The 57671-nt window shown below is 36.0% G+C and carries 62 protein-coding genes, 1 pseudogene and 1 riboswitch (1 of these 64 only partly in view); of the genes and pseudogenes, 39 read left to right on the top strand and 24 right to left on the bottom strand.

The annotated features are described in order from the left end of the window. Positions 1-101: 101 nt before the first annotated feature. From DM800_RS00560 to DM800_RS00550, 3 genes are read right to left on the bottom strand one after another with little or no spacing between them, the layout of a single operon-like run. A complete protein-coding gene (locus DM800_RS00560; RefSeq protein ID WP_414017851.1) occupies positions 102-1253 on the bottom strand; it encodes an ABC transporter permease in 1152 nt (383 codons plus the stop codon). Between the two features lie 26 nt (positions 1254-1279). Next, positions 1280-1954 (bottom strand): ABC transporter ATP-binding protein, encoded by a 675-nt coding sequence (locus tag DM800_RS00555; RefSeq protein ID WP_147786203.1) that lies wholly within the window; start codon positions 1952-1954, stop codon positions 1280-1282. Beyond that, positions 1951-3054: an efflux RND transporter periplasmic adaptor subunit gene (locus DM800_RS00550; RefSeq protein WP_088062044.1), complete on the bottom strand. Its 1104-nt coding sequence runs from the start codon at positions 3052-3054 to the stop codon at positions 1951-1953. Before DM800_RS00550 ends, DM800_RS00555 begins: the two co-directional genes overlap by 4 nt. A gap of 211 nt (positions 3055-3265) precedes the next feature. On the opposite strand from DM800_RS00550, the gene DM800_RS00545 reads away from it, so the two are divergent. The 4 genes and pseudogenes from DM800_RS00545 to DM800_RS00530 all read left to right on the top strand — a co-directional run bounded on the left by DM800_RS00545 (position 3266) and on the right by DM800_RS00530 (position 8031). Further along, positions 3266-4000 carry a YwaF family protein gene (locus tag DM800_RS00545; protein ID WP_088608437.1) on the top strand — a complete coding sequence of 245 codons (735 nt, stop codon included), beginning with the start codon at positions 3266-3268 and terminating at the stop codon, positions 3998-4000. An 88-nt stretch (positions 4001-4088) separates the two neighbouring features. Further along, positions 4089-4963: pseudogene (locus DM800_RS00540) on the top strand (ABC transporter permease subunit). Between the two features lies 1 nt (position 4964). Next, entirely contained in the window at positions 4965-5969 is a 1005-nt protein-coding gene (locus DM800_RS00535; protein WP_147786202.1) for an ABC transporter permease, read from the top strand. Between the two features lie 139 nt (positions 5970-6108). After that, a complete protein-coding gene (locus DM800_RS00530) occupies positions 6109-8031 on the top strand; it encodes an FtsX-like permease family protein (protein WP_147786201.1) in 1923 nt (640 codons plus the stop codon). Positions 8032-8070: 39 nt separating this feature from the next. On the opposite strand, the gene brnQ2 is transcribed toward DM800_RS00530, so the two are convergent. The 4 genes from brnQ2 to DM800_RS00510 all read right to left on the bottom strand — a co-directional run bounded on the left by brnQ2 (position 8071) and on the right by DM800_RS00510 (position 10675). Beyond that, positions 8071-9387, bottom strand: a complete 1317-nt coding sequence (gene brnQ2, locus DM800_RS00525) for a branched-chain amino acid transport system II carrier protein BrnQ2 (protein WP_088121360.1) — start codon at positions 9385-9387, stop codon at positions 8071-8073. Between the two features lie 218 nt (positions 9388-9605). Continuing rightward, positions 9606-10175: a spore coat protein CotJC gene (gene cotJC, locus DM800_RS00520; protein ID WP_000265275.1), complete on the bottom strand. Its 570-nt coding sequence runs from the start codon at positions 10173-10175 to the stop codon at positions 9606-9608. A gap of 12 nt (positions 10176-10187) precedes the next feature. After that, positions 10188-10451 (bottom strand): spore coat protein CotJB, encoded by a 264-nt coding sequence (locus DM800_RS00515; RefSeq protein WP_147786200.1) that lies wholly within the window; start codon positions 10449-10451, stop codon positions 10188-10190. An 8-nt stretch (positions 10452-10459) separates the two neighbouring features. Then, positions 10460-10675 carry a spore coat associated protein CotJA gene (locus DM800_RS00510; RefSeq protein WP_046957262.1) on the bottom strand — a complete coding sequence of 72 codons (216 nt, stop codon included), beginning with the start codon at positions 10673-10675 and terminating at the stop codon, positions 10460-10462. A gap of 48 nt (positions 10676-10723) precedes the next feature. On the opposite strand from DM800_RS00510, the gene DM800_RS00505 reads away from it, so the two are divergent. Then, positions 10724-11137, top strand: a complete 414-nt coding sequence (locus DM800_RS00505) for a VOC family protein (protein ID WP_097857980.1) — start codon at positions 10724-10726, stop codon at positions 11135-11137. A 14-nt stretch (positions 11138-11151) separates the two neighbouring features. Further along, the gene (locus tag DM800_RS00500) at positions 11152-11931 is read left to right on the top strand and encodes a DUF2935 domain-containing protein (RefSeq protein ID WP_147786199.1); all 780 of its coding nucleotides are present in this window, start codon (positions 11152-11154) and stop codon (positions 11929-11931) included. A 17-nt stretch (positions 11932-11948) separates the two neighbouring features. Here DM800_RS00500 and ku read toward each other — a convergent pair whose 3' ends face one another. Continuing rightward, complete coding sequence (gene ku / locus DM800_RS00495) at positions 11949-12761, bottom strand: non-homologous end joining protein Ku (RefSeq protein ID WP_147786198.1); 813 nt, start codon at positions 12759-12761, stop codon at positions 11949-11951. Positions 12762-13111: 350 nt separating this feature from the next. Between ku and DM800_RS00490 the strand changes: the two genes are divergently transcribed. The 4 genes from DM800_RS00490 (at position 13112) to DM800_RS00475 (ending at position 14854) form a co-directional block, all read left to right on the top strand. Continuing rightward, positions 13112-13393, top strand: coding sequence for a YkvA family protein (locus tag DM800_RS00490; protein WP_000733852.1), 282 nt, complete (start codon positions 13112-13114; stop codon positions 13391-13393). Positions 13394-13404: 11 nt separating this feature from the next. After that, positions 13405-14010 carry a DedA family protein gene (locus tag DM800_RS00485; protein WP_061677846.1) on the top strand — a complete coding sequence of 202 codons (606 nt, stop codon included), beginning with the start codon at positions 13405-13407 and terminating at the stop codon, positions 14008-14010. 110 nt (positions 14011-14120) lie between these two features. Continuing rightward, a complete protein-coding gene (locus DM800_RS00480) occupies positions 14121-14489 on the top strand; it encodes a DUF3992 domain-containing protein (RefSeq protein ID WP_088062054.1) in 369 nt (122 codons plus the stop codon). A 20-nt stretch (positions 14490-14509) separates the two neighbouring features. Next, a complete protein-coding gene (locus tag DM800_RS00475; RefSeq protein WP_046956705.1) occupies positions 14510-14854 on the top strand; it encodes a DUF3992 domain-containing protein in 345 nt (114 codons plus the stop codon). Positions 14855-14911: 57 nt separating this feature from the next. Here the strand turns inward: DM800_RS00475 and DM800_RS00470 are convergent, their stop codons facing one another. Further along, positions 14912-15337, bottom strand: a complete 426-nt coding sequence (locus tag DM800_RS00470; RefSeq protein ID WP_147786197.1) for an S-Ena type endospore appendage — start codon at positions 15335-15337, stop codon at positions 14912-14914. A gap of 353 nt (positions 15338-15690) precedes the next feature. Here DM800_RS00470 and DM800_RS00465 point away from each other — a divergent pair, with 353 nt between their 5' ends. From DM800_RS00465 to DM800_RS29045, 3 genes are all read left to right on the top strand, one after another. After that, the gene (locus DM800_RS00465; RefSeq protein ID WP_147786196.1) at positions 15691-18153 is read left to right on the top strand and encodes a LamG-like jellyroll fold domain-containing protein; all 2463 of its coding nucleotides are present in this window, start codon (positions 15691-15693) and stop codon (positions 18151-18153) included. Between the two features lie 80 nt (positions 18154-18233). After that, positions 18234-18437 (top strand): hypothetical protein, encoded by a 204-nt coding sequence (locus DM800_RS00460; RefSeq protein WP_147786195.1) that lies wholly within the window; start codon positions 18234-18236, stop codon positions 18435-18437. A gap of 12 nt (positions 18438-18449) precedes the next feature. Then, positions 18450-18614, top strand: coding sequence for a hypothetical protein (locus DM800_RS29045; protein ID WP_179955658.1), 165 nt, complete (start codon positions 18450-18452; stop codon positions 18612-18614). Between the two features lie 34 nt (positions 18615-18648). Here the strand turns inward: DM800_RS29045 and DM800_RS00455 are convergent, their stop codons facing one another. Continuing rightward, the gene (locus DM800_RS00455) at positions 18649-20052 is read right to left on the bottom strand and encodes a branched-chain amino acid transporter BcaP (RefSeq protein WP_147786194.1); all 1404 of its coding nucleotides are present in this window, start codon (positions 20050-20052) and stop codon (positions 18649-18651) included. 206 nt (positions 20053-20258) lie between these two features. On the opposite strand from DM800_RS00455, the gene DM800_RS00450 reads away from it, so the two are divergent. The 9 genes from DM800_RS00450 to DM800_RS00410 all read left to right on the top strand — a co-directional run bounded on the left by DM800_RS00450 (position 20259) and on the right by DM800_RS00410 (position 27933). Continuing rightward, a complete protein-coding gene (locus tag DM800_RS00450) occupies positions 20259-21458 on the top strand; it encodes a cation:proton antiporter (protein ID WP_060487615.1) in 1200 nt (399 codons plus the stop codon). 125 nt (positions 21459-21583) lie between these two features. Then, positions 21584-21898 carry a hypothetical protein gene (locus DM800_RS00445; protein WP_046956701.1) on the top strand — a complete coding sequence of 105 codons (315 nt, stop codon included), beginning with the start codon at positions 21584-21586 and terminating at the stop codon, positions 21896-21898. A gap of 29 nt (positions 21899-21927) precedes the next feature. Then, positions 21928-22791: a MurR/RpiR family transcriptional regulator gene (locus DM800_RS00440; protein WP_000648163.1), complete on the top strand. Its 864-nt coding sequence runs from the start codon at positions 21928-21930 to the stop codon at positions 22789-22791. Between the two features lie 150 nt (positions 22792-22941). Beyond that, a complete protein-coding gene (murQ, locus tag DM800_RS00435) occupies positions 22942-23826 on the top strand; it encodes an N-acetylmuramic acid 6-phosphate etherase (protein WP_147786193.1) in 885 nt (294 codons plus the stop codon). 24 nt (positions 23827-23850) lie between these two features. Next, on the top strand, positions 23851-25215 hold the full coding sequence (locus tag DM800_RS00430) for a PTS transporter subunit EIIC (RefSeq protein ID WP_147786192.1): 1365 nt from the start codon (positions 23851-23853) through the stop codon (positions 25213-25215). A gap of 48 nt (positions 25216-25263) precedes the next feature. Beyond that, a complete protein-coding gene (locus DM800_RS00425) occupies positions 25264-26328 on the top strand; it encodes a DUF871 domain-containing protein (RefSeq protein WP_147786191.1) in 1065 nt (354 codons plus the stop codon). 160 nt (positions 26329-26488) lie between these two features. Continuing rightward, positions 26489-26893: a DoxX family protein gene (locus DM800_RS00420; protein WP_001077749.1), complete on the top strand. Its 405-nt coding sequence runs from the start codon at positions 26489-26491 to the stop codon at positions 26891-26893. A 153-nt stretch (positions 26894-27046) separates the two neighbouring features. Continuing rightward, positions 27047-27448, top strand: a complete 402-nt coding sequence (locus tag DM800_RS00415) for a nuclear transport factor 2 family protein (RefSeq protein ID WP_147786190.1) — start codon at positions 27047-27049, stop codon at positions 27446-27448. Next, entirely contained in the window at positions 27448-27933 is a 486-nt protein-coding gene (locus DM800_RS00410) for a PRK06770 family protein (protein ID WP_106383101.1), read from the top strand. The genes DM800_RS00415 and DM800_RS00410 overlap by 1 nt, the downstream gene beginning before the upstream one ends. A 34-nt stretch (positions 27934-27967) precedes the next feature. On the opposite strand, the gene DM800_RS00405 is transcribed toward DM800_RS00410, so the two are convergent. Then, entirely contained in the window at positions 27968-28879 is a 912-nt protein-coding gene (locus DM800_RS00405) for a DMT family transporter (protein ID WP_097857987.1), read from the bottom strand. A 204-nt stretch (positions 28880-29083) separates the two neighbouring features. On the opposite strand from DM800_RS00405, the gene DM800_RS00400 reads away from it, so the two are divergent. Both DM800_RS00400 and DM800_RS00395 read left to right on the top strand, forming a co-directional pair. Continuing rightward, positions 29084-29578: an Lrp/AsnC family transcriptional regulator gene (locus DM800_RS00400; RefSeq protein ID WP_048545677.1), complete on the top strand. Its 495-nt coding sequence runs from the start codon at positions 29084-29086 to the stop codon at positions 29576-29578. 128 nt (positions 29579-29706) lie between these two features. Then, entirely contained in the window at positions 29707-30162 is a 456-nt protein-coding gene (locus DM800_RS00395) for an N-acetyltransferase (protein ID WP_048545675.1), read from the top strand. A 65-nt stretch (positions 30163-30227) separates the two neighbouring features. On the opposite strand, the gene DM800_RS00390 is transcribed toward DM800_RS00395, so the two are convergent. Further along, positions 30228-30998: an SDR family NAD(P)-dependent oxidoreductase gene (locus DM800_RS00390; RefSeq protein WP_147786189.1), complete on the bottom strand. Its 771-nt coding sequence runs from the start codon at positions 30996-30998 to the stop codon at positions 30228-30230. Between the two features lie 137 nt (positions 30999-31135). Here DM800_RS00390 and DM800_RS00385 point away from each other — a divergent pair, with 137 nt between their 5' ends. The 5 genes from DM800_RS00385 to DM800_RS00365 all read left to right on the top strand — a co-directional run bounded on the left by DM800_RS00385 (position 31136) and on the right by DM800_RS00365 (position 34717). Then, entirely contained in the window at positions 31136-31495 is a 360-nt protein-coding gene (locus DM800_RS00385) for a MerR family transcriptional regulator (protein ID WP_147786188.1), read from the top strand. A 416-nt stretch (positions 31496-31911) separates the two neighbouring features. Then, on the top strand, positions 31912-32256 hold the full coding sequence (locus tag DM800_RS00380) for a DMT family transporter (RefSeq protein ID WP_048545668.1): 345 nt from the start codon (positions 31912-31914) through the stop codon (positions 32254-32256). Between the two features lie 2 nt (positions 32257-32258). After that, a complete protein-coding gene (locus tag DM800_RS00375; protein ID WP_000539670.1) occupies positions 32259-32573 on the top strand; it encodes a DMT family transporter in 315 nt (104 codons plus the stop codon). A gap of 151 nt (positions 32574-32724) precedes the next feature. Continuing rightward, on the top strand, positions 32725-33303 hold the full coding sequence (locus DM800_RS00370; RefSeq protein ID WP_002108767.1) for a TetR/AcrR family transcriptional regulator: 579 nt from the start codon (positions 32725-32727) through the stop codon (positions 33301-33303). A 211-nt stretch (positions 33304-33514) separates the two neighbouring features. After that, positions 33515-34717 (top strand): MFS transporter, encoded by a 1203-nt coding sequence (locus tag DM800_RS00365; protein WP_147786187.1) that lies wholly within the window; start codon positions 33515-33517, stop codon positions 34715-34717. A 136-nt stretch (positions 34718-34853) separates the two neighbouring features. Here the strand turns inward: DM800_RS00365 and DM800_RS00360 are convergent, their stop codons facing one another. Beyond that, positions 34854-35192, bottom strand: coding sequence for a winged helix-turn-helix transcriptional regulator (locus tag DM800_RS00360; RefSeq protein WP_147786186.1), 339 nt, complete (start codon positions 35190-35192; stop codon positions 34854-34856). 170 nt (positions 35193-35362) lie between these two features. On the opposite strand from DM800_RS00360, the gene DM800_RS00355 reads away from it, so the two are divergent. Both DM800_RS00355 and DM800_RS00350 read left to right on the top strand, forming a co-directional pair. Continuing rightward, a complete protein-coding gene (locus DM800_RS00355; protein ID WP_087985769.1) occupies positions 35363-35902 on the top strand; it encodes an ester cyclase in 540 nt (179 codons plus the stop codon). Positions 35903-35921: 19 nt separating this feature from the next. Then, positions 35922-36467 (top strand): NAD(P)H-dependent oxidoreductase, encoded by a 546-nt coding sequence (locus DM800_RS00350; protein ID WP_147786185.1) that lies wholly within the window; start codon positions 35922-35924, stop codon positions 36465-36467. 120 nt (positions 36468-36587) lie between these two features. Here DM800_RS00350 and DM800_RS00345 read toward each other — a convergent pair whose 3' ends face one another. The 6 genes from DM800_RS00345 to gapN all read right to left on the bottom strand — a co-directional run bounded on the left by DM800_RS00345 (position 36588) and on the right by gapN (position 44389). Then, positions 36588-36791, bottom strand: a complete 204-nt coding sequence (locus DM800_RS00345) for a hypothetical protein (protein ID WP_001063864.1) — start codon at positions 36789-36791, stop codon at positions 36588-36590. Between the two features lie 238 nt (positions 36792-37029). Then, positions 37030-37545 carry a type 1 glutamine amidotransferase domain-containing protein gene (locus DM800_RS00340; protein ID WP_147786184.1) on the bottom strand — a complete coding sequence of 172 codons (516 nt, stop codon included), beginning with the start codon at positions 37543-37545 and terminating at the stop codon, positions 37030-37032. A 23-nt stretch (positions 37546-37568) separates the two neighbouring features. Next, positions 37569-39566, bottom strand: coding sequence for a catalase (locus tag DM800_RS00335; protein ID WP_147786183.1), 1998 nt, complete (start codon positions 39564-39566; stop codon positions 37569-37571). A gap of 192 nt (positions 39567-39758) precedes the next feature. After that, complete coding sequence (locus DM800_RS00330) at positions 39759-40958, bottom strand: ABC transporter permease (RefSeq protein ID WP_147786182.1); 1200 nt, start codon at positions 40956-40958, stop codon at positions 39759-39761. 60 nt (positions 40959-41018) lie between these two features. After that, a complete protein-coding gene (locus DM800_RS00325) occupies positions 41019-42443 on the bottom strand; it encodes an amino acid permease (protein ID WP_147786181.1) in 1425 nt (474 codons plus the stop codon). 146 nt (positions 42444-42589) lie between these two features. Next, positions 42590-42771, bottom strand: a riboswitch (Lysine riboswitch). Positions 42772-42949: 178 nt separating this feature from the next. After that, complete coding sequence (gapN, locus tag DM800_RS00320; protein ID WP_147786180.1) at positions 42950-44389, bottom strand: NADP-dependent glyceraldehyde-3-phosphate dehydrogenase; 1440 nt, start codon at positions 44387-44389, stop codon at positions 42950-42952. Between the two features lie 585 nt (positions 44390-44974). Here gapN and DM800_RS00310 point away from each other — a divergent pair. From DM800_RS00310 to DM800_RS00285, 5 genes are all read left to right on the top strand, one after another. Further along, on the top strand, positions 44975-46735 hold the full coding sequence (locus DM800_RS00310; protein ID WP_147786179.1) for an ABC transporter ATP-binding protein: 1761 nt from the start codon (positions 44975-44977) through the stop codon (positions 46733-46735). Continuing rightward, positions 46732-48732, top strand: coding sequence for an ABC transporter ATP-binding protein (locus DM800_RS00305; protein WP_147786178.1), 2001 nt, complete (start codon positions 46732-46734; stop codon positions 48730-48732). The genes DM800_RS00310 and DM800_RS00305 overlap by 4 nt, the downstream gene beginning before the upstream one ends. A 271-nt stretch (positions 48733-49003) precedes the next feature. Then, positions 49004-49801 (top strand): amino acid ABC transporter substrate-binding protein, encoded by a 798-nt coding sequence (locus DM800_RS00295; RefSeq protein WP_000732834.1) that lies wholly within the window; start codon positions 49004-49006, stop codon positions 49799-49801. Beyond that, on the top strand, positions 49788-50486 hold the full coding sequence (locus tag DM800_RS00290; protein WP_033657688.1) for an amino acid ABC transporter permease: 699 nt from the start codon (positions 49788-49790) through the stop codon (positions 50484-50486). Before DM800_RS00295 ends, DM800_RS00290 begins: the two co-directional genes overlap by 14 nt. Positions 50487-50514: 28 nt before the next feature. Further along, entirely contained in the window at positions 50515-51249 is a 735-nt protein-coding gene (locus DM800_RS00285; RefSeq protein WP_147786177.1) for an amino acid ABC transporter ATP-binding protein, read from the top strand. Between the two features lie 51 nt (positions 51250-51300). On the opposite strand, the gene sasP is transcribed toward DM800_RS00285, so the two are convergent. Then, positions 51301-51504 carry a small acid-soluble spore protein, SasP family gene (gene sasP / locus DM800_RS00280; protein ID WP_000013339.1) on the bottom strand — a complete coding sequence of 68 codons (204 nt, stop codon included), beginning with the start codon at positions 51502-51504 and terminating at the stop codon, positions 51301-51303. A 436-nt stretch (positions 51505-51940) separates the two neighbouring features. Here sasP and DM800_RS00275 point away from each other — a divergent pair, with 436 nt between their 5' ends. After that, entirely contained in the window at positions 51941-52186 is a 246-nt protein-coding gene (locus tag DM800_RS00275) for a hypothetical protein (RefSeq protein WP_046956678.1), read from the top strand. A gap of 16 nt (positions 52187-52202) precedes the next feature. On the opposite strand, the gene DM800_RS00270 is transcribed toward DM800_RS00275, so the two are convergent. After that, positions 52203-53663 (bottom strand): YheC/YheD family endospore coat-associated protein, encoded by a 1461-nt coding sequence (locus DM800_RS00270; protein ID WP_147786176.1) that lies wholly within the window; start codon positions 53661-53663, stop codon positions 52203-52205. Between the two features lie 20 nt (positions 53664-53683). After that, positions 53684-54736, bottom strand: a complete 1053-nt coding sequence (locus DM800_RS00265; RefSeq protein ID WP_147786175.1) for a YheC/YheD family endospore coat-associated protein — start codon at positions 54734-54736, stop codon at positions 53684-53686. 125 nt (positions 54737-54861) lie between these two features. On the opposite strand from DM800_RS00265, the gene DM800_RS00260 reads away from it, so the two are divergent. Next, positions 54862-56007, top strand: a complete 1146-nt coding sequence (locus DM800_RS00260) for a DUF445 domain-containing protein (RefSeq protein WP_147786174.1) — start codon at positions 54862-54864, stop codon at positions 56005-56007. Between the two features lie 143 nt (positions 56008-56150). Further along, positions 56151-56507, top strand: a complete 357-nt coding sequence (locus DM800_RS00255; RefSeq protein ID WP_147786173.1) for a YlbF/YmcA family competence regulator — start codon at positions 56151-56153, stop codon at positions 56505-56507. A gap of 41 nt (positions 56508-56548) precedes the next feature. Here DM800_RS00255 and DM800_RS00250 read toward each other — a convergent pair whose 3' ends face one another. Together DM800_RS00250 and DM800_RS00245 are read right to left on the bottom strand one after the other, a co-directional pair. Next, positions 56549-57145 (bottom strand): NDxxF motif lipoprotein, encoded by a 597-nt coding sequence (locus tag DM800_RS00250; RefSeq protein ID WP_147786172.1) that lies wholly within the window; start codon positions 57143-57145, stop codon positions 56549-56551. A gap of 17 nt (positions 57146-57162) precedes the next feature. Next, on the bottom strand, positions 57163-57671 hold the 3' portion of the coding sequence (locus DM800_RS00245) for an HAAS signaling domain-containing protein (RefSeq protein WP_147786171.1). It continues 52 nt past the right edge of the window; only the last 509 of its 561 coding nucleotides appear in the window; its start codon lies beyond the right edge, outside the window; the stop codon is at positions 57163-57165.

Genomic DNA, 57671 nt, shown 5'->3' with positions numbered 1-57671 from the left:
GATTTAATAGATAAAGTGAAACTTTAATCAGTGGGGGTCTTACTGCCCATTAAAGCGGGATAAATAAAAAAACGTAGGAGTGTAAATTCCTACGTTTTTGTTTATTCATATCGTAAACATTCAATTGGATCAAGTTTTGCAGCTTTGTTAGCTGGTAGTAGACCGAATATAATACCGATTAACATGGAGATACCTACTGCAAGAAGTCCAAGTTCTTTTGAGACAACGAGTGGCCATCCGGCAAAGATTGAGACGATCCAAGCGAAGAATATACCGAGCATGAATCCGATGAAACCACCGAGTCCTGTTAAAATACAAGATTCAATTAAGAATTGTGTTAATACTTTACCGCGCGTTGCACCAAGTGCTTTACGAATACCAATCTCACGTGTACGTTCTGTTACAGATACAAGCATAATATTCATTACACCGATACCACCAACAAGTAAGGAGATAGCGGCAATACCACCGAATACCATTTTCATCATGCCGATTGATTCGTCTAATTGCTTCGTAAATTCACCTAAATCTTGTGCTTCGAATTTGTGCTCAAATTTAGGAGCTTTCATTTCGTTTAAAATAGAAACGGCTTGTTTTTCTACACTTTTACGTTCTGTTGGAGAGGTCATCGTTAATCTTACAGAGTCATACTCATTTACTCCTGAAATGACAGGCGCGTTTTCAAGTGATGTGTAACCTTCAGGCATAGCCATTCCAAATTCGTTTTTCGTTTCGTATACACCGACTATTTTATACGGCTTTCCTTTTATATCTGTGTATTGATTTGATTCCCAACCACTAAATAATTTGTTGAAAGCTTCTTCATTTAATATAACAGCAGGGATTGCCTGGTTTAATTCGCTGTCGTTTAATTCACGACCGTGAACTAATTTTATTTTCGAATCTGTCATAAAGGCGCCTGTTCCACCTTTTAAATCAAGATTTACATCTTTTGAACCAGCAGATGCTTTTACTTTCATACTTACATCTGGATACACATCTTTAACGCCTGGTACGGTTTGAAGACGGTTTAGCATATCAGGTGTGATTTTGGCACTATCCGTTCCATAATCAGGATTGTTGTAGTAAATCGTTACTTCATTATCTTTTCCTTGGCCTAATTCTTCTTTAAACTTTGCATTTGTACCATCACCCATTGAAATGATAGTAATAATGGCACTAATGCCGATAATAATTCCTAGCATCGTTAAGATAGAACGCATTTTGTGGGCAAAGATAGAGGAAAGGGCCATGCGTATATTTTCACTCGTGTTCAAAATTAACCTCTCCAATCTTGGACGATGTTTCCGTCACGAATTACAATTTGCCTTGCTGCAGCTTCCCCAATTTCACGATCATGGGTAATCATAATGATTGTTGAGCCTTGTTTGTTTAATTCGTAAAAGAGATCCATAATTTGTGTACTTGTTTTCGTATCAAGTGCTCCTGTCGGTTCATCGGCTAAAATGAACTTTGGCTTATTTACGATTGCACGTGCGACTGCGACACGCTGTTTTTGTCCACCTGATAATTCGTTCGGTAGGTGAGTAGCACGATCAGCTAAACCTACTTTTGTTAAAGCGGCTAATGAGCGCTCGCGTCTTTCTTTTTTATCGACTCCAGCGTAAATAAGAGGTAGCTCTACATTTTGAAGTGCTGTAAGTCTCGGTAATAACATGAAGTTTTGGAATACGAACCCGATCTCTTTATTACGAACGCGTGCAAGTTCTGTCTCAGACATGTTTGAAATATTTTGACCAGCTAGTTCATACGCACCTGTCGTTGGTTTATCTAAGCAACCGATAATGTTCATTAATGTTGATTTACCAGAACCAGATGGTCCCATAATAGAAGTGAATTCTCCCTGGTTCAGTGTTACGTCAATGCCGTGTAATATTTGAACGGATTCTGCACCATTTTGGAAAGATTTCGTGATGCCTTTTAAGTTAATCATCGGGCGACGACCTCCATACCATCTTTTAAGTCTTTTTCAGGTTTAGAGATAATTTGCTCTCCTTTTTTCACTCCAGAAACTTTTGCTTCGCTATCAGTCTCGAATTCAACAGTAACAGCTTGTTCTTTCGCTTTCCCGTCTTTTACAACGAAGACAATATTTTTGTCACCTTTTTTCACGATGCTGCTTTTCGGAACAATCGTACCAGTTGCTTCGCCAGATTTACTTGTTACGTAAACGTGGAAGCCGTTTTGTAATTCTTCACTATTATCTAATGTGACAGTGAATTGATAGTTAGAAACTGTTTTGTTTTCATCCATGCTCTTTAATGGTGTAGAACCGATTTCTGTTACTTTTCCTGTCCAAGTCTTACCAGCGACAGTTTTTGAGGAAACAGTTACTTCTTGCCCGACTTTCATACTAGCAAGCTCATATTCAGAAAGTTGACCTTTTACTTTAAATGGCCCAGCGTGGCGAAGTGTAATGCCGCTCATACCTGTTTTTTCATCAGCAGTTTTTACGATATCATCAATTACGCCATCAGTAGGGCTCGTTACAGAAAGTGTATTTACTTTCTCTTTTGCTGCTTTAATCATTTCATCAGATTTTTCAACTTCAAACTTTTTCATTTCAATTTGTGATTCTAATTGTTGTACTTCGACTTCTGATGCTTTTAATGCTTCAGCAGGAAGGCCTGCATTTTTATCTTTTTGTAATTTTTGTTTCGCTGTATCAATTTGTTTTTGGAACAATGTTACTTCTTTTTGTGCGATTTTCTTTTGCATTTCTGCTTCCGTTACACCTTGTTTCGCAGTAGGGTCATTATATTTAAACAGAAGCTGCCCTTTCTTAACTTCATCGCCTTTTTTAACAGCTAATTCATACGTACCTTTTGTTGGATCAAATGAAATTGTTTCGATGCCGTTTGGAATGACTTCACCGCCAAATTTTTGCGCGTTTTCAATTTGTTTTTCTGTTACTTTATATCCGCTATATGCCATTGCTACTTCTGAACTACCGCCAGCAAATGCAAAATATGATCCAGCTGCAATACCGATTGCTACTACACTAGTAATTAACACTTTATTTTTCTTCTTCATCTATTTATCACCTTTTCGCTCGTTTTAGTATCTACATTAAGTATAGAAGAGGTGAAGAATCTGACAAATCGTTTTAGCTTACAATAACCTTACAGTTTTGTAAGGTATGAATATGTAAATGTAAGGTAGAGCTTGTCCAAGTGTGAGCAAATGAATTGACTCGTCGTTTCTTTCTAACAATAATATTGTATGAAAGAGAGGAGGAGGCAAGATGGAAGCTTATTTTAGTGCGCATCCATTAAAACCATTTATTCCATACTCAAGGCAACATGTCCTTATATTATTTATTATGTTGGTGGGGATATTTTTTCTATATCAATACCAAGATTTATTGCGTCAAAATGAGTGGAATATAACGGTTCGATATGCGATTGCATTTTTATTTGTTGGGAGTGAAATTGGGCTCCATATGTGGGAATGGAAAGCGGGGATTTTTGAACTAGGCACTTCATTACCATTTGAGTTATGTACGATTAGTTTATTGTTAGCATCGATTATGATTGTAACGAAAAGTTACCGCATATATGAGATTGTATTTTTTACAGGAATTATCGGTGCATCACAAGCTATTATAACGCCGAACGTGCAATATGCTTTTCCACATTTTCGCTTTATAGAATTCTTCGCCGCACATGTATTACTCATTTGGTCACCACTCTTTATGACGTGGGTAGAAGGATATAGACCGACCTTGCAATCAATTAAGCGTACGATGATATTTTTAAACATAATAATTCCAATCGTTTCTTTTGTGAACTACAAAACAGGTGGCAATTATATGTTTTTAGCTCGTAAGCCAGAAACTGCTTCATTACTCGATATGTTAGGGCCACACCCTTACTATATTATTTCATTAGAAATAGCTGCGCTTATTGGATGTTTTATTTTGTATATGCCGTTTGCGAAAAGAGAAGGGCATGCGCATAAAGAATCACTAGGATCATAACCTAGTGATTTTTCTATATAAATATTTACAATTCAGAAAATTGAGAATAAAATTAAGGGGTAAATTATATAAAGAGAGAAGGGAAAACGTGGTCAAAAAAGTTTTTCTGAATGGGATGGAAGTGACGGTTCAATTTATTATTTCGATTTTGGGTATTATTTGTTTAGGGGCATTGCCGAAATTATTTTATAGATTTGAGCTGTTGAGCTGCATGTATCAAAGTACATACAGAGTTTAAAAGAAGTGTTTGTGAACTTAATGGATATCTCCAATTTTCAATATGTGAGAGGTAAATTTTTATTTCCGCAGTTGTTCGTCCATTATAAAGAAACGATTGTGATTTTTTTGGCGGCTTTTTTCATTTCATTATTTGTAGCATTTTGTATTGTTTATGTCATTATGAGTAGTTCACCGCGTATACAGCATCGCATTAAATCATTTCTCATCTTCCTAGAATCTATTCCAGACATTCTTCTTATTTTAGTATCACAAATTTTAGTTGTATGGTTTTTTAAAAGTACAGGTTTTTTACCTTTTCAAATTGCGTCAATCGGAGGCGAATCGATTAGAGGATTGCCGATATTTTGTTTGAGTATACCGACTACGATTTTGTTTGTAAAAATGTTAGTGCTTCGTTTTGAAAATGAGCTAGAAAAAGATTATGTACTATTTGCTAAGGCGAAAGGGCTGAATCGTTTTCATATTTTAAATCGTCATGTTTTACGAAATGTGTTGCTTAGTACACTTTTCTTTGCGAAAACGAATATCTTTTTTATGTTATCTAATTTATATATTATAGAATGGATTTTTAATACGGGTGGTATTTTTATGTTTTTGAAATCGTATGAGAGTATTAGGGTTGAGGTTTTCATCGTTAGTGTGCTGCTTATTTATATTCCGATTTTTATTTTGTTTAAAGTGTTTCATTATCTCATTCCAGCTGCGATGAAGGAGAGACTATAATATGTGGACGTATATAAAACGCGATAAAAGATTTTGGATAAGCATTGGGTTTCTTCTCATATTAGTTCTTTTGAGCATCGGAAATACGATATGGAATGATGGACATATTAGACAAGTTACATTGCAATATGATGCGGATGAAAATCCACAAGTGCCACCGTTTTCACCTTCATTACAATTTTTACTTGGGACAGACCGGAAAGGATACGACCTGTTACATTTAGTCATTGAAGGTGCGAAGTGGACGATTGGTATATCTATTTTAATTGCGGCACTTAGAATGGTGATAGGTGTGTTTTTTGGTGTTGTGCTTGGAACATATGTAAAAAGAGGGTTTTCAAAAATCGAGGCTTTTTTTGATAGTTTTACAGTTATTCCAACAGTTATGATTGCGTATTTTTTTCTTCACCTTGCAAATGCATTTGGGAGTGGAGAGGAAACAACAACCTTTTTTGAAAGAGCTTCGTTTCAAGTTTTATTACTTGTAATGCTTGTGATGCCAGTTATTGCACTGTATGTTGCGAAGGAAGTCCGTAAATTGAGAACCGAAGAATTTATTGAAGCTGCGTGCATATTGGGTGGATCGAGAAGGCACATTGTTATAAAGCATATTTTCCCGCATCTCTATATGACGTTTATACTTGTATTTTTTCAGCAGTTTACGCAAACTCTTACTATTTTACTGCATTTAGGATTACTGGAAATATTCTTTGGTGGAACAGTTCAGTTTTTAGGACCGATAGAAGAAATAGAATCATACACGCATGAATGGTCAGGTTTAATTGGAGTCTATTTTAGATCATTAACAGTGAATCCGTGGATCCCGCTCGTTCCCATTACATTTTTTGGATTTACTATTTTTTCAGGAAATATGATTGTAAAAAGTATAGAAGAGGCGATGATGAAAGTAAGGTTAGGAGGAGAGATAAAGAAGGACGTTGCAGAAGAGGAACAATCTGCTGTGCAGTCAAAAGAAGAGTTATTTACTTTTAAACATACGATGTGAAGAACCTAGGAAACTAGGTTCTTTTATTTTGCTATATTACAATATTGTAAGAGAGATGTAATGAAAATCGATAGGGGAGAAATACAATTTCGTATACACTTCATGTATAGAGAAATGCCAGAGCGGGTGAAGGTGTACGATGGATTTTTTAGAAGTATCAAAACGTAGCATAAAACGAAATATGAAAGATTATTTTCTATACTTTATTTCATTAGTAGGCAGCATTATTATTTATTTTACATTCGTATCGATTAAACGAAATGAAAGTGTAGTAGCTCTTTTAAAAGAGTCGGATAAAGTGGAAACGACATTTACGTTTGCACAAATATTGTTAATTATCTTTTTAACGATATTTATTTTTTATTGTAATAGCTTCTTTTTGCGAAAGAAGAAAAAAGAAATTGTGCTATACAGTTTATTAGGTATCCGTAAAGAAGAAATTGCGAAGTTACTCTTTTATGAAACGTTATTAGTTGGTAGTGCGGCAAGTGTGTTAGGTATTCTTGCTGGTTTATTTATAGCGAATATGTGCGCAGGGCTTCTTGTGAAGCTAATGGGAAGTGCGTTTACGTTCACATTTACGATTTCATTTTTATCTATAGTAGAAGTTCTTATAACGATAGGCGCAATTTTCTTTATTGCATCATGGAAAAGTAAAAAGTTAATTTATGAGCATCGTTTAGTTGAATTACTATATGGTGAAAATCAGAAAGAAGAGGCACCTACGTATGCAAGTGAGAAGGCAAAACGAGCGATTGCTTTATTAATTACAGGTTATATCATTGCGCTACTTACACAAATCTTTGGGTTTGGGGCCATTTTCATTACAGGTCTACTTATTTTTGGTTGTATTGTAAAAGGTACGTTTTTACTATTTGAGCAATATACAGTGAAATCACTCCATAAAATAAAGGGAGATAAAACGAAATATTGGAATGGAACGAACATTTTATCGATTTCTTCATTGTTCTTTAGAATAAAAGGGAACGTAAAGATGCTGGCGCTATTATCTTTATTAAGTGCGGTAACATTATGTACGATTGGAATTAGTTCTAGTATGTATTATGGAGCGCAGAAGACAGTGGCATTAATGAATCCAGTTAGTTATGAATATGTAACAACTGGAAAAGGATTAGATAAGAAAGTTAGAGAAGAAATTCAAAAGCATGAGTTAGCAATTAAAAATGAAACGTCTGTAGCTATGCTGTCTATGCAAGGGAAGATAGATGGAGAACAAATATTAACAGGGTATTTAATAGGTAATGGTAATGTACAAGTTATAAAAGTGACAGATTATAATAAATCAGCTTCTATGTTAGGCAATAAACAAGTTATTCTCGGTTCTGAAAAGGAAGTTATTTTATTAGATCCATATAAATCATATAACATCGAAAAGAATTCGCTTGAAGGAAGTAATGTGTCCTTTGAAGGGATGAAGAGTGGTTTAACAATCGTTGATCACCGCGAAGAAACAGTTGTTAGTGCGAAACTTGCACCAGTGGGGCTTGTTGTTCGAGATTCGCTATTTAATAAGTTGCAGCAAGGAAAGGATGTTTCAACAGTTAGCGGATTTATCGTTGAAGGAAACGGTAATAGAGAGCTAACGAAAGAGCTAGGGACAATCATTCCTAAAGAAGTGAAATTCCAATCATTTGAAGAGGCGAGCCAATCTGAACTGCAAGATGGTGCAGTATTATTATTTGCTAGTATATTTTTAGGGATTGTCTTTATTTTGGCAACGGGTTGTATTTTATACTTTAAACAAATAACAGAAGCGATGGCAGAGCGACCAGCGTACGGAATGTTAAAGAAAATTGGACTAACGAAAAAGGAAGCAACAGAGTCTGTAAGAAAGCAAGTAGGCGCAATATTTTTAGTACCATTACTTCTTGCGATTTGTCATACATTCTTTGCATTTTTAAGTTTGATGGGCTTTACAGGAATGTTTGAATATAGCCTTCCTTTACTAGGCAGTATAGGTGTGTATATCATCATTTACTTTAGTTACTATACGTTAACGGTCCGTTCGTACACAAATATTGTATGTAGCGATAGAAAATAAAAAAGGAGCAAGCATGTATTTCATGCTTGCTCCTTTTCTTTATTTTGTAGAAACTTCACCTTCAGCTTCTGTTTGAGGGATATAGTATCCGATTATACCACCAATGATTGCTGGAATAATCCAACCAATTCCTAAGTTATAAAAAGGAATGGTGTGTACGATATTAGCGATAAAACTTGGTATCATTCCCACATTATCCAGTGCATGAATACAGCTAATAATGAATGCTGCGATCATTGCTCCGATGTAGACAGAAGGTTTACGTTTCGTATATTTATCAAGAAATGATACGAAAATTAAAATGATTGTAATTGGATATAAAATAATTAATACAGGTAATGTAATTTTGATTAATAAACTTAATCCTAAGTTTGAAATCACGAAGCTAAAAATACAAACGTATAGTACGAGCTTTTTGTAGGAAACGTTTGTTAATACTGTTGCAAAATAGTTGGCGAATGCACTTACAACACCAATGGCTGTCGTTAAACAAGCGAAAATAATGGCGATGCTTAATAAAACATTACCGCTTGTCCCAAAGAATTGGTACATAACAGTAGCTAATAGTTGACCACCGTTCTCGAATTGTCCTAAGTTGCCGTTTGAAGCGCCGATATAACCAAGTAAGAAATAAACAATTGTTAAGAATAAGGCTGCAATGCTCCCACAAATAATTGTATATTTCGCAATAGATTTCTTCTCTTGTATACCATTTTGGCGAATTGCATTTACAACAATCGTTGATAATACGAGAGCACCGATTGCATCTAACGTTAAAAATCCTTCAAGAAATCCTTTGAAAAATGGAATTTCTTTATAGTCACCAACAGGTTCTGCAAACGTTCCTGGTGAAAGAATCGCTTTTGTTGCCATAATTGCAACAATTCCAAGTAAAATTGGCGTTAATATTTTTCCAATATGATCTACTAATTTTGATGGATTTAATGATAAGAAGTAAACGACTGTAAAGAAAATCGCACTAAAGATTAACATAGAGTACCATTGGTCCGGGAAAAGTGGTGCAATCCCAATTTCGTAAGATACAGATCCAGTTCGTGGAATAACAAATAGTGGGCCGATTGAAAGATAAATAATGATAGCGAATATTGCTGCGAATTTTGGATGAACACGGCTTGCTAAAGTGTTAAAACTACCACCGGCAAGGGCAACAGCGACGATAGCTAGTAAAGATAAACCGACGTCTGTAATAATAAATCCTGTAATGGAGACCCACATATTTTCTCCGGAAGAAAGACCGAGAAGGGGCGGAAAAATCATATTACCAGCACCGAAGAAAACTGCGAATAGTAATAAACTAATCGAAAGTATTTGCGCTGGCTTTAAAGTTGTACGCATATAAAGAAAATCCTCCTAATGAGTATTTTTGTCGAAAATTCAAATAATTTGTCGAGTAACTGTTACTATTTTAAAGGTCTGATGACTAGAAAGCAATAGGGAATTTTGAAAATATTAAAAAATAATACATTAAATCGAATAAATATACTATTTATATCTTTAATAGGAAGGATTTAACTTTTTAACGTAAAAAAACACATATCACTAGGATACGTGTTTTAAAAAAATATTTTTTTATCACGTTCTTCTTTTAAAATTTCAACTGCTTCTCGGAAACGTTGTGAATGGACAATTTCTCGTTCACGTAAGAAGCGTAGGCTGTCATTTATATCTGGATCATCTGATAAGTTAATGAGCCATTGATATGTTGCGCGTGCTTTTTCTTCAGCTGCGATATCCTCGTATAGATCGGCAATTGGATCACCTTTAGCCTGTATATAGGTTGCAGTAAATGGAACACCAGCAGCATTATGGTAATGAAGTGCACTATCATGATCAACATAATGAGGATCAAGTCCAGCGGCTTTCATTTGTTCAGGAGTTGCATCTTTCGTTAGTTTATAAACCATCGTAGCAATCATTTCAAGGTGAGCAAATTCTTCTGTACCAATATCAGTAAGTAGGCCAATGACTTTATCAGGAATTGTATAACGTTGATTTAAGTAACGTAGTGCAGCAGCTAGCTCGCCATCTGCACCGCCATATTGCTCAATTAATAATTTTGCAAGTGCTGGATTGCAAGTTCCCACTTTAACTGGGTATTGTAATTTCTTTTCATAAATCCACATAGTTTCTCTCCTTTATATTTGCCATGGCCAAGGACCTTTGCTCCATTCCCAAGGAGTATTGGAATAGCTGTTTCCAAACTGTTGGAGTGGCCCGTATTTTTCTTCCATCTTTTGTTTTAATACTCGCCGTTTATAGGAAAAATCATTAAATTGATTAATCGCAGCGGTGTCATCTGGATGTGTATCTAAATAAAGAGTGAGTTCAACTAGTACAAAGTCCAGTTCTTGAAGCTCCAGTAAAAGCTGATAGTATTCTTCTGGTAGCGATTGAGTCACGTCAGTAGTCACCGCCCTTTTTTATAAGGATTTTCATAATAGTCATAAAAAATAGGCCATAAAGTCCCTTTTTGTAGCGCTTCTTTTGGCGTGAATTGTGGTAAGTTTGGCGGTTGAAAGCCTAAAAATAAATTAGGAGGAGTAGAATAATATTTTTTTCCGATAGGAGGACAAGGGTCGAGAGGACTATGATAGGGCACGAATGATCTCATATATTTATTCACGAATAAACCTCCTTAAATGTTCATTACTACGTATTGTATTCAGACATAATGAGCATTTATGACACATATAAAAAAGTAATAAGTACAGGGGGAATGAATGTGGAGAATGTAAAGAATTTAATTGTGTTAGAAGTAAAGAACTTAAAGGAAACTCTGTATTTTTACGAAGGGATTTTAGGAATAACACCTAGTTCAGAGAGGCCGCAATTAGATATTACAGGGGTTTGGTATGATACCGATTCAACGAGAATTAGTTTTGTTATGAATCGCAGTTTGGGAGGACGTGAGAAGAGTGTTACGGACTCAGTTGATGTTCTAACGTTTTCAATTTCTAACATAGAGAATGTAAAGAAGAGGTTAGTATTTTATAAAATTGCATATACAGAAAACAAAAGTGAGAAAAGTATTGTAGTACAAGACCCAGATGGATATAAACTTCAAGTGGTAGATAAGGATGAATAAACGGAGGGGATTTAGTGGAGAGAAATTATGAAGAAAGTGCGTTGTTTGAGCATCAATTTTGGCTAAAGGTACTTACTGATCATGCACAATTTTTACTTGATGCATTAGCTCCGAAGGAAAAAGAGGATATAAAAAAAGCTACTTACTTTGTTGAAACATTTACGAACCTGTTAAATAAAGTTGGGAATGTGAATCTGATGGCATTCTCAAAAGAGGCAGAACAAGCTGCTAAGGAAATTCGGACGTTTAAATTAAGTATTATACAGGAGCAGTTGGAAGGGAAAATTACTATTCATTTTACACCAACTTTTATTAATCATATGGTAAACGAAGTGGAAGAGTATATAACGGTTTTAGAGTTTTTGAAGAAAGGGGGAGTTCCGCCTGTTTTTCATGAATTGCATTATCATCTCGTTTGGTTAACGGATGCGGCTGGTCATGCGGGCTCTATTTCTGGTGGGCTAGATCTTGTTGAAAAAAGATTAAAAGAGAAAAGCGAAGAATTTACGAAGCATTTTGAACAATTTTACTTAAAGGCAGTTGAGATGACTGGGTATTTACGAACGGAGCTTCATCATTTTCCAGCATTAAAGAAGTTTACAAAAGATGTTTCACTTGAATTGAAATTATTTTCGCATTTTTTACATGAAGTGGAAGAGCTCGAGTTATCGCATGAAGTATTAAGTGCACTATCAGCTAGAATGGCAGATCATATGGCAAGAGAGGAATGTTATTATTTATTAAAATTAGCTCAATCATCTGGACTCGAAATGCCGAAATGTAATCCGCTTTAAAGAACAAGAGGTCAATTTCATTTGGCCTCTTGTTCTTTTTTGTTTTCTCTTTTTATTTTTGCTTGTTCAATGCTTGCCTGTAATGTCTCCATAATATTAATGATGTTCGGAGCTGGAGAGATTGTTTCAGTTTTTTCCTGTTGTTCAATTTTATTCTCGATTAATTCGGTAAGGGCTTCTGCATATTCATCTATATACATTTCTTGTTCAAAAGGATTTGTAAGGTGGTGGATTAAATTAATTGCTGCGGTGAGTTCTTGTTTTTGGATAGGGTAATTTTCATTACTTGGTAAGTTAGTTGTATTTGTTATATCGCGAATTTCATTAGGGTAGTGGATGGTTTGTAACATAAGTCCATCTTCAAAGTTACGGATAATAGCTAAATGTTGTTTTTTTCTAATAGAAATATGAATAAGCCCAAGTTTATTTGTACGTTCAAGAGCTTCTTTTAATAATAAATATGATTTTTCATGTCCTGGGGTAGGGCCTATAAAATAAGAACGGTCATAAAGAACAGAATCGATTTCGTTATTTTGGATAAAAGATATAATACGAATGGATCGTGGTTCGTGAGCTTTTTGCAACGCAGCTAATTCTTTTTCATCAATAATGATGTATTTATGAGGTGCATATTCATAGGCTTTTACAATATCTTTATCATCAATTTCTTCATCCGTACAATCAGGAGCAAATTTTTTATATTTAATAGGTGTTAAGCATTCTTTATGGAGACTTAAAAATTTTATATCGGTTTCTTCTACGGCGCTATATAGTTTAATTCCTATATTTAATAGTCCAAGTGAAAGTGCACCTTTCCATACGGTATGCAAATGAAACCTCTCCTTTCATTCAAAAATGATTATGTATATTATGAGATAGTAAGAAATTTCCTATACGTTTTTTGTTTTTTACGGAAGGGTAAGCAGGAGGGATTGGGATATAAAATATATTGACAAGCCCTCTGAAATATTTTAATGTGAGTGTATAAAATTGTGTATAAAGGGGAGTAACTTATTACAATAAAGTCGTCATTACAGGGAGAAACCCTCGGCTTTATTGGCAACGTTTCGTTGTTAGTGAGACCTTTACCAGCAATGGTAAAGGCCCCTTATTGTCTTTTTTAGGACCCTTACCATATTTGGTAGGGTCCTTTTTGTATACAAAGAGAGGAGAAATAAAAATGAAAAAACTTATTAGTAGATTAAGAGTTGTATTTCATGTCCGTCGTTTCGTTCCATTCCTATTTGACTTTTTTACTTCAAAAGAGGTTTCAATAAAGAAGAAAATTTTATCTGTTGCTTTTTTAGTTGGGTATGTTGCGATGCCGCTTGATTTAATTCCAGACTTCCTACCGTTTATCGGTATTTTAGATGATATTGGAATTGTGTTATTCATTTTGAACCGAATTGTAAAAATGGCGCCAGTTCAATTACAAGAAAAGCATAACGTAAACGTAGGATAGGAGTTAAAAATATGGAGCAAATTATTTTAGATATAATTGAGTTTTTAAAGCAGTTTTCTTATTTTGGAGTTGTGTTAGCATTAACGTTTGAATTTATTCCAGCAGAAGTAGTGTTGCCTATGGTTGGGTATTGGGTATACGAGGGGGATATGAATTTTTGGCTAGCTGTATTAGCTGGAACACTGGGGGGAACGACAGGACCATTAACGTTATACGCACTCGGTTATTACGGTGGTCGTCCTCTATTAATAAAGTACGGGAAATACTTCTTTATTAAAGAAGAACAAATTCAAAAAGCAGATGATTTCTTTGAGAAATATGGACCAGTTGTAGCATTTGTTGGACGCTTTGTGCCAGGGGTTCGAACGCTTATTTCTGTTCCATGTGGAATGGCGAAAATGAACATATGGAAATTTAGTATATATACATTTGTAGCAATGTTCCCGTTAACGACTTTGTATATTTATTTTGGGATGAAATTAGGTCCGCATTGGGAAAAAGCGGCGGATGTTGTTGGACAATATATGTTACCGATATTACTAGTCGTAGTTATTGTTGTAGGTGGTATTTTAATCTATAAATTTATGAAAAAAAGAAACAGAACGGAATCTATCTAGTCATTAGTACAGGAGTTGTCTTATTTTTTGAAAATAGATGAATAGTACAGGCAAAAGACTCTGAGGGACATACACATATAAGGAATAAGTAAGAGAGAGGGGAAACTTCTATGTCTTGTGAATGCTCAGGGGCGGCATTAACGTGTTGTCCAGATAAAAATTATGTGCAAGATAAAGTGTGTAGTCCATGGTCTGCTACTGTAGTTGCAACAGCAATTGATAATGTTCTTTATACAAATAATATTAACCAAAATGTAGTTGGTACTGGTTTTGTTAAATATGATGTTGGCCCAGGTCCAATTACTGTAGAAGCGCTTGATTCTGCTGGGGCTACAATTGATACACAAACATTAAACCCAGGAACGAGTATTGCTTTCACGTATCGTCGCTTTGATAGTATACAAGTTGTGTTACCTGCAACACCTGCTGGAACGTATCAGGGAGAATTTTGTATTACAACACGTTATCCACTTTCATAGCAGAATAGGAGAGGATCAAAATGGGAATGAGAAGTTCCGGTTTGTCTTGTTGTTCTAATAAAACACTTGTGCAAGATCAAGTATGTACAGACTGGTCTATTACAGGTGCTGGTACTCAAATTGTATATACGAATAATATTACACAAGAAGTATATGGTTCAGGTTACGTGAAATATGATGTAGGGGCAGCTCCGATTACAGTTGATTTTTTAGTAGGTGCTACAGTAGTTGATACAATTGCTGTACAACCACAAAGTAGTGGTACTTTCACTGTACGATATTTTACGACTGTCCGAATTACTACGACAGGAACAACTGTTAATCAAGGAGAGTTTTGTATTACTGTACGTTATCCAATTTCATAAAAAAGCATACCGTAAATGGTATGCTTTTTTTATTAAGGACGTAATGAAATTGGTATTTTATAAGCAACATGTAAATTGGCAACAGTACTTACCTTCTAAATATAGTGAAGGATTACTTTGTATATTGATAATCCTGACTGACTCTAAGTCTTTTCCTGTGTATGATATTGTATTACCAGGAAACACAGTGAAAACATTAGTTGCTGCTCCAACGATTTGAATTGTAATTGCTTCTGTGCTGCTAGTACTATTGTAAACCGAGACATTACCTGATATAAGTAGTATTCCATCACTTTGCCACAGTATCATTGATTGTGATGCATCTTTGACAGAGGAGATGGTGTTATTCGTTATGAGGAAATTCCCTGCAAATTCATTAGTTACTCGCTCGCAACTTGGATTTGGAGGAGGGGGCGGTGGACAAGGGTCTGGACAAATGATAGATAAAGGAGCGAAACAGCCAATATTTTTTTGTTTCTTCAATACAACCCCTCCTTTTAAGTTGTCTTTTACTATTATTAAATGTAGAAGCATGGCCGATGTGTTAAAAAAAAGAAGGAAATGTTAAAAATTAAGATTGTCTAATAGGCTTAAACCTTAACTTATCATTAGTGTTATAGAAAAGATTATATGTGAATCATCATAGGAAAAGAATGACCAGACTCTTTTAGACAAAAGGTGGTTGTATACAATAGTACGAGGAATGTTGGACTTAATTTCTAATTAACTGTATATTTACAAAAATCTAATAAAATTAATTTGTTATTTAAACGGCATTAATATGTTTTAGATAAAATAGCCCTTGTAATGAATCAATTATTATGAGGAGGATTCACGTGGAAAGAACTATTTTACGAAAAGTAAAAGGCCTTATTGGATTATTAATGGTTTTTGTATTAGCGTTCGTATCATTTCCGTGGAGTACATCAGTCAAAGCGGAAGAGAAGAAGCAAGAAAATGCACCAAGTGAGAAGAAGATCGTTTTTCCAGTCGTAAGTGATGTACATATTAAAAATAGTGGAACGGATGATACGTTTCGCTGGAAACGAGCAATCGAGCAACTTAATACACTTGCACCTAAACAAGATGCGTTCGTAATTGTGGGAGACTTTACTGATTCAGGATCGGTACAACAATATGATCGTTTCATGCAAGTATATAATGAAAATGCAAATAAAGATGCGGTACGAATGAATTCTCTAGGCAATCATGATTATTGGAACGGTTTAACTGTAGAGGGAGCGCAGAAACGTTTCTTAGAAAAAACAGGTATGGAATCGATTTACTATCATAAAGTGGTGAAAGGGTATCACTTCCTTGTAATGTCTCCAGAGGATGGGACAACTCACGGATATTATTCAGACAAGCAAATTAATTGGTTAAAAGAAGAGATGGCAAAAGCTCAAAAAGATGATCCAGAAAAACCAATTTTCGTATTTTTACACCAACATATTAAAGATACAGTATACGGTAGCCAAGAATGGGGAACAAAAGATAGTGCGAAAATTAATGAGGTATTAAAACAATACCCACAAGTTATTACGTTTTCAGGTCATTCACATTATCCGTTAGATGATCCAAGATCGATTCATCAAAAAGACTTTACATCAGTTGGCACATCTTCAGTAAGTTATATGGAGGTTGAAGGTGGTAAAGTACAAGGAAATATCCCGTCAGGAGCTAGTACATTAAGCCAAGGTTTATTAGTAGAAGTAGATGATAAAGAAGTAACGATTAATCGCCGTGATTTCCATACAAATTCTTGGACAGGCGAGCCTTGGAAAATTAAATTACCATCAAAGAAAGACACATTTACACATGTAGAAGATCGTGATAAAGAAAAGCCATACTTTGCAAAAGATGCGAAGTTGTCGGTATCAAATGTAACAGAAAATGCAGCAACAGTAACATTCCAGCAAGCGTTGGACAACCTTCTTGTTCATTCTTACCGTGTACAAGCGAGAGATAAGCAAACGGGAGAAATAAAGAATAAATTGTTAGCATTCTCAGAGTTTTATCGTGATCCAGTGCCGAAAGAACTGACATTTACGCTTGCAGGACTAGATGGCGGGAAAACATATACACTGGAAGTCGTTGCGATTGATTCATTCGGCAACGAAAGTGTACAACCATTAACGGCAGAGATTACTACGAAAAAAGATAATATTGACCCGAATGTGAAAGTACCAAAGGCGGATGTTTTTGATGTAAACTTTGCAGATGGTACATTTAAAGACAATTCATCATTTGGTACAAAAGGTGATGTTAAGGGTAATGTGACTATTGAATATGATAAAGTGTTGAAAAAGAATGTTATGAAGCTAAACGGAAAAGCAAATACATTTGGATACCTTCCATTTTCAGCAGCACAAAAAGAGAAAGTAGCAAATACATTTACATTAGAAACTGTGTTTTCAATGAATGAAATTCGCGGACAAGGTATTTTACAAAATACAGAGAGCGGGGGAATTGGTTTTGAATCTACAGGAAGTGGTTATGTAGAATTATGGGCTCATATTGGTGGAAGTTATAAACGTGTTGGCGTTCAATTAGAGGCTAATAAAACGTACCATTTAACAGGAACGTATAACGGAAGTGAAGTAGCAATTTACGTAGATGGTAAAAAAGTAAATAGCCAACCAGCTACAGGGAAAGTATATCACCCGAACGTACCATTTGCGCTTGGGGCAGACCCTGATAGTAATGGGAATGGTGGTATTCCGCTAAATGGACAAATTGCGCTTGCAAAATTATATAGTAAAGCATTAAGTTCTTCAGAAGTATTAGCAGCGTATAATGAGTTTTCTAATCGTACAAAATTAGAGCAAGTAAACGCGTTATATGAAGAGCTTGGAAAAGTAAAAGAAGTGTTAGCTGGTACGTATGAGTTTGGTGACAAACCAGGTCAATATTCAAAGGAAGCATTTCAAGCATTAGAGAAAAGCTATAACACTGCAAAGCAAGCATTTGAAAATGTAGGAAGTACTGGAGAGCAAATCGTCCAAACGTATAACGAATTAAAAACAGCTAATGTAACATTTGTACAATCAAAAGTGGCAGAAGAACAACCGAAAACACTGAAAGAAAAATTACAAATCAATATTGAATCTGCAAAAGCAGTAGTGAAAAAAGCGCAAGCTGCAAATGTAACGGACGGTTCAGTGAAATCATTGAGTCAAAAAATTACAGTGGCAGAAGCTGTATTAAAAGATGCGAAAGTAAAAGATGCACAAGTAGAAACGATGAATCGTACGATAGAATATGCGATTTCACTCGTTGAAAAAAGCATAAGCAAATAAGAGAGAAGAAAAAGAAGCTTATCATGATAGGCTTCTTTTTTGTTATACTAAAAATAGCATAGTATGAGGGAGCGAATAATTTGGAAGAGAAAAAGCTAAAAAGAATTCTTGAATATGTATGGATCGCGGTTGTGCTCCTTGTAGGATATTATTTCTTAAAAGAGAAAAGTATATGGGTTCTATTTTTAATGACGTTTTTATTAGCGGGTTTAGGCACGTTATTTATTAACTTCTTCTTTGATAGTTTAAATGCATGGAAGAAGAAAAAGAGGGGAACGAAGTAAAGGAGGGAACATATGCAAAAGTGGAAGCTTATATATCAGGTGATTATTTTCCTATTGCTTGTAGGTATTGGCGTTTTTAAATACGCTACACCGATAGGGAATTGGGCATGGTTTACAGCTTGCATCGGCATATTTTTCATTTTACAATCGTTAACGAAAAAAAATAATCAGACATGAAGGTAGCTCGCCGTTTTATCGGCGAGCTATTTTGTTATGCTTTTTTCTTTTCATCATTTGTTTTTTCAGTAGCTAAATGACTATGTTTTCTAGAGTAGAAGAAATAGAAGCATAAGCCGACTAGAAGCCAAACTGCAAAGCTTATCCATGTCGTTTTAGACAAATTGATCATTAAATATAAACAGCAAAGAATTGCAACAACTGGTAATACAGGTACGAAAGGTGCGCGGAATCCACGTTTTAAATCAGGATGTGTTTTTCGTAAAATAAGTACAGCGCAGCAAACGAATGTGAATGCTGTTAACGTACCGATGTTTACTAAATTCGCTAGTAAATGTAAGTCTAAAAGTCCTGCTAATAAAGCTGACACAACGCCAGTAATCCACGTGTTTAATAAAGGGATTTTTACTCTTTTATTCACACGTGCTAACGCTTTTGGAAGTAAACCGTCGCGGCTCATTGCATACGAAACGCGAACTTGTCCATACATAACGACTAAGAGAACGGTTGTCATTCCAGTCATCGCCCCAACAGCGAGTAGTCCTGCAATTGTATCTTCGCCAACGAAATGTAAGGCAAACGCAACCGGATCAGAAACATCTAATTGTGTATACGGAACCATACCTGTTAAAACGAAAGATACAATCATGTATAAAACAGTACAAATAAGAAGGGAACCGATAATGCCAATTGGTAAATCGCGCTGTGGTTTTTTCGTTTCTTCTGCAGCGGTTGCGATTGCATCAAAGCCTAAGAAGGCGAAGAATACAGTGGCAGCCCCAGTAATGATACCGTCGTATCCGAATGGAATGAACGGAGTCCAATTTTCAGGTTTTACATATTTTGCCCCTGCTACGATAAAGGCGAGAATAACAGCTAACTTGATAAGAACCATAATATTATTAATGCGTGCGCTTTCGCGTATACCGAAACTTAAAAGTCCCGTAATGAGTAGTAAAATACAAACAGCCGGTAAATCGATAATACCGCCTTTTCCTACGCCAGGGGCCGAGGCTATTATGGTGGGCAGATGGATGTTAAATCCTTGTAGTAAAGATTGTAAATAACCAGACCAACCGACAGCTACTGCCGCGACTGCAAGTAAATATTCGAGCATTAAACACCAGCCGACGATGAAGGCGACGACTTCTCCGACTGTCATATATGCGTAAGTGTACACACTTCCTGAGACAGGAATAGAAGAAGCAAATTCAGCATAACAAAAGGCTACACAAGCACAAGTAAATGCAGCAATAAGGAATGATAACATAATACCAGGACCAGAATGTTTCGCTGCGACAATACCTGTTAATACAAAGATCCCTGTCCCAATTACGGCGCCAATTCCTAAAAATGTTAAATCAAGTGCAGTTAAGGTTCTATCTAACTGCCGTGGTGATTCAGTACTAAGCGGTTTTTTTCGTAATAATGACTTCACTTTGGACTCTCCCCCCGTTTTTTCATTTTCATAACTGCGAATATAGTATGAGCCCACTAGAAAAGAGTATATAAGTAAATGGAGGTACAGTTATGGTAGGTTGTTTTTTAAAATTGCTGGATTAATTTTATTATAATTCAGAATATTTTGTCAAATAAAAATGTGACAAATAAAATGCGAATGAATAGGGGAAACTACTGGCAGGAATGGACGAGGGTTGTAAATTTACTTTGGATGGAGAAAACCCACTGATTAAAGTTAAAGTAGGAGAAGATGTTATGTTATTTTATTTTGAACTTGTCGTCATTTTACTTTGTACGAAATTAGCTGGTGATATTAGTGTTAGGCTTGGCCAGCCTTCTGTACTTGGTAAATTAATCGTTGGTATTATTATCGGTCCGGCTGTGCTTGGTATTATTAATAGTTCTGAACTCATTGATGAACTGAGTGAAATTGGTGTTTTACTACTTATGTTTATGGCAGGACTTGAAACAGATTTAGAAGAGTTAAATCGAAATTTGAAATCTGCATTCGCAGTAGCGATGGGAGGAATTATTTTCCCATTCCTTGGTGGGTATTTAGCCGGACTTGCGTTCGGAATGTTACAGTCGCATGCGATCTTTTTAGGGTTATTACTTTGTGCCACTTCCGTTAGTATTTCTGTTCAAACACTAAGAGATTTAGGGAAAATGAATACGAGAGAAAGTACGACGATTTTAGGGGCAGCTGTATTTGATGATGTAATTGTTGTTATTTTATTAGCATTTGTGATGAGTTTTTTAGGTACACAAGATGTAAATGTAACGCTTGTCATTGCAAAGAAAATTATCTTTTTTGTCAGTATCGTTTTCATCTCTTGGAAAGTTGTTCCATGGATTATGAAAATGCTCGTACCACTTCGCGTAACAGAAGCGTTAATTAGTGCAGCTCTTATTATTTGTTTCTCATTTTCGTATTACAGTGAAATGATGGGGATTGCAGGTATTATTGGGGCATTTGCGGCCGGAATTGCCATTTCGCAAACAGAGTATAAGCACGAAGTAGAACATAAAATTGAACCGATTGCTTATGCAATATTTGTACCGGTGTTCTTCGTAAGTATCGGAATGGAAATTACATTTCAAGGTATCGGAAGCCAACTTTGGTTCATTATCATCATGACGCTTATTGCAATTTTTACAAAGTTAATCGGATCAGGTTTAGGAGCAAGACTGACAGGGTTCAACCTTCAATCTTCTATTAGTATTGGTGCGGGGATGGTTTCGCGCGGAGAAGTGGCGCTTATCATCGCAGCGAATGGACTTGCGGCGAATTTATTAGCGAAAGAAAATTTCACAGCGATTGTTATTGTTGTTATATTAACGACGATTATTACGCCGCCGCTTTTGAAGAAGTATTTTGTATAGAAAGGAAGAGCTTATCTGATGTAGGTAAGCTTTTTTTATTGGAAAAAAGCAATAGTCATGTGGCGTGAAAGGTTTGTAATTATGGTAAAATCTATGTATGTGATATGACAAGGAGAGGGATGTGTTTGAGGATTACGAAGGGAAAGATTATAGGTGTAATTATACTTCTTGTATTGTGCATACCATTTACTGCATGGAAAGAATCAAAAGTGAAAGATTTTCCGGTTTCTATTTTCTCGGAAGAAGCAGATGGTGAGTACGACCAGAAGCTGAAATATACTGCTTTTTTACCTGATGTTGCGATTTGGATGAACGGTTGGGAAAAGAAGTGGACAGAAGGGGAAAGAACTGTTTATCAAAAAGGGAATCGCATTGTAAATGTGTTTCATCCTCCTGGCGATGATGGTTTTTACCTTCTTGAAGCAAGAGAAAATAAGTGAACGCAACCGTAAGAAGTGGAGGTTAAATAGTGAAAGCTTCAACATTACTATTTAAAATTGAAAGTAATATGGATCAATTTTCACCAGCTGAAAAGAAGGTTGCCATGTACATAATGGAGAATGCAGAGATTGTTCCGAACTTAACGACGAAAGAAGTGTCAACGAATGCAGGCGCGAGTGAAGCAAGTGTTGTTCGCTTTTGTAAGTCAATTGGAATCGGAAGCTTTAAAGCATTTAAAATCGCGCTCGTTCGTGAATTGACGATTGCTGATTATAATATTAATGATTTTTCAGTTATGAATACGGAAGATGGACCGTATGATTTGTTTAATAAAGTTACGTATGTGAATAAAGCTGCAATTGAGGCGAGCGTTACTGCGATAGATAAAAAGGAACTTGAGAAAGCTGCAGATCGTATTGTAAATGCAGATAAAATTATATTTTATGGAGTAGGCGGATCAGCTACTCCTGCGATGGACGGGGCTTATAAATTTACAAGGCTCGGATTTACAGCGATGATGCTATCAGATTTTCATATGATGTTGCCGCTTGTGACGAATTTAAAAGAGGGCGATATATTTGTTGCCATTTCAACATCTGGTCGTACGAAAGATGTACTTGAAATGGCGCAATATGCGAAGAGACAAGGTGCAACAGTTATTGCGATTACAAAGCTTGACCAATCATCACCTTTATATAAAGAAGCGGATATTCGTCTTTGTATGCCAGATGTAGAGCAAGATCATCGTATTGCGAGTATTGCTTCGAGAATGACACAGCTGAATATGATTGATGCTTTATATGTGATTACTTTTAATCGTATTGGTAATAAAGTGCTGGATCAATTTATGGAGACAAGGGAAGAAGCTCTACGGTTACGGAAGTTAAAATGAGAAGGTGGGGGAACCCATCTTTTTTTGTATACTGACATAAATTCGTCATGAAAAGAAATAAAATTTCATAAAATAATAAAGTGGTATTGATTTTAAATTTCTTAAAGTTATAATAAAAGCATGAAATTAAATTTCAAAGCAGGTGATAATATGTTAGAAAATTTATCGACAGAACATCGTAATGAGAAGACGATGAATTTAGATGAGATGAGTATAAAAGAAGTGTTACAAAGTATGAATGAAGAAGATCGAACTGTTGCGTTAGCAGTTGAAAATGAAATAGAAGAAATTGAAAAGGTTGTACAGATTGTCATTAAATCCTTTGAAGATGAGGGACGATTAATTTACATTGGGGCTGGTACGAGTGGCCGTTTAGGTATTTTGGATGCGGTGGAATGTCCGCCGACATTTGGCACAGATGATAAAATGGTACAAGGATTTATAGCAGGTGGATTGAAAGCGTTTACTAAGGCGGTGGAAGGTGCAGAAGACCGCGAAGAGTTAGCAGAAGAAGATTTAAAAAGTATTGGATTAAATGAGAAAGATACAGTGATTGGAATTGCGGCAAGTGGTCGAACTCCTTATGTAATTGGCGGTTTGAAGTACGCGGCTAGCGTGGGAGCGAGCACGGCGAGTATTTCTTGTAATAAAAATGCTGAAATAAGTAAATATGCAAAACTAAATGTGGAAGTAGAAACAGGCGCAGAAATTTTAACAGGCTCAACGCGTTTGAAAGCTGGTACAGCGCAAAAATTAGTACTTAATATGATTTCAACAGCTTCTATGATTGGTGTGGGGAAAGTATATAAAAACTTAATGGTAGATGTTCAATCTACAAATGAAAAGTTAGTAGAACGATCAAAACGCATTATTGTGGAAGCAACAGGTGTGAGCTATGAAATAGCAGCAGAGTGTTATGAAAAAGCAGAACGTAATGTGAAAGCTGCGATTGTTATGGTGTTACTACAGTGTGAGCATGGGGAAGCACTGAAGAAATTAAAAGAAGCGAAAGGGTTCGTGAAGAAGGCACTATAAAATAATAGGGAGGGGGATTCTATTATGAAGAAAGAAGAGAGAATGGCCAAAGAAATATCAGAGCAACTTGGGGGAGTAAAAAATATTCGTGGCATTGCTCATTGTATGACGAGGCTACGATTAACGCTTCATGATGAAAGTAAAGTGAATATGGACTTTTTGAAAAAGGTTGAAGGGGTTATGGGCGTTATTGAAGATGAGACGCTTCAAGTTGTTGTTGGCCCAGGGACAGTAAATAAAGTAGCAGTTGAAATGGAAGGTTTAACGGGACTGCGAATCGGTGAGGTGGCAGATCATCACCTTGAAGACCTTGGGCAAGAAATGAAGTCAGAGATTAAGAAGAAAAATAATACACCAGTGAAAAACTTTTTAAGAAAAATAGGAAGTATTTTCATTCCGTTAATTCCAGGTCTTGTTGCCTCAGGAATTATAAACGGGGTCGCTAACTTTGCGAAAAACGCAGGTGCTGATCCGAATGCAACGTGGCTACAAATGCTACTACTCATTGGTGGCGGTATCTTTACATTCTTAGGAATTTTAGTCGGCTGGAATACAGCGAAAGAATTTGGCGGGACACCAGTTCTTGGGGCGATTGCGGGTATTTTAATTTTTAACCCGGCGATGGCGAATGTAAAATTATTTGGTGAAGCGCTCGTACCCGGACGGGGCGGATTGTTTGCAGTTATTTTTGCAGCATGGCTTATGGTTGTAGTAGAAAGACAAGTTCGAAAAGCAGTGCCAAATGCAGTTGATATTATCGTGACACCGCTCATTACTGTGTTAGTCGTAAGTATTGTAACGATGTTAGCCATTCAGCCGGTAGCAGGTTTCTTATCTGAAGGAATTACAAGCGGAATTAATGGTATTTTAAGTATTGGCGGCGCATTTGCGGGAGCAGTACTTGCTGGAACATTTTTACCTCTCGTTATGGTCGGATTGCATCACGGTTTAACACCAATTCATATGGAATTTATTAATCAAACGCACGTAACACCTTTATTACCAGTACTCGCGATGGCTGGAGCTGGGCAAGTAGGAGCAGCGATTGCCATCTATGTGAAAACGAAAAACAAACGACTTCGTAACGTAATTAAAGGTGCATTACCAGTTGGATTTTTAGGAATTGGCGAACCGTTATTATACGGGGTTACATTACCACTTGGGAAACCGTTTCTTACAGCTTGTTTAGGTGCAGCAGTTGGCGGTGCATTCCAAGCAGTTATGAAAACAGCCGCACTCGGAATCGGTGTATCAGGGTTATCATTAATTCCGTTAATTGCTGATAATAAATATTTATTATATTTCCTTGGATTAGTAGTGGCATATACTTTCGGATTCATTTTTACGTACTTCTTTGGCTTTAAAGAAGAAATGGCAGAAAACATATAGAGAAAGGGATTCCTTTCTCTTTTTCTATTCATAGAAAGGGAGATTCATATGATAGGAGTTTCAATTTATCTTTCCAAAGAACGAGTAAAGAAGCAAGAAGAGTGGCTAAAAGTAGCGAAGGAAAACGGGTTTTCATCTATTTTTACATCACTTCACATTCCTGAAGATGATCCTGGTACGTACAAAGAGCTAATTCAAATACTTGGGAAACAAGCGCTCAAATATGAAATGGAATTAATGGTCGATGTTTCTCCAAAATCGTTACATCATTTAGGGATGACGTATGAAAATGTGGAGGAGCTATTAGACTGGGGCATTACAGGCTTAAGAATGGACTATGGCATCACGCCGAAAGAAATCGTACGCGTATCTCATAAAATGAAAGTAGCTTTAAATGCGAGTACGATTACAGATTCATTTTGGAAAGAGTTAATCATAGAAAATATAAAAGTAGAGAATGTAGAAGCTTGGCATAATTTTTATCCGCGTCCAGAAACAGGACTAGCAAAGTCCTTTTTACAAAAACAAAACGAATACTTACATGAGTGCGGAATAAAAACGATGGTATTTATTCCGGGAGATGGTGAAAAACGTGGTCCGCTATGTGAAGGTTTACCAACGTTAGAAAAGCACCGCAATATGCGCCCACTTGAAGCGTACTTAGAACTTGTACAAGATTGTGGTGTCGATAAGGTGTTAATCGGGGATATAAGCGGAAGTATAGAAAGTGTACAAGAGATAGCGAGTGCGAGTAGAGGAATTATTCCGCTGCGATACGAGCCATTGATAGAGAAAAGTGAAGTGTTAAAAGTGGTGGAGCGAGTGCATACAAATAGACTAGATCCAGCTCGTGATGTCATTCGTTCAGTTGAATCAAGAGAAGAAAATAAAGTGATTTTAAAGCCGATGCATACAATTGCAAGAAAGAAAGGCAGCATTACAATTGATAATGAATTGTACGGTAGATATGCAGGAGAGATGCAAGTTGCCACACATGATTTGCCTAAAGATGAGAAAGTGAATGTTGTTGGCATGGTTGTAGAAGAGGACTTGTCTTTATTGCCGTATGTTGGCGCTGGAAAAATGTTTCAACTTTTTTGTGCAATAGAGTAAAAGCTTGAATTAGCACTATTCTGTAGGAAAACATTATCCGTAAAAGGGATAATGTTTTTTGTTTTCTTAAAAAAAGTATTTGACGAATGAAATGAAATACCGTATTGTTTTGACTTGTAAATAAAAGTTCACCATAACAAAACAAAAAGGAGAGTTCAAAATGAACCAATATATTGGGAATTTAATTATTCGTATCGTGTTAGGAGTGACATTCTTTGCGCACGGTTTAGCGAAGTTTCAATCAGGTATCGATAACGTAGCAGGATGGTTTACAAGCATCGGCTTACCAGGTGGTCTTGCATACGGCGTAGCAACAGTTGAATTAGTTGGTGGTATATTATTAATTATCGGTTTAGGCGTAAGATATGTAGGACTATTATTCGCTCTTATTTTAGCTGGGGCTATCGTAAAGGTAAATGGAGCAGCAGGTTTATTAGGAGATGGAAAGAATCCAGGGTATGAATTAGATCTTGCATTATTAGCAATGGGTGCGTATTTATTCGTTGTAAAAGCAGAAGGATATGTAGATCGTTTCGTAAAAGAGAAAGTAATGAAAGCGAAGTAAATTTATTTATAAATTGTTGACTTGAATTATAATTGTAACTATAATGATTACAACTAGTTGATTAAGAATAAAATAATTTAAATATTTTTACACGAGTTGTAATGATAATGGTTACAACTCGTGTAAAAAATAAATAAAACGGGAGGAAGTAATATGCCTAAATCAAATTTAGAAATTATTCGAAGCACGTATGAAGGATCAGCTTCTTCAAATGCAAAACATTTAGTAGAAGCCCTCTCTGAAAAAGTAGAATGGACAGAGGCAGAAGGATTCCCGTACGGGGGAACTTATATAGGTGTAGAAGCAATAATGGAAAATGTATTTAGCCGATTAGGATCAGAATGGGATGATTATAAAGCGAGTGTAAATATGTACCATGAAGTAAAAGGAAAAGATGTAATTATTGCTGAAGGTGTTTATTCAGGAGTTTATAAAGAAACGGGAAAATCATTTGAAGCAGAGTTTGTTCACGTATGGCAACTGGAGAACGGAAAAATCGTGAAGTTTAAGCAGTATGTAGATAGTCATATTGTTAAGGAAGCGATGAAGAGCTAATGCTTTTTAAATGGATTGTAGGAATATGTATTACAATTATAGTAATCATCTCGTCTATAGTTGGCGGAAAGAAATTGCTTGCATATGTGGAAAAAGAGAATAAAAATATTCAAATTGAGCGAGTGGCAAACGAAAAGGAGAAGAAAGTTGCAGAAGAAGCCCCACGAGTTAGTGAAGGTGAAATTATTTCTACTATGCACAAAATGGTACACCAAAAGGTAAAATCCTCTGAGAAATGGGGATTTGTAGAAATGACAACAAAAGAAATTTATAGCGTAAAGAAAGATATTGAAAATAGTATAGGTTTTCAATATAAAACGAGGTTACTTTCTATTATAAATAGATGGGAAAAAGGAGATTTTTCACAAACAGTTGAGGAGCATAACTTTTTGTGGGGCCTTCAAGGTGGAGATACCGGCAAAGCGACGGAACGTTTATCGCCAGAAGAGGAAAAGCGGTATATAAAAGAAATGAAGAGTAAATAAAAACATCGCCACCCGGATGACGATGTTTTTTTCATTAAGAATGTTTTCGCATTAAAGCTCTAGTTGGTTGAACAGTAACCGTTTTGAAATGAGAAAATAAATAACATCCTGTCACAACGATCATTGTCCCTAAAATTTGTATCCACGTTAGTTCTTCACCGAGGAAAAGGAATGCTAAAATAGCTGTGAAAATCGGATTGAAGTTTAGAAAAATACCGGATGTAGTCGCTCCTAATTTTTGCACGCCAATATTCCAAAACACCATACAAAGAACTGTGGAAATAAGCCCAGTATATAAAAGTGATGTTATGAAAGAAGTATTAATATTGGAAACGGTGAAGCTCCCTATGTTAAATGGCAGTAATAGAATAACGCCGAAAATACCAGAGTATAATGTTGCCATGAGTGGTGTCGTTGTTTTTGTTGCCCATTTACTACAAACAGAATAGATTCCCCAAATACAAACAGCCGCAATCATCCATAAATCGCCGCTATTAAAATGTAGTGAAAATAAAAGTGCAAAGTTACCTTTTAATAGGACAAGAATAACCCCAAAGAATGAAAGAATCATGGATAGAATTTGAAGTGTATTTACTTTTTCTTTTAGAAATAATACTGAAAATAGTGCAATTGAAATCGCATTTAATGTAGAAATAAGCCCTACATTCGTTGCGGATGTTTTTTCTAGTGCTAGAAATTGAAAGATGTTAAAAAGAGCGACCCCTGAGATTCCCATTAGTATTAACGGAAGTATTGCGGCACGAGGTGGAATGATTTTCTTTTCTTTAAACCATACGATTGGTAATAAACAAACGATCGCAATCATCCATCTTAAACTTGTTAGTGTCATCGGTGATGCATGATCAACGAGCGATTTTCCAACGACGAAATTTCCTCCCCATAATAAGCTCGTTAGTAATAGTAAAAAGACATAAAAATAAGGCATATTAAAATCCCCTTTGTTATAATCAATGTGAATTGTAAATAATTTTAGCATTTTTCTTCGTTGTGTAATATATTCTTTTGTATAATGGGTAAAAGTTGATAAAATGTTTTGTTTCTAATGATATTTACGGAATGATATTCATTTTTATATAAGTTGTAAGGTGTTTTTTCGAATAATCATCGGTAAGAAAAAGGGGGCATTGTAATGGAGTCGTCTGTTATTAAAGTGTTAGATGATTTAGATGTACAAATTTTAGATATATTGCAGAAGGAGTCACAAGTAAGTAATGCAGAGCTAGCACGCCGCGTTAATTTATCACCAGCTGCGATGCATGCAAGAATAAAAAGATTAGATGGAGAAGGGTTCATTGATAAGCAAGTAGCCATTTTAAATCAAGAAAAGCTTGGTTTTGATTTGTTATGCTTCATTTTTATGAGTACGAATATTCATCAATCGGATAAACTTGACGTGTTGGAAAAAGAATTAGAGTCGATGCCAGAAGTGTTAGAATGTCACTGTTTAACAGGAGAATATGATTATTTATTAAAAGTTGCAAATCGTGATCGTAAAGAGCTGGAGCAGTTTATTCGAAAGCTGAATAAACTTGGTATTACAAGGATACAGACGAGTTTAGCACTTCGTGAAATTAAATATTCGACAGTATTACCGATCCGAAATGAGGAACCGAGCATCGATTAGATTGCTTGGTTTTTTGTTTGTATAAAGTGATTGACGGGGAGAAAAGAGAGATGTATTATTATATAAAATTATGTATTAAAATTCAATTTAGGTTATAAATATTAATATCGGGGACAAGGGGATATAATATGAAAATCTTTAATGCGGTTACGAGTGATGTGAAAGAAATTTATAGTCTCATTGAAGCTTATGCAAAAGAAGGAGTAGTTTTACCACGTTCTCTTTTATCTCTCTATCAATATTTACAATGTTTATATGTTGTGAAAGAAAGCGATGAGATTGTTGGGGTTGCTGGTTTACATGTGTTAGGGGAGGACCTTGCAGAAGTCCGGTCGTTAGTCGTCTCGCATACATATGCAGGGAAAGGAATCGGGCGTATGTTAGTGAACCATGTAATAAATGAGGCAGCGAAAATAAAAGTGAATAGAGTCATTTCTTTAACATATGAAACGGAATTTTTTCAAAAGTGCGGGTTTGATTTTGTGAATAGAGATGCGTTACCAGAGAAAGTATGGATCGATTGTAGACATTGTCCAAAGGTGGATTATTGTGATGAGGTGGCGATGATTCGATATGTTGGGTGAAATTTTCAGAGAAAAAAGGCCCACTATTATTTACGTAATAGTGGGCATCTATATTTTAGGGGAATTTAAGAACTTGAATTCGTTTTTCTTACCGCAAAATTAAAAATGGGATTTTTAAGCTCATAGTTATAAGTAGAACCATCGACAAGCCCTACAACTTTATCGCTTTCGTAAAGATCAAGCATAAATTGTGCCATTTGTTTTGCGGTGTGGAATTTCGGTACAACATTATCGTATTGGAATTCATCAATATCAAATGAACGTTTTGCAAACTCTGTTTCAGTTGCACCAGGTGCTAAAACCTTTGCTTGCAGTTTTGCACCTTGTTGTTTCAATTCGTGAGATAAACCTTCTGTAAATGCACTTACATAGAATTTCGTAGCGCAATACGTAACAGCATCAGCAACGATTGTGTATCCACCGCCTGATGAAACGTTAATAAGTTGTGTGCCATCAACCATTGAATAATCTCGAACGAAAAGAGAGGAGAGTATTGTTAGTGCTTCTATATTTACATGTAACATCGTTTCTATTTTATTTAAATTTTGTTCAGCAATGGAGGCGAAATTACCAAAACCGGCGTTGTTAATCCACGTTTCAATTTGAAAGGCTTGTAGGCTTTCATACAGCTTATAAACATTTTCCGTGATAGATAAATCCGTTCTTCGAATAACAACCTCCAATTCTGGATTCATTTCGTTAATTTTTAATTTTAATCCGTCTAATTCTTCTTGTCTTCGAGCTACAAGTATTAAGTTCTTTCCGCGAGCTGCAAAGGCTAAAGCCGATTCATAGCCAATTCCAGCACTCGCACCAGTAATAACAGTGTATTTCATATAAAATCCCCCTAAGTTCAAATAAATATATTATGGTTAGATTTTATTTGTTAGAGTATACTCTAAGTCAAATGTTTTTTATGAAGTTGATAAGGCTATAAAATATATGCGGGTAAGCACGTGGAGGGAGTTAGAGTATGTACACAATTAGCGAGGCGGCTAAATTAATAGGATTGAGTACACATACACTACGTTATTATGAAAAAGAAAGTATATTAATTGCAAATCGCGATACAAATGGGAATCGAATGTATGAAGAGTCACATATAAAGTGGTTGCAGTTTGTCATGAAATTAAAACAAACGCAAATGCCAATAGCGAAAATAAGAGAATACGCTAGGTTATATTTAGAAGGAGAGCATACAACCGAAGCTCGTTTACAGCTCCTAGAAGATCATAGGAAATCTATTCAGATTCAAAGAGAAAACTTAGTAATTACAGAAAAGATGCTTGAGAATAAAATTATTGCATATAAGGCCTCTTTGGAAAGTAAATAGAAAACATAATCCGACTCTTAATTATTTATGATAAAAATGGATTTGATCTCATAGTGTGCCGGCAAATAAAAAAGAGCAGCTAGCAAAAGCTAACTGCTCTATTCAAGGGATCTCTCCAAGGGGGAGTGGAGAAAATATTATGTTACTAGCAGTATTGACAGGTTATTAGGAAATATACAAATCGGATGAAAGAAATTTCAAATAATCTTTCGGTATTGACAGTTTTTAAAATATTCATGTACAATATATATGAATGACATTCAGTCATTTCTTCTTTGGAAGGATGTAGTTAGTTTGAAAACGGAACAAATATAAATGGTAAATGAGGATGATAGTTGTTTATATATAGTATTGATGAAAGATCATATTTTTTTAAAACAAAAATGACTGATAGTCAGTCATAAGAGGTGAGAGGTATGAAAAATAGAGCTTGGTTATATGTCATATTAACATGTATCTTTGAAATTTTTTGGGTGTTTGGTTTTAATACGGCCGATACTTGGTGGCATTGGATTATTATTTTAGGCGTTATCGCTGTTGATTTTCACTTTCTTTCTAAAGCGTGTGAACATCTTGCGACAGGAACTGTATATGCCATCTTTGCCGGAGCTGGTACGGTAGGTACTTTCTTAATGGATGTATTCCTTTTCGGCGGGAGTTTTAGCGTAGGGAAACTATTCTTTATCATGATGGTTGTAGCCGGTGTTATCGGTTTAAAGCTGGCTGATAATAAAGAAGAAACTGTGGAAGGAGCTGCTTAAAGATGGGTTGGTTTTTCGTATTTTGTGCTGCAATTAGTGAAATAGTCGGTGTGATTGGTCTTAAAATGTATAGTAAAGATAAAACGTTAGCAAATGGTGCAATTTATATAGGTGGATTTGCTACATCCTTCGCATTCTTGTATACATCTTTCTTATTTTTACAAGTAAGTGTCGCTTATGCGGTTTGGATTGGTATTGGAACAGCAGGTGCCGTTTTATTAAACATGTTCCTGTTTGGTGAGTCGAAAAGTAAAGCACGTATCATTAGTGTGGCTCTTATTGTATGCGGAGTGACAGGATTAAAGGCTCTTTCTTAAAGATATATTGTATTTTATCTCCTAATGGTTTATTAGGAGATTTTTATTATTAAAAAATGATTTCCTCTTAGAGTTCACTATCATTGACAGTACAATCGATTATCTTATAAAATGAGTGACAGTCATTCAATATGTGTGTGAAAGGGTTTAGATGATGAATAAAAAAGAAAAAATTGTCTATGCAGCTATTGAAGTGTTTCAGGAAAAGGGCGTTGAAAAAACGAAGATTTCTGATATCGTGAAATTGGCTGGCATTGCACAAGGAACTTTCTATTTATATTTTCCTTCTAAGTTATCTGTTATGCCTGCAATAGCAGAAGTAATGGTTGAAAAGATGATACTTGCAGTGAAAGAAAAAGTGCAAAATGATGCGCCTTTCTCAAGTAAAGTGACGCAAGTAATAGATGCGGTGTTTCACTTTATAGCGGAATATCGTGAAATACAAGCTTTAATGTATGCGGGTCTTGCATCTACAGAGCATATAAAAGAATGGGAAGCTGTGTATGAGCCTCTTTATATGTGGCTAAGCGAGTTTTTAAGTGCGGCGAAAGAAGCTGGTGAAATTCGTGATTCGGTTCACGCGGAAAGAACGGCTAAGTTATTTATCGCTCTTGTTGAATCTGCAGCGGAACAAGTTTATTTATATGATCATAAAGATGAAGAGCAAGTCGAGCTACAAAAGGCAGAAGTACTAGATTTTTTAACACATGCACTACATATAAAGAGGTAGTAAGATGAACCTGTCTGAAAAGGTAGGTTCATTTTTGAGGAAAACTGAATGATAGTCATTCACCTAATGCGTATGTATGTGTGGGAGGATAGAGTGAAATTCTAATGAGTGGGGGCATCTCTACTCATGATCAGCCCACAAATAGCAGGATAAAGAAAAAGCTTCTTGGGCATTATTTTTTTGAGGAACTTACGGGAAGAGGTGTTAAAAAGTGAAGAAACCGATAAAAGAACAAAAGATGGTATTGGTCATTCTTTTGAGTAATATATTTATCGCTTTTTTAGGGATTGGATTAATCATTCCGGTTATGCCGTCCTTTATGAATGACATGAGTTTAACAGGGAAGACGATGGGATATCTCGTTGCAGTATTCGCAATGGCTCAGCTCATTACGTCACCTATTACAGGCCGGTGGGTCGATCTTTACGGTAGGAAGAAAATGATCATCATTGGATTATTTATTTTTGGTGTTTCAGAACTTCTTTTTGGATTAGGAAAAGATGTGTGGATGCTTTATGCAGCACGGGTGTTAGGCGGAATTAGTGCTGCGTTTATTATGCCTGGTGTTACGGCATATGTTGCGGATATTACATCTATGCAGGAACGTCCAAAAGCGATGGGATATTTATCAGCAGCGATTAGTACTGGTTTTATTATAGGACCTGGAATTGGCGGATTTATTGCAGAGTATGGTATACGTGTGCCGTTTTTCGTTGCAGCAGCAATTGCCTTTATAGCATGTGTAATTTCGATCTTTATTTTAAAAGAACCGTTAACGAAAGAAGAACTTGCAGAGATTTCTGCTAACACGAAAGAATCAAGTTTTATTGGTGATTTAAAGAAATCATTACATCCAATGTATGCAATTGCATTTATTATCGTATTTGTACTCGCATTCGGATTATCAGCGTATGAAACTGTGTTTAGTCTATTTTCTGATCATAAGTTTGGATTCACACCGAAAGATATTGCGGCAATTATTACGATTAGCTCCATCTTTGGGGTAGTTGTGCAAGTATTTATGTTTGGTAAATTGGTTGATATGTTCGGTGAAAAAGTGTTAATTCAAATATGTTTAATTGTAGGTGCAGTATTAGCGTTTATTTCAACTGTAGTCTTTAATTATTGGATTGTACTTCTCGTTACTTGCTTCATTTTCTTAGCATTTGATTTGCTTCGTCCAGCTTTAACGACGTTTTTATCAAAAGCAGCTGGAAAAGAGCAAGGATTCGTTGCTGGTATGAACTCGACTTATACGAGTTTAGGAAATATCGCAGGACCAGCGATGGGTGGAATATTATTTGATATGAATATTCATTATCCATATGCATTTTCAGGAGTTGTTTTAATAGTTGGTCTCGGCATTACATTTATGTGGAGAGAGAAACAGCTAGCTGAAAGTTTTGCGAAGTAATAAAACCCCTTACGACGGTAAGGGGTTTTTGTTTTATCCCGCTTTAATGGGCAGTAAGACCCCCACCTCAAAATTCACTGAAAGCAAAGAATTTAGGTGGGGGATGAAGAAAACCCCCACTGATTAAAGTTTCACTTTATAAGCTTAATCCAAACCGTTTTAATTCAATGAAAATCCCCTCTAATTGCTTTCCTTTATCCGTTAATGTGTACTCTACACGAGGCGGAACTTCTGGATATACTTTTCTCGTTATAATACTTTGAGATTCTAATTCTTTTAGGCGAAGTGATAATGTTTTCGGACTAATCCCGTCCATTGATTTTTGTAAATCACTAAAGCGTAATGTTCCTTCGATAAGAAGGTCGCGAATGATTAAAAACGTCCATTTTGTACGAATTACGTCAAGTGTTTTAGCGATAGGACAAGGTATGCCAGGTAAACCTTTCGTTAATTCAACTGGATCTATATTGTTCATGGAACTAGCCTCCATAAAATTTTTTTGGATGAATTTGCTTTATAGTATCACAAAACTATACTTTTGGTAACTATATGAAAAAAATATCACTACTTCCATAAAGAAAGTTAGTGCATATACAATAGCAATACGAAATACAAAGGGTTTGTATGAAGGAGGAGGTGATTTTCATGGGGATAAAAAAGTTGTTTGGATTCCTTAGTTTGTTTGTTGTTTGTATTGTACTTGTAGCATGTAGCGGGGAACAAAAAACGGAAATCCAGTTATTAAAAGAAATGCCGAAGCCAAAAGCAATGACAATTGATCCCTCACTAAGTAAAAAGGAAGCGACCGAAATGGTTCATGCAGCGCAGCGTTTTTATGCATTTTGGGATACAGGTAAGGAGGAACTTATTCTGCAAACTGTTTCTGAAAATTTTTCCGATAATACATTGCCGAAAGGGCGACCACAAGGCACTGAAGGATTAAAGTTTGCGGCACAAAATTTTCGTAAAGTCGTTCCTAATATACATTGCGAGATTGAAGATTTATTAGTCGTCGGTGATAAAGTAACAGCTCGTCTTTCTTTTACAGGAACGCATAAGGATAAGAAAATCAATTTTTTTGCAATTGATATTTTACATGTGAAAGACGGAAAGATAACGGAAGACTGGCATTTAGAAGATAATCTTACGCTGAAACAGCAACTTGGGTTAATAGCCGAGGAATAAAATAGGAGAGAGAAAAGTGATGAAAAATATATTTATTATAAATGGACATGAAAAATACGGTACGAAAGAAGGACGATTAAATAGAACGTTAGTTGATTATATGATAACTGTATTAAGCGAGAAGCATCATGTGAAAACAACAACGATTCAAGATGGTTATAGTATTAAAGAAGAACAAGAGAAGTTTTTATGGGCCGATGTTGTGATTTATCAAACACCGATTTACTGGTTTAGTGTACCGGGCTTATTTAAAACGTATATGGATGAAGTATATGAATATGGTTTGTTCTTTAAAGGTGCTGATGAATATGGAACAGGTGGTTTATTAAAAGAGAAGCAGTATATGTTTTCTACAACTTGGAATGCACCTGAAAAGGCATTTGGAGATAAGACGAAGTTCTTTGAAGGGGAAAGTTTAGAGTCAACGCTTAGCCATTTACACCGCGTGCAAAAGTTTCTTGGCATGAGTCCGTTAAAGAGCTTTGCTTGTTATGATGTGGTGAAGCATCCTACAATTGATAAGTATTTAGAGAACTTGAAGAATCATTTAGAAGAAATCATTTAATAATTACAGCCATCCCCATATTTAATGCGGGGGTGGCTGTATCCATAATTTCGCAAAATTTGCCCAGCCGAATGAATCAATTGTTACATTTTTTAAAGAAGAAGGGTATGTTTTTTCTTTTTAAAACGGATCAACTTCAGCTAAATTTGGAGTAGTACTAGGCTGTAGCAAAAGATTTTTTAACGTTCCTACTTCAGAAAGAGCTACTAATATGTAGCCACTAATCAGTACAATAAGCCCAATGACGCGTAACGTTTGTAAGCTTACTTCATTATTATTCGTTTCCGTTGGATTTGGGGGCGTTGAAGGTGGATTATTGTTCATAGCTAGGCTCCCATCTTTTTTTATTTATATATGTGTAAAATTATTATTTAACTTATGGATAGGAATCGTATAGTCATTTTCACTATATGAGAAATGCCTATAAAAAGTGATTAGAAATTTGGGGACGAAGAAAGGAGGAATCCACAGGTCATTAAAAATGATATTCCTTTTTAATTTTCATACAAATAAAAAGGTTAACCAAAGTAGCTAAACAGCTATTTTGGTTAACCTCTAATAACTATCCTAATATACGCAATGATTCTTCAATAAACGCGGGGATATCCTCCGGTTGTCTACTTGTTACTAGCTGATTTTGGCATACGACAACCTCTTTGTCATGAAAATTTCCGCCGGTATTTTTCAAATCGACCGCAATGGATTTATATCCAGTCACATCGCGTCCTTCAAGTGTTTGTGCAGTGATGAGTAATTGGGGTCCGTGACAAATAGCAAAAACAGGTTTTTTCGCATCCATAAATGCTTTGCTAAAGCGAACGAAACGTTCATCTGCACGAAGTATATCTGGGGAAAATCCGCCTGGTATGAAGAGGGCATCAAAGTTCTCTGGAGAAACATCATCGATACCTTTATCAATTACAACTTCACTTTTTCCTTGTTTACCGTGTACCGTTTTACCTTTTTCTGCTTCAATAGTTGTTAATTCATATCCCTTTTGTTTAAAAGCTTCTGCGGGCTCTGTGTATTCTGTGTCCTCGAAATAATCTGTTATTAAAGTAGCAATTTTTTTACTCATTCTAATCCGCTCCTTACATTATATTATCGGTTCCAGAATCGTCCTTGGGCAATGCTTTCTATAAATGATTCAATTGAAGTATCTGTTAAGTTGTAAACTCCTGCTCCATCCAGTTTAACCTTACTATGGTCTAAAGCATGAGGGTCGCTAAGGACATAGGCTATCGGTTTAAAGTGTTTAAAAGTAGTTTCTGCAAATTCTAAAACAGGGGGTTTAATGACAGATTCACTACTAAACACTAAGACTGCATCAAAAAGTGAGGAGTCTGCTGTTGTATAAGTATCCGTTACTTTAATAGAATCATTGAAATGATGAATTTTATTATCTATGATGCCATAGTTAATTCGGTACTGTGCAAAAGCTTGAATCCATTCGAACAGAAGGGAAATGCTTGGATCGCCATTTAATAGAATTGCCACATTTTTGGAATCAGCTTTAAAAATAGTATTGGACATGCTGAGTGCAGGTGATTTTGCATCCGAATTTATTTCTTGATTTTCCTTAGGCAAGGGAGCTCCAATCATGTTAGCGACTTCCTTTGCTAATTGACGATCGACGTGGTTTAAAAGAGCAATTACATTTGTCTTCACCATGTCTGATTTGCACTTCCCAACTTCAAAGCAAAATGCGTCTTTTATGTGCTGCTTTTCAATAGCATTCATACTATTGTAGAAAAGTTTAGCCTGAGAATAAAAGTTAAGGAAGCTTTTACTGCGCCCCCTAATTTTATGTCCATCAACCTTTTCTTGATAATGTTCATATCCGCCCTGTTCGGCTTGGACGGTTGCTGGTTGATTGTTATTTAAGCCATTAGGATGATAGCTTGTTTGACCGCGATGAATCTGCATTTGATGCATACCATCACGTTGATTATTATGAAAAGGACATACAGGCTGGTTAATAGGAATTTGGTGGAAATTAGGACCTCCTAAACGAGATAATTGTGTATCTGTATAGGAGAACAATCTTCCTTGCAGAAGAGGATCATTTGAAAAATCAATACCTGGTACGACATGGCCAGGGTGAAAAGCTACCTGTTCCGTTTCGGCAAAGAAGTTATCAACATTTTTGTTCAGTGTCATTTTACCAACTAGTTTTACAGGAACTTCTTCTTCAGGCCATAGTTTCGTTGGATCTAAAATATCAAAATCAAATGCATGCTCATCTTCTTCCGGAATTAACTGTAATCCAAGCTCCCATTCCGGATAATCGCCTTTTTCAATTGCTTCGTATAAATCTTGGCGATGGAAATCAGGATTTTTCCCAGCAATCCTTTGAGCCTCATCCCATACTAATGAATGAACCCCTAGGGTAGGTTTCCAGTGAAACTTTACGAAGTGGGCTTTTCCTTCTTTATTAATAAGTCGAAATGTATGAACTCCAAAACCTTCCATCATTCGTAAACTACGCGGAATTGCGCGATCACTCATCTGCCACATAACCATATGAGTAGACTCGGGATTATGCGCAACAAAATCCCAAAATGTATCATGAGCACTAGCTCCCTGAGGAATATCATTATGTGGCTCTGGTTTAACTGCATGTACAAAATCAGGAAATTTAATAGCATCTTGGATAAAGAATACTGGCATATTATTACCTACTAAATCATAGTTACCTTCATCTGTATAAAATTTTGTGGCAAATCCGCGCACATCTCTTACTGTGTCATTGGATCCTTTAGAGCCTTGAACGGTCGAGAACCGTACAAATACAGGTGTTTTTTTTGAAGGGTTAGTAAGAAAATCTGCTTTTGTATATGCCTCTAAAGATTCATAAAGCTGAAAATAACCATGTGCGCCAACTCCGCGCGCATGAACAATCCTTTCAGGAATTCGTTCATGATCAAAGTGGGTCATTTTCTCGCGAAAGTGGAAATCCTCCATTAAGGTTGGGCCTCTTAAGCCCATCTTTAAAGAAAATTCATCCTCGGCTATTTTTACTCCTTGGTTTGTTGTTAAAGCATGTTTGCATTGATTATCTGTAATGTGATGTTCCAATTGCTCCATTTTCTTATTCACAATATAGGCACCTCCTTTGCCCTGTTAATTTAATACATACCCTTTTTGTTAGGGCGTAAACATGTATTATCGTTTTTGTATGTAAAAATCATAAAATATCGGTTGTTTCAGTAATTCTTGTTTGGGGAAGAAAAATAAAAAAGCCAAGGAGATAATTTATTTTCTCCTTGGCTTTTAAGATAATTCCTTTCGTTAAAACGCAGAAATTCGTTGCTTCGTTTTTGGTACAATAATAAATTTAATCCAGAGTAACCCGACAATCATAATGATAAGGCTATGTAAAAATTGACTTGTAGCAATGAGTATAACAATTGAAAATACAATGAGTTGAATGCTTAGCAATATAAAGATTAAGTGAAGAAATTGATTCATTCGTTTTTCAGCATCAATTGGATATAATGCTACAATAATATTTCCCGAAAAATATTTCCACAGGGAACGAAGCTGCATAGAAATCATATATAGGACGATATATGCGATAGCGCCTTTTACGTATAGGTTTGGTATAAAATATAAGGCGAAGGCACCGATCAACCCTAAGCGAATATATATACCGAAATAATCATTCCCACGTAAAAATGCGAGTGTATGTAAATAGAAGAAAGTTGCTCGTTTTTTATGTAATAAAGGTTCAATCCAATTTGTAAGCCATTTTCTTTTATTTACTTGCTTATTCAGTTGCGGAACATCGGTGAAAATGCTAGCAAATTGATAAAAACGAACGTTCATTTTTTCTTCTTGCTGGATTATGTAATCCCACGGTATTCGTTTTGTAGGCTGTTTTTTCGTATATAGAAGCAGGAAAGCAAGTAGTAAGAGCAATCCGCCTAATATGAGAACATGTGCCGAGTAAAACAGCATGTAAACGATTAGGGTGTTACAAGCAATACGAATAATGAACCATATGTTTTTTTCATGACTATCACGCCACATCCAATGTGTATATATATTCCAAGCTTTCGTAATCATTAAAACGATAAAGATTGTACATAAAAAAGGCACAGTTAATTGTAATGATTGCATGGCAAGTGGAACGAGAATAAGGAACGTAAATAATAATGGGAAAAGCTGAATGATGTAATTATATAGAAGAGATTTTTTAAAATAAGACGTTAGTTTCTCTTCTAATGCGAGTAAATAGACAGCATCAGGTTTTTGAATAAATGTACGGATAGGACATCTCGTTATAATCGCTGTTAGGACGATTGTAATAAGTAATAAAGATAGTTCTTTAGAAGGAGCTGTCTTAAGAAACTTTGCGTAATAGTAAGCACCTATACAGGCAACGAAGATAAAGCTATATAGTAAACCGTTAATCATACGTGCAAAGTATGTAATGATATTTTGAATATGTTGTTGGAAGCGACTGCTCCATAGTGATTCAATTGACATGTTTTTCACCTCTTTGTTCTATTATATATGTTTTATAAAAGAAAAAACGAGCAAATTGCGTTATGCAACTTGCCCGTTTTTCTTTTCTTTATTTTTTTTCTCATCACGATTCATTAATGGATAGAAAGCAAATCCGATTACGAATAAACCAATTCCGAGAAGGAACGTTTTTATGTCGGATGCGCCGGTTTTAATAACCCATAGTGCGTAACAAAGTGCGATTACTGCGACTATGCCATCTGTCATTCTTGCCCGCATTTCATTTTTATATGTTTCACCAGTTGCGACTAGTTTTAACTGGAAGATTGGTGAAACGAGATATGGAATGAGGTAGGCTAGTGTTGATACGGTAATAACGAATGTATAAGCTTCCGCAATTGTTCCGGATAGTGTTGAGAATAAGAACACTTGCGACATAATGTTTGTTAATCGTAATGAGTAAATTGGACTTCCTTTTTTATTTGTTTTCGTAAAGAAGGAAGGGAAGAAACCTTCTTTTGCAGCTTGATAGGGTACTTCTGAGCTTAATAAAATCCAGCCCAAGATAGAACCGAATAGGGAAGTAAGAGCAAGTAATGCCATCAGTTTCCCGCCGCCATGCCCCATTGCAGCGTTTAATGCGTCTGCTAATGGACGTTCAGAAGCTTGTAATTTATCAACGTGAAGTACACCCATTGTTAAAATTGTAATTCCTAAGTAAATCGCAACTGTAATAAGTAATCCCGCAACCGTTGCGCGTTTTACTGTTTTAGGAGAGGTAGCACGGTTTGATAAAAGTACTGCTGATTCAATTCCGATAAATGCCCAAAGTGTTGTAAGAGCAGCTAAATTTACTTGTGAAAGAAGGCCGTGTGATACACCTGATTTATCGATCATCGGTGTGTACCATTGTCCAAACTTAGAAGCTTCGAATGCAAATAACGTAACGACGATGAATAAAAGGAATCCAGTTACTTTCGTTGTTGTTGCTAAGAAGTTTAGCTTTCCAGCCCCGCTTACACCGTTTGTTAATATAATATGAGTTCCCCAAAGTAAGATGGAACAAATAGTAAATGTAATGAGTTTTCCAACTTCTATATCGAACGAGCCGATTGAAAATAGTAGTCGTGTATCTTTCATAATTGGGAAGAAGAGTGATAAATATCCCGCGAAAGATGTAATGATGGCAACGTTACTTGCCCAGTTTGCAACCCAATATCCCCATACCATACTGAAACCAGCCATTTTTTTCTTTTTTGGTGATGAGAATAAAGCATATGCATGACTTTGTGGTCCTGTCGTTAAATCAGGACGACGAATTGCTAAATTACCGAAAACAAGAGCTAGCATTAAAACACCAAACCCTGTTGTTAACCAAGCTAAAGTGACACCGAGAGGGCTTGCTGTTTGTGCCAACGTACTTGGCACCATGAAAATACCTGCGCCAACCATGTTACCGACAACGAAAGCTGTTAGTACCCAAAAGCCCCATTTTTTTTGTTGCATAGAAAATACCTCCAAAGTTAGTATAACCAAGTCAAGCGAGGAGATATGTATGTCTTCTTAGTAGAGAAGAGAAGTCCCAAACAAAACAAAAAAAGCACGTAATTTGCCGCTACATGCTTTCCATCTTATAAGAAACCCACGACATACCTCTCGATAGCTCTCCACAAACGAAACGTTTGTGACAGTTCTGCACTTATTAAATGCAGACCCAGCAAGCGTGCATGGTGGACACAACTTACTTCGGCAATCATTCCTTTCTCATTCCTTCATCAATGCCACTACATCTCCTGAAATGATACTCTTAATGACTGCAACCTCTACCTCACCGAGATACGAATGAGGATTTAAATATTAAATTAACGTCTTTAAGAGTAACAAATGAATTTTTATACGTCAATGGATATATTAATAATCAGATTATAGAGAAGAGTTTGTTATTAGGAATGAATAATTATTTGATATAAAAAGAAGCTGATCTAAAACTAGATCAGCTTCTACATATAAGATTAAACTAAGTTTAATACAGTTACTTTTTCACGTGTCATAGACTCAAGGCTCTTACGAATACCTTGTGCGCCCATACCTGAACCTTTTACACCGATGAATGGGAAGTGGTCAGGGCCGCGCTCTGTGCGTCCGTTAATTTGAACAGAACCAGTTTCGATTTTGTTAGCAATTGCAAATGCTTTGTTAATGTCTTTTGTGAAGACACTTGCTTGTAAGCCGAACTCTGATTTGTTAGCAATTTCAATTGCTTGCTCATCTGAAGAAACACGGATGATTGGAAGGATTGGGCCGAATGGCTCTTCCCAAGCAACTTTCATTTCTTCTGTTACGTGGTCGATTAATGTTGGGTAAATTAAGTTACGCTCACGTTTGTTACCGATAACAATTGTTGCACCTTTTTCTACAGCGTCGTCAACTAAACTTTGAACGAAGTCAGCAGACTTGTCGTCGATTAATGGAACGATTGTGTTATCTTGTTCTGGAGATCCAACTGATAGTTCAGCTACTTGTGCTTTTAATAAGCTAACAAGCTCATCTGCTACGTTTTCGTGTACAAGTACACGTTTAATAGCTGTACAACGTTGACCAGAGTAAGAGAATGCACCGCTTACGATATGGTTTGCAGCATCTTGTAAGTCAGCATCTTCACGAACGATACCAGGGTCTTTACCACCAAGTTCTAATACAAGTGGAATCATTGCAGCTTTTTTCGCTAAATGTTTACCTGTATTTGTACCACCTGTGAACGATACCATATTGATGCCTTCGTGTTCTACTAAGTAGTCACCAATTACAGAACCACGTCCTGTAGCTACGTTTACAAGACCTTTTGGAAGGCCAGCTTTATGTAGTGCTTCAACCATTTTAATACCACTAATTGCACCTTGAGTTGCTGGTTTGAAAATAACAGCGTTACCCATAATTAATGCTGGTGCAAGTTTTGCAGCAGATAAGTTTACTGGGTAGTTAAATGGTGCGATTGCTAATACAACACCAAGTGGTGCGCGTTGGATGATCGCAAGTTTAGATTTCGTTCCGCCAGGGAAGCTATCGCCCATCATGCTTTCTCCGTGCATATGAAGAGCTTCTTCAATTGTGTAACGAATGAAATCAGCTGTACGAACAACTTCTTTCTTCGCATCTTTATATCCTTTACCGACTTCTTTCATAATGATATCGGCAATTTCATCTTGCATATTTACGAGCTCATCAGCCCATTTATATAAATATTTTGCGCGATCTTGTAGAGAAGCTTCCGCCCATGATTTTTGAGCTTCTTTTGCAGATGTAATTGCTTCATCTACTTCTCCGCGAGTAATTGCTTGTACTTGTCCAATTACTTCGTGTAAGTATGGAGATGGAATTTCGATTGTTTCTCCTGAAGAGCTTTCTCTCCATTCTCCGTCTAAATAAAATTTGTACGTATTGCTAGTTGTCATGATTAGTCCTCCTAAAATAGCAACTTGTAAGAGTGAGTATAAGGTGATTGTAGGGTGTTTGATAACATTTTTCAAATGAAATGTTTGTGAAAACGATTTCTTATTCTTTTTTTATTTTGTATGCCCTTTCTTACAGAAGATTCCCTTATTTCAAAATGATGTAGCGTATATTTTTATTCATTGTGTAAAAAAACAATTGACAGAATACTCAATAAAGTTGTAAGATTATAAATGGAAAATAAATGAAGGGGGTGTGCGTAATGATTGTAATCGTAAATGTGATGGGCTTAGCTCTGTTAAATGGCAGAAAACATTCATATCATTACGCAACCCGTGCGGATATATAAGGCATCTTTGTCTTATAAAAAGCGTACGTTGCGTATATCGTAACGTACGCTTTTATGCATTTTTGTGCATATCGTCAAGCGGCGGTATGCTTTTTTTTGTTTTCCACATTACTATATAAAATTTTGGAAGGTGGAAAAATGTGATGAGATTGTATGGATTACGAAATGTAAATGTGATGGATCTGGATAGTGGGTAAAGAAATGGGAGTGAAACGAGAACGAGAAGGGAGAGGTTACATTGTTATCAGTATTACTAAAGTTAAAATGGTTTTTTAAAGAGCATTGGAAGAGATATAGTATCGCCATTGGAGCTCTTTTAATTGTAAATATAGTTGAAGTCATTCCCCCGAAAGTGTTAGGGGTTACGATTGATAATATAAAAACAGGAACGTTAACGAATGCAGCGATTATGCAATTTATTCTTATTTTAATAGGGGTTACGGTAATTGGATATGGTCTTACTTTCGTTTGGCAACATCAATTGTTTGGGGGAGCATTCGTACTGGAGAAGACGATGCGCTCTAAATTTATGGGGCATTTACTTAAGATGACACCGACGTTTTATCATAAAAATCGTACTGGTGATTTAATGGCGAGAGCGACAAATGATTTAAAAGCAATTGCTATGACAGCTGGTTTCGGTATATTAACGCTCGTGGATTCGAGTTTATATATGCTTACGATTGTCTTTATGATGGGATTTACAATCAGTTGGGAGCTTACATTTGCGGCACTTATACCGCTTCCGATTATGGCGTATGCGATGAACATATATGGAAAGAAATTGCATGAGAGATTTACAGTTGCGCAAGATGCGTTCGGAGATATGAATGATAAAGTACTTGAATCGATCGCTGGTGTGCGCGTTATTCGTGCATACGTACAGGAAAATGCAGATGTGGGAAGGTTTCATCATTTAGGAGATGACGTCTACGAAAAAAATATGAAAGTAGCAAGAATTGATGCATTATTCCAGCCGACGGTGAAAATGCTTGTTGGCCTTAGTTATTTAATCGGTTTAGTGTACGGCGCATATCTTGTATTTCAATCAAAGGTGACACTTGGTGAACTTGTTTCATTTAACGTGTATTTAGGGATGATGATTTGGCCGATGTTTGCAATTGGCGAATTAATTAATGTTATGCAAAGAGGAAATGCTTCGCTAGACCGTGTGAATGAAACGTTAGCGTATGAACCAGATGTCAAGGATCCGAAAAATCCAAAGCTTGTACAAGAGCCGGATTATATTCAGTTCGATGACGTTACCTTTTCATATCCTTCATCAACTGAAACAAATTTAAAAAAGGTTTCATTTACATTAAAACAAGGGGAAACGCTTGGGGTTGTTGGAAAAACAGGAAGCGGAAAAACGACGCTCGTACGCCAGCTTCTTCGTCAATACCCACTTGGAGATGGGGATATTGCAGTCTCTGATGTGACGTTAGATAACATAACGAATGAAAATGTACTCGGATGGATTGGGTATGTACCTCAGGAACATATTTTGTTCTCAAAAACAGCGAGGGAAAATATTTTATTCGGAAACCGAGAAGCGACTGAAGAAGAACTCGAGAAAGCGATTGAAATTGCGGCGTTTACAAAGGATTTAGAGTTTTTACCAGAAGGGTTAGAAACGCTCGTTGGAGAGAAAGGTGTTTCTTTATCGGGAGGGCAAAAACAAAGGATCTCGATTGCGCGAGCTGTTATTCAAAATCCGGAAATATTAATTTTGGACGATTCTTTATCAGCTGTTGATGCTCGTACGGAAGCAGCAATCATTGAAAATATAAGAACAGAAAGAAGCGGAAAGACGACAATTATTACGACGCATCGTTTATCTGCCGTACAACATGCGGATTGGATTCTCGTTATGGATGAAGGTGAAGTAATGGAAGAGGGTACGCATGAACAGCTTATTCAAAGCGGAGGCTGGTATGCGGAGCAGTTTGAAAGACAACAAGGTGAAAGTGAAAGTGCGGATAGTGGGGTGAAAATATGAGTGTTTCAAAACGATTGTTTCAATATGCGATGAAAGTGAAAGGGACGATTTTTGCAGCGATGCTAATGTTATTTATTTTCGTCATCGCAGAGCTTGCTGGTCCTTTCGTCGCGAAAACGATGATTGACGATCATATCGTTGGAATAGAGAAACCGTGGTATGAAACAGAAAAGAGTGAAGAGGCTGTTTCGTATAATGGCACCTTCTATAAGCGAAGTGATCGCTTTGGAGAAGGGGAGAAAAAAGGAAAAGAAGTACGTGTGATGCAAGTTGGTTTTCAATATTATTTTGTACCGAATAAAGTAAATCTGGAAGGGTCACGTACTGTAAAAGATGATATGATTACCGTCCAAAATGGTAAGGCAGTGCAAGTGTATAAAGCGAAATCATTAACGAAAGAAGAAGTGTTTGCGTTTTATAAACCAGAAATAAACCCCCTATTATTACTTGGTGGTGGTTATTTCGCTTTATTAGTAGTTGTCTCATTATTTGCATACGGAAAGCAATTTTTCCTACAGAAGGCAGCGAACAAAATTATTCAAATTATGAGGGAAGATGTCTTTTCTCATATTCAAACGTTGCCGATTCGTTATTTCGATCATTTACCAGCAGGGAAAATTGTATCGCGTGTAACGAATGATACGGAAGCCATTCGTGATTTATACGTAACGGTACTGGCGACATTCGTTTCTAGTATCATTTATATTATTGGGATATTCGCTGCGCTATTTTTACTCGATGTAAAATTGGCGACGTTATGTTTACTTATTATCCCGATTTTAATTGTTTGGGCAATTCTTTATAGAAAGTATGCGTCTGTATACAATCATAAAATGCGCTCACGTTTATCTGATATTAACGGAACAGTGAATGAATCTATTCAAGGGATGCCGATTATTCAAGCGTTTCGTCAAGAGCGTGAAACGAAGAAAGAGTTTGAAGAATTAAATGGCGATTATTTTAAATATCAAAATAAAATTTTGAATTTAAATGCAGCAACTTCTCATAACTTAGTTTCTGTATTAAGGAATATTGCTTTCACAGGTGTGATTTGGTATTTCGGTGGTGCTTCCTTAAGTGCTTCAGGCGTTATTTCTCTAGGGATACTGTATGCGTTCGTTGATTATTTAACACGATTGTTCTCGCCAATTACAAATATGGTAAATCAGCTTGCTAACTTAGAACAATCGCGTGTTGCATCAGAACGTGTTTTTGAATTGTTAGAGGAAAAAGGGGAAGCAGTAGAAGAGGAACGTATGCCTCGCTTACAAGGAAATGTAAAGTTTGATAATGTGTCGTTTTCTTATAATGGAAAAGATGAAGTGCTAAAAAATATTTCTTTTGAAGCGAAACAAGGAGAGACAGTGGCACTTGTCGGTCATACTGGATCAGGAAAAAGTTCCATTATGAATGTACTCTTCCAGTTTTACGAGTTTGAAAAAGGGAAGCTTACGATTGATGGTCACGATGTAAAAGAGATGCCGAAACAAGCAACGCGTGAACATATGGGAATCGTACTGCAAGATCCGTTTTTATTTAGCGGGACGGTCGCTTCTAATGTAAGCTTAGAGAATGAAAAAATTTCAGAAGATCGCATCGTAAAAGCATTGCGTGATGTTGGCGCTGAACGGTTTGCGAACAATATAGATGAAGAAATTACGGAGAAAGGAAGCACACTTTCAACCGGAGAACGTCAGCTTATTTCGTTTGCTAGAGCACTCGCTTTTGATCCAGCCATTTTAATTTTAGATGAAGCAACGTCTAGTATTGATACAGAAACAGAGGCGATGATCCAACAAGCGTTAGAAGTTGTGAAAAAAGGAAGAACGACATTTATTATCGCTCACCGTCTTTCAACAATTAAAAGCGCAGATCAAATTATTGTGCTTGATAGAGGAACGATTTTAGAAAAAGGCTCTCATGATGAACTAATGAAAAAGCGCGGGCTTTATTACGATATGTACAAAACGCAAATGGAAGGAAACCAGAGCGCTTAATATGTATGGAGGAGAACTTGTGATTTTCACAAGTTCTTTTTTAGTGAATCAGGGCTGTTAAATAAGAAGTATTGTTTTACCTTTTTCTTTATAAATGCTATATTAAAAAATGTTACTTATTTTTTGTATGTAGCGTTATTTTCCCCTTTTGTTTGATTATGAAGAAAAAGGATAAACTAAATAAGAACATTTTCATTGAAAAATTGTTCAAGATTGCATACAATCAATATAGTTTTTAAATTCCTATCAGAATACTTGGAGGATTACCATCATGAAAAAATTATTTTCAGTACTTGCAGTAACTACATTAGCAATCGGGATTGTAGCGGGCTGCGGTAAAGAAGAGAAAAAAGATACAGCTAATCAAGATGCGTTACAAAAGATAAAACAAAGTGGTGAACTTGTAATTGGAACAGAAGGTACATATCCACCGTTCACATTCCACGATTCAAGTAATAAATTAACTGGATTTGACGTTGAATTAGCAGAAGAAGTTGCAAAACGTTTAGGAGTAAAACCTGTATTTAAAGAAACACAATGGGATAGCTTACTTGCTGGTCTAGATGCAAAACGTTTCGACATGGTTGCGAATGAAGTTGGTATTCGTGAAGATCGTCAAAAGAAATATGACTTCTCTAGCCCATATGTTTCATCTTCAGCGGTATTAGTTATTGCGAAGGATAAAGATAAACCTGCTACATTTGCTGATGTAAAAGGATTAAAAGCAGCACAATCTTTAACAAGTAACTATGCAGATATTGCTAAGAAAAATGGTGCGGAAATCACGAATGTAGAAGGCTTTAGCCAAGCTGCAGAATTATTAAACACTGGCCGTGTTGATTTCACAATTAATGATAAATTATCAGTGTTAAATTATTTAGAAACGAAAAAAGATGCAAAAATTAAAATTGTAGATACAGAAAAAGAAGCGTCACAGAGTGGATTCTTATTCCGTAAAGGTAGCGACAAGCTAGTACAAGAAGTAAATAAAGCGTTAGAAGATATGAAAAAAGATGGTACGTACGATAAAATAGCGAAAAAATGGTTCGGTGAAAATGTATCTAAGTAGTGCGTTGGTTTCAGATCGATTGTCTACTTGGATAGATATTATGCAGTCTTCCTTCATGCCTATGCTGAAGGAAGCTGTATTTACGACAATTCCATTAACGCTTATTACATTTATTATCGGGATTATACTTGCGACGTTAACAGCGCTTGCACGTATTTCAGGTAGTCGTATTTTACAATGGATTGCTCGTATCTATGTATCTATCATTCGCGGAACGCCACTTCTTGTACAGTTATTTATTATTTTCTATGGTCTTCCAACTCTTAATATTGAAGTTGAGCCATATACAGCAGCAGTTATTGGATTTTCGTTAAATGTTGGTGCGTATGCATCTGAAATTATTCGTGCTTCTATCCTTTCAATCCCGAAAGGACAGTGGGAAGCAGCTTACACAATTGGGATGACATACCCGCAAGCATTAAAACGTGTTATTTTACCGCAGGCAACGCGAGTATCTATTCCGCCGCTCTCGAATACATTTATTAGTTTAGTGAAGGATACTTCATTAGCATCGTTAATTTTAGTAACAGAAATGTTCCGAAAAGCGCAGGAAATTGCGGCAATGAACTATGAGTTTTTAATTGTTTATTTCGAAGCAGGTCTAATTTATTGGGCAATTTGCTTCTTATTATCTATTGTGCAACAAATATTAGAAAAACGTTCAGAACGTTACACTCTAAAATAACCCTTTCATAAAAGGAGTTTTTGTTTTTATGATTTCAATTCAACATTTACAAAAAAGTTTCGGAGATAATACCGTACTAAAGCATATAGATTTATCAGTTGAGAAGGGGGAAGTTGTTGTTATTATCGGGCCATCGGGATCTGGTAAAACGACATTCTTACGTTGTCTCAACGTGTTAGAAACGCCGAACGCTGGTAATATTCGCATCGGTAATAAAGAGCTCGACTTCTCTCAAAAAGTATCGAAGAAAGATATTGTCAATCTTCGTACGCAAACAGGTATGGTATTCCAGCACCATAATCTATTTCCGCATTTAACAGCACTTCAAAATGTAATGGAAGGGCTCGTTACAGTGAAAAAGATGGGGAAAGAAGAAGCGAAGAAAAAAGCAAACTATTTCCTTGAAAAAGTTGGTCTTGCGGATAAAGTAGACTTATATCCGTTCCAATTATCAGGCGGACAACAACAGCGCGTTGGAATTGCTCGCGCGCTTGCGATGGAGCCGGAAGTATTACTATTTGATGAACCGACGTCAGCACTTGATCCTGAACTTGTTCAAGAAGTTCTGAAAGTAATGAAAGAACTTGCTAAAGAAGGCATGACGATGGTGATTGTAACGCACGAAATGCGTTTTGCGCATCAAATTGCGAACCGCGTTATTTTCATGGATGGCGGTGTCATTGTCGAACAAGGTACACCAGAAGATGTATTTACAAATCCAAAAGAAGAACGCACGAAGAAGTTTTTACAAATGTTGCAGTAAATGAAGGAAGGTCTCAAGGCATATGCCTTGAGACCTTTTTGCCATATATATTTATTTTTGGAATCCGCCAAGGCTTTGCTCAGCCATTGCAACTAGACGTTTTGTAATTTCTCCACCAACAGAACCGTTAGCACGAGCCGTAGAATCTGCTCCTAATTGTACACCAAATTCTTGAGCGATTTCGTACTTCATTTGGTCGATTGCAGCTGTTGCTCCTGGTACTACTAATTGATTTGAAGAATTTTGGTTTGCCATAGGAATATATCCTCCTTAGAGTTATAAAAATTTTTTTTGGTTGGACTAGCTGGATTTGAACCAGATTATCGCCCCGTTTGGCGCTAATCCATCGGTAATTAAGTTTGTACTCATAGTATGGATGTTACCTAGAAAGATATACGAAATAATAATTTGTAAATTTTGTAAAAAAATCTTAGTGATTTCGTAAATTATGAAATAAGTGTAATCGTTGTATTTTTTAGAAAGAAGGCTAAACTAAGAGCGATATGAAATATGTTTTTCTTTTTGTATCCCGCTATTGTGGGGCAAATCATTAACTTCTTATTTATGACTTACTAAAATTAAATCGGTAGCAACTTTATAGTTCTATTTTAAGTAGGGGGACAGGGCTCCGATGCACGGCTAGATGCTCTCTTCAATCTGCTTGTAAATGATAACGTATGGAGGAATCGTGATGGGAATTTGCCCGCTTTGCAACGCATTAGAATCACAAACATATTCTTGTCAAAATTGCCAAGGTATACTCCAAGATTATGGAAAAACTGTAGATTACATAGACGATTATAGTGCGTATATGGACCAAGAATTATTGAGTGCAGTAGATGGGTTAACACATAATAATTCAAATGAATACTGCAATCATATTTTTTATTGCGGAGTATGTAACGTGGAAACAGAGGTAGTAGTGAAACTTGTGTAAATAGAAAACTTCCACCTTATGAATGAGGTGGAAGTTTTTGTTTTTGTATTTGTGAGTGAATCATAGGGGATGGGATACGTTCGGTGTTTGTTGGAGTTCCGGATTTTATTTGAGACATTTTTTCTTTTGCATCGCGTAAAGAATGTTCAGTTAAGTAGATGGCATATTCGTAAAATAATTGGCGCGTCAGTTCACTTTGTTCTTTTAACTTTTCATCTTGGAATACAGTTCGCCCAGGTTTAGAGTTTGCTTCAAAGAGCCACGGGTTTTCTTGCGTGTCTAAACCGATATCAAAACCGATTTCTCCAATATTTCCGATTACTTGTTCATCGAGCGCGTAACTGATTTGTAAGGCTGTATGTTTTAATTTATTTTCAATTTGAACTTGTTTCGTTGAATCTGGAAAAAGTTCTTGCAGTAATTTTGTATCGCCACCGCTATTTACATGCGTTGTTAAGCTACCTTTGCCAGCAATTTTTGCAACGATTGCACTGACCATCCATTGGCCGAAATGATTTTTATTTGTATGAATGCGAAAATCAACAGGTTGCCCATCGAAGCGAAGTAAGGAAATACCTTGTTGTACGATAAACTTTTTTAAATCATGTCCTTTTAACACATGGTTCAGAAGCGTTTCTAATGATTGGTACTTTCTTAGTTTATTTTCTTCATTTTCGCGATAACGACAGTAGTAGCAATTCTCTGTTTGAGAGTAAAATATTTGATGAATGTTTCTCCCGAAGCTACCGTGTATCGGTTTCATGTAAACAGATTTATACGTGCCAAGAAAGCGTTCTACTTGTTCGAAATGTTGAAAAGCTTCCGTGTTTGGTAATAAGGGAGTAATGGATTCATCTTTCATAAGAAGTTGATGCACTTCCCATTTATTGAAAAACCCTGGGTTAAACCACGGAATGGAATAGTCATGCTCTAATTTTCTTTTTGCTCTTACGATCGGTTTATAATTTTCGGCTTTCCGATTTGGTAATCGATCATAAATGACATTCGGTAAAGGGACTTTTTTCTTAATCCACTGTTCCTCTTGAAAGAAATATCCTTCAATTGTTTCGTCTGCCCAGTTTATATGTTGCACACCAAAAACAAATACAAATGGTCGCAAGGTGAATGGTGGCGTTAGTAACTCGCTGAGAGAAGTTGAACGGTTTCCTAAAGGATTAGAAGAGTCATCGTTAAAACCAGTTGTGAAAATCCCGATTAATGGTCCGAAAATAATGGTTTCATTTTGCGTGAATGCATGGATAGTAGTGGAATGAGGAAGTAAAAGTTTCTCTGCAATTTGTTTTCCGATAATGATTTCGCGAGTAAAGGAATAATGAATTTTCACCTCTTCACTTGCAACATGGCGTACGCCGAAGGAAAGAGATGCAATTGGTGGTGTAATGGAAAAAATGTAAGGTAAAGTAATACTATTTGGATGCTCATCTGAAATGTTTAATGTATATATGTGCTCTTTCAAAATGGTGTTACCTCCTTTCATTATGGTGTGAAGCGACTAAACTTTAGTGGTCCGTGATATATTTTTTCGGCTAGTGCATCACTATGACGAATGTAATGTTCGTACGGGGGAATCGTGTTGACATACATAAGCCAAATTGCCCCTTTTTGATCCATAATGGTGGAAAGCTCTAGCTCGAATAACGAAGAATAAGATTCATCTAATGTTTGAAACACTTCATTGATAATGTCATGTAAAGCGTCCTGTAATAATTGTACACCGGTACTAGATAGTACGTATTTAATTTTTGAAAATGAATGCAGTGTAGCATCTTCAGTTGCCGAAAGTAAAAGTTGATTCGGAAATGAGCTTTTTTGTATAAATTGGCCGATAGCATTCCACTTTTGTTCTTTATTTTTTTGCAAAATGGTTCGAATATGGAGCGGGTATGTTAATTGATTTGGTGGTTGCAGCATTGTATGAATGATGTAACGTGCTGATCGTATGTTAGATTTGTACCAAGATATAAATTCATCTGTCCGTTTGATTGGAGTAGAAGTATGATAGTCATCATTTATCGTATCGATATGAAACGTTTTGTTTTTATAAGTGATCCGGTACAGACTTTCATTGGAATGTGTGTTAGTAGGCCGTATAATAATATCTTTTGTTTTTAATAACAGTTTGAAAATGTTTTGTATCGTTGCTATTTCAAATTTTGGTATATAAGGAGATAATTTTTTATTCGTGAGAAATAAATCATGAAGTTCGCTTAAGTCAATGAGTGTGTTATTTAAAAAGGTAGTGGTAGGACGGTTGTGTAATGAGTGAATAATTGATTTTGCTTTGTCGAAGTCTGTTTCCTCGTTAAAAGAAGAACGATCGTAAATATAAGAAGGAATAGGGAATATTTGCTCTTTCCATTTTCCTGTATCTGTATCATAAATAAGACCAGAGACAAGGTCTGTTTTAGGATCAATACCAAATGGCGTAAACTGGGCAACGACATTATGATAAAGCCGAGCGCGTTTAGCGATTTCGGTGTAATACATTTGCTCATAATGAGGGTGAGAAGTTAAAATACCGAGAACCAACGAAATCACTCCTTTACTAACAAAATGTTGGCATAATAGGCATAGCTATATATTGCAAATACGTTTTTATACCATTATACTTTTGTCCGTATGATGATATGCTATAGTTTTGGAGAAGCGAAAGGTTGATTGTAATGAATATATGGTTAAGTATGTTAACGACGACAGGGCTCGGAGCGATTATTGGAGGATTTACAAATCATTTAGCGATAAAAATGTTATTTCGTCCTCATCGCCCTATTTATATTGGAAAATTTCAAGTTCCATTTACACCAGGGTTAATTCCGAAGCGCCGCGATGAACTTGCTGTTCAATTAGGGAAAATGGTTGTCGAACATTTGTTAACGCCAGAAGGAATCGGAAAGAAATTAACAAATGAAGAGTTTCAAAAAGGTTTAATTCAATGGACACAAGTAGAAGTGGATAAAGTAATTACGAATGAACAGTCGTTACGACAAATGTTAGAAAAATGGAATTTAGTACATGTAGAAAAAGAGGCGACCGGGAAAATCGAACATGTGATTACAGAAAAAATAGAGGCATTTTTAGCAGAGTATTATACATATACATGGGAACAGGCTTTACCTCATTCTGTTCATGAAAAAATAGAGAATACAATCCCAAATGTCTCGGCATTTATTTTAGAGCGAGGAATTAGTTTCTTTGAAAGTGAAGAAGGAAAAGCACGTCTTTCAAAAATGATTGATGATTTCTTTGCTTCTAGGGGAACGCTACTTAACTTAGTCGGAATGTTTTTAGGGAATGTAAGTGTAGTAGATCGTGTGCAGCCAGAAGTTATTAAGTTTTTAGGGCAAGATGGCACAAAGCAACTTTTAACTGATGTACTGCAAAAAGAGTGGGAGAAGTTAAAAGGAAGAGATGTAAAAGAAGTAGAAACGTTTGTAGAAAAAGAAATGATTGTAAACTCCATATTGTCAGCAGTTAAAGTTGAAGAAACAGTGAGTAAATTTTTAAATCAATCTGTTCAGCAACTATGTGAGCCAGTTCGAGAAACAATTATGGAAAAGGTAGTCCCAAGTGCAGTAACGAAAGGCTTAAAGTGGGGGACAGAAAACGTAGAAAGTATATTAAACAATCTCCACCTTGCGGAAATTGTCCAGCAAGAAGTGTCTACATTTTCAACAGAGCGACTAGAAGATTTAGTGCTGTCCATTACAAAAAATGAGCTAAAAATGATTACGTATTTAGGTGCCTTATTAGGCGGAATGATTGGACTCGTGCAAGGGCTATTCCTGTTGTTCCTTATGTAGTAAAGATAAGTACATAGAAATAAAAGTGAAATTTCTTCACATCTCTTGCATAGTTTGATATGGTAAGAAGAGGTGCGTATGTAAATGCACTTAAAAGGCGGTGCGCATGATAAGCGCTAGCCTTCTAAAGGAGGAAAAATAAAATGACAAAAAACATTCATGATGTTGCATATGAATTACAAAAAGCAATCGCTGAAAACGAAGATTTCCAAACATTAAAAGCAAGCTACGCAGCAGTTCAAGCTGATGCAAATTCAAAGAACTTATTCGATGAGTTCCGCACAATGCAACTTGGCCTACAACAAAAAATGATGCAAGGTCAAGAAATCACTGAAGAAGATAACCAAAAAGCACAAGAAGTTGTAGCTCGCATTCAACAAGATGCTAAAATCACAAAGTTAATGGAAACTGAGCAACGTTTAAACATCGTTATCACTGACGTTAACAAAATTATCATGCAGCCACTTGAAGAATTATATAACGCGCAACAACAAGCGTAATAGTGGAAGACGCCCTTGTATAGGGGCGTCTTTTTTGTTTGTTATTTGTGGAAATACTCCGTCTTAATATTCTTTTCCTTCAAAAATGTTTCAATTTCTTTTTGCTTCCTACCATTCACTTTCTCAAAGCGTTTTGTAAAAGAAAAATCAGTTTTGAATAAGTTACCATCTTGCGCGAGTTTGTCTAATTCTTGCTCTAGCTCTACTGAAAGTGCCGTAGACGCTGAAATGTAATCATGAATTTCCTTCGAAGGCTGTTTGTAATCATCAGGAATCGTATTGTTACTAATAAAATTAAGGAAGTTCGCATCGTTTTGTTGCGCTAAATCTACTAGTTGTTTTAATTTCTCCCGATCGGATTCCGTGACTTCCTCGTCAGACATGGCTGACGAAAGTGGAACGATGTTTTCGTCTAACTCTCCGCTATAATTTAAATACGTTTTTATATTTTGTTTCATTTCGTCTTCGTTAATCGTTTCATTCTTTTTTGAGGAAGTGAATATAGTTTCTGGAATTTTTATCGTTACATCTTTAATAGATTGCACATCGTTTTCTTCCTTATGTTGTGCACTGTTTGAACAAGCTGATAGCAATAAAATTGTAAGTAACATGAGTGGGTATAAAATATACTTTTTCATCTTAATCTCCTTTTGTATTAATGTCTTTGTAAAATAGCTACATTCCATTTCAAGTACTTAACTAAAGCTGCGTATAGATGTTTTATTATTTGATAACATATGACGGATATGAGTAAACCGCTGCAAAAAGCGATGAACACATTGTAAACATCGGAATAACTGATTTGATGAAACCCTTTAAAAAATCCTAACCCTATTAATAAAATAGGTGAAATGATTAATAGTGGAGTAGCAATGATAAGTGCTAGAAGAATCGGTAATAAAAAGAGTAGTACGAAAAAGGCGATAATGATAAAGGTAAAGTTTAAAACACTTAAGCTCATAACAGAAAATAGTGCGGTTATTATATTTTTGAAGCTTCGTTTCTTGTCAGCATTGCTTATTGCATAGGAAACATTAAGTTCTTTCGCGATCGTTTTGGGGTTTCCTAGTTTTCTAGCAATTTCTTCTTCACATTTCCCATCCTGTTTACCACTGATAAAATGAGTTTCATACTCTGAAATAATATCTTTCTTTTCTGCATTAG

The organism is Bacillus sp. AY18-3 (genome assembly GCF_008042305.1).
Classification (GTDB): domain Bacteria; phylum Bacillota; class Bacilli; order Bacillales; family Bacillaceae_G; genus Bacillus_A; species Bacillus_A wiedmannii.
This window is presented reverse-complemented; position numbering and strand designations above follow the sequence as displayed.

What these genes read in the sequence shown, in the direction of transcription:
- DM800_RS00390 (WP_147786189.1), bottom strand. Translation starts at nt 30,998, where the DNA reads ATGAAATACACTGTTATTACTGGTGCGAGTGCTGGAATTGGCTATGAA.
- DM800_RS00490 (WP_000733852.1), top strand. Translation starts at nt 13,112, where the DNA reads ATGAAAAAACTTATTAGTAGATTAAGAGTTGTATTTCATGTCCGTCGT.
- cotJC (WP_000265275.1), bottom strand. Translation starts at nt 10,175, where the DNA reads ATGTGGATTTATGAAAAGAAATTACAATACCCAGTTAAAGTGGGAACT.
- DM800_RS00375 (WP_000539670.1), top strand. Translation starts at nt 32,259, where the DNA reads ATGGGTTGGTTTTTCGTATTTTGTGCTGCAATTAGTGAAATAGTCGGT.
- gapN (WP_147786180.1), bottom strand. Translation starts at nt 44,389, where the DNA reads ATGACAACTAGCAATACGTACAAATTTTATTTAGACGGAGAATGGAGA.
- DM800_RS00410 (WP_106383101.1), top strand. Translation starts at nt 27,448, where the DNA reads ATGCTTTTTAAATGGATTGTAGGAATATGTATTACAATTATAGTAATC.
- DM800_RS00325 (WP_147786181.1), bottom strand. Translation starts at nt 42,443, where the DNA reads ATGCAACAAAAAAAATGGGGCTTTTGGGTACTAACAGCTTTCGTTGTC.
- DM800_RS00395 (WP_048545675.1), top strand. Translation starts at nt 29,707, where the DNA reads ATGAAAATCTTTAATGCGGTTACGAGTGATGTGAAAGAAATTTATAGT.
- DM800_RS00415 (WP_147786190.1), top strand. Translation starts at nt 27,047, where the DNA reads ATGCCTAAATCAAATTTAGAAATTATTCGAAGCACGTATGAAGGATCA.
- DM800_RS00285 (WP_147786177.1), top strand. Translation starts at nt 50,515, where the DNA reads ATGATTTCAATTCAACATTTACAAAAAAGTTTCGGAGATAATACCGTA.
- DM800_RS00480 (WP_088062054.1), top strand. Translation starts at nt 14,121, where the DNA reads ATGTCTTGTGAATGCTCAGGGGCGGCATTAACGTGTTGTCCAGATAAA.
- DM800_RS00485 (WP_061677846.1), top strand. Translation starts at nt 13,405, where the DNA reads ATGGAGCAAATTATTTTAGATATAATTGAGTTTTTAAAGCAGTTTTCT.
- DM800_RS00400 (WP_048545677.1), top strand. Translation starts at nt 29,084, where the DNA reads ATGGAGTCGTCTGTTATTAAAGTGTTAGATGATTTAGATGTACAAATT.
- DM800_RS00430 (WP_147786192.1), top strand. Translation starts at nt 23,851, where the DNA reads ATGAAGAAAGAAGAGAGAATGGCCAAAGAAATATCAGAGCAACTTGGG.
- DM800_RS00530 (WP_147786201.1), top strand. Translation starts at nt 6,109, where the DNA reads ATGGATTTTTTAGAAGTATCAAAACGTAGCATAAAACGAAATATGAAA.
- DM800_RS00450 (WP_060487615.1), top strand. Translation starts at nt 20,259, where the DNA reads ATGGACGAGGGTTGTAAATTTACTTTGGATGGAGAAAACCCACTGATT.
- DM800_RS00555 (WP_147786203.1), bottom strand. Translation starts at nt 1,954, where the DNA reads ATGATTAACTTAAAAGGCATCACGAAATCTTTCCAAAATGGTGCAGAA.
- DM800_RS00475 (WP_046956705.1), top strand. Translation starts at nt 14,510, where the DNA reads ATGGGAATGAGAAGTTCCGGTTTGTCTTGTTGTTCTAATAAAACACTT.
- sasP (WP_000013339.1), bottom strand. Translation starts at nt 51,504, where the DNA reads ATGGCAAACCAAAATTCTTCAAATCAATTAGTAGTACCAGGAGCAACA.
- DM800_RS00330 (WP_147786182.1), bottom strand. Translation starts at nt 40,958, where the DNA reads ATGTCAATTGAATCACTATGGAGCAGTCGCTTCCAACAACATATTCAA.
- DM800_RS00385 (WP_147786188.1), top strand. Translation starts at nt 31,136, where the DNA reads ATGTACACAATTAGCGAGGCGGCTAAATTAATAGGATTGAGTACACAT.
- DM800_RS00560 (WP_414017851.1), bottom strand. Translation starts at nt 1,253, where the DNA reads ATGGCCCTTTCCTCTATCTTTGCCCACAAAATGCGTTCTATCTTAACG.
- DM800_RS00550 (WP_088062044.1), bottom strand. Translation starts at nt 3,054, where the DNA reads ATGAAGAAGAAAAATAAAGTGTTAATTACTAGTGTAGTAGCAATCGGT.
- DM800_RS00355 (WP_087985769.1), top strand. Translation starts at nt 35,363, where the DNA reads ATGGGGATAAAAAAGTTGTTTGGATTCCTTAGTTTGTTTGTTGTTTGT.
- DM800_RS00295 (WP_000732834.1), top strand. Translation starts at nt 49,004, where the DNA reads ATGAAAAAATTATTTTCAGTACTTGCAGTAACTACATTAGCAATCGGG.
- DM800_RS00305 (WP_147786178.1), top strand. Translation starts at nt 46,732, where the DNA reads ATGAGTGTTTCAAAACGATTGTTTCAATATGCGATGAAAGTGAAAGGG.
- DM800_RS00425 (WP_147786191.1), top strand. Translation starts at nt 25,264, where the DNA reads ATGATAGGAGTTTCAATTTATCTTTCCAAAGAACGAGTAAAGAAGCAA.
- DM800_RS00275 (WP_046956678.1), top strand. Translation starts at nt 51,941, where the DNA reads ATGGGAATTTGCCCGCTTTGCAACGCATTAGAATCACAAACATATTCT.
- brnQ2 (WP_088121360.1), bottom strand. Translation starts at nt 9,387, where the DNA reads ATGCGTACAACTTTAAAGCCAGCGCAAATACTTTCGATTAGTTTATTA.
- DM800_RS00535 (WP_147786202.1), top strand. Translation starts at nt 4,965, where the DNA reads ATGTGGACGTATATAAAACGCGATAAAAGATTTTGGATAAGCATTGGG.
- DM800_RS00350 (WP_147786185.1), top strand. Translation starts at nt 35,922, where the DNA reads ATGAAAAATATATTTATTATAAATGGACATGAAAAATACGGTACGAAA.
- DM800_RS00250 (WP_147786172.1), bottom strand. Translation starts at nt 57,145, where the DNA reads ATGAAAAAGTATATTTTATACCCACTCATGTTACTTACAATTTTATTG.
- DM800_RS00545 (WP_088608437.1), top strand. Translation starts at nt 3,266, where the DNA reads ATGGAAGCTTATTTTAGTGCGCATCCATTAAAACCATTTATTCCATAC.
- DM800_RS00345 (WP_001063864.1), bottom strand. Translation starts at nt 36,791, where the DNA reads ATGAACAATAATCCACCTTCAACGCCCCCAAATCCAACGGAAACGAAT.
- DM800_RS00505 (WP_097857980.1), top strand. Translation starts at nt 10,724, where the DNA reads ATGAGCATTTATGACACATATAAAAAAGTAATAAGTACAGGGGGAATG.
- DM800_RS00370 (WP_002108767.1), top strand. Translation starts at nt 32,725, where the DNA reads ATGATGAATAAAAAAGAAAAAATTGTCTATGCAGCTATTGAAGTGTTT.
- DM800_RS00255 (WP_147786173.1), top strand. Translation starts at nt 56,151, where the DNA reads ATGACAAAAAACATTCATGATGTTGCATATGAATTACAAAAAGCAATC.
- DM800_RS29045 (WP_179955658.1), top strand. Translation starts at nt 18,450, where the DNA reads ATGCAAAAGTGGAAGCTTATATATCAGGTGATTATTTTCCTATTGCTT.
- DM800_RS00360 (WP_147786186.1), bottom strand. Translation starts at nt 35,192, where the DNA reads ATGAACAATATAGATCCAGTTGAATTAACGAAAGGTTTACCTGGCATA.
- DM800_RS00290 (WP_033657688.1), top strand. Translation starts at nt 49,788, where the DNA reads ATGTATCTAAGTAGTGCGTTGGTTTCAGATCGATTGTCTACTTGGATA.
- murQ (WP_147786193.1), top strand. Translation starts at nt 22,942, where the DNA reads ATGTTAGAAAATTTATCGACAGAACATCGTAATGAGAAGACGATGAAT.
- DM800_RS00380 (WP_048545668.1), top strand. Translation starts at nt 31,912, where the DNA reads ATGAAAAATAGAGCTTGGTTATATGTCATATTAACATGTATCTTTGAA.
- DM800_RS00420 (WP_001077749.1), top strand. Translation starts at nt 26,489, where the DNA reads ATGAACCAATATATTGGGAATTTAATTATTCGTATCGTGTTAGGAGTG.
- DM800_RS00405 (WP_097857987.1), bottom strand. Translation starts at nt 28,879, where the DNA reads ATGCCTTATTTTTATGTCTTTTTACTATTACTAACGAGCTTATTATGG.
- DM800_RS00340 (WP_147786184.1), bottom strand. Translation starts at nt 37,545, where the DNA reads ATGAGTAAAAAAATTGCTACTTTAATAACAGATTATTTCGAGGACACA.